Here is a 51,532-nt window from a genome sequence, read left to right as displayed (position 1 = left end):
CGGTTGCATAGCGGCCATCTGCGGCAAATAGATGGAGTTCGGGCCAGCCGCAGCCCGGAAGAACCCGCCCCCGGCTCCAAAGGCCCGGGGCCGAAGCCGGGGCAACGTCAACGTGCCCGCCCCACAGCGCACTCACTTGGCACGAATGGCCGCTAAGCACGGTTGCATAGCGCCCATCTGCGGCAAATCGATGGAGTTCGAGCCAGCCCCGGAAAGAACCCGCCCCGGGGTCCAAAGGCCCGGGGCCGAAGCCCACGCAACGCAGTGCCCGCCGCGCCACCCCAACGCAGTGCCCGCCACGCCGCGCCACCCCAACGCAGTGCCCGCCACGCCACGCCACCCCAACCGCACTCATCTGACACGAATGGCCGCCAAGCGCATCGGCTTAGCGGCCATCTGTGGCGAATCGTGGGCTGGGGTGCGGCTTACAGTCCCGAGTAGGAGTGCAGGCCGTTGAAGAACTGGTTCACGATCGTGAAGTTGAAGACCACGCACAGGTAGCCGACGATCGACAGCCAGGCGGCACGGGTTCCGGTCCAGCCGCGGGTGGCGCGGGCGTGCAGGTATCCGGCGTAGACCACCCAGATCACGAAGGTCCAGACTTCCTTGGTGTCCCAGCCCCAGAAGCGGCCCCAGGCCTTCTCGGCCCAGATGGCGCCGAACATGAGCGTGAACGTCCAGCCGACGAACGCGATGGCGTTGATGCGGTACGACAGGTTCTCCAGGCTCAGGGCGTACGGGACCAGGCGCATGAACCCGAGCTTGTCGGCACCGCCGGCCGCGATGGTCTTCTGCCGGTGCGACTGCACGAGCTGCAGCGCGGACATCGCGAAAGTCAGGGTGAACAGGGCCGAGGACATCACCGCGATGGAAACGTGGATGATCAGCCAGTAGCTCTGCAGCGCCGGTACGAGGTGGCCCACGGGCGTCCAGAAGGCGATGGAAGCCGCAACCAGCATGATGATGGCCAGGCCGATCACGAACGTGCCCAGGAAGCGCAGGTCGCGGCGGATCAGCACGAGGAGGAAGACTGCCACGGCCACGAACGCGCCGGTGGTGAGGAATTCGTACATGTTGCCCCACGGCACCCGGCCTGCACCGAGGGCGCGGGTGATCACACCGGCCGCATGGATCGCAGCGCCGAGGACGGTCAGCGCGACGGCCACCCGCGCGGGGGCACGCCGCTCGCCGCCGTAGCGCATGCTGCCGTCGGCGGTCTGGCCTGCACCTGCCGCGGTGCCGCGCCCGGAGACGGCCGACGTCGGACGCTCGGCACGTCCTGCCGGGCCGCTGACGTCCGCATCGGAGCGGTCAACGTCGCCTCCGGCGGTCCCCGCACCGACGCCGACGGGCATGCGCGCTGCCTCGGTTGTCGTCGCCTGCGCGGCGAGTTCCGCGGCCTTCAGGTCCACCGCGCGCAGCATCTTGCTGCTCTTGGCCAGGTCCCAGGCGAAGGCGATGAACGCCACCGTGTACGTGCCTGCGGCCAGCAGCATGAAGAGCTCGCTGTACTGGCCCATGGTTTCGTTGATCGAGAACAACATTACTGATCCTTCTTCGACTCGGAAGAGCCGGCTGTTGACTGGATGAAGTCTTCTGCGGGTTGTTCTTCGGTGGCGTGTGTGCTGCCGGCGCCGTTCGCGGCGGAATCCGCCCGGTCATTATCCGCCGTTGTGCTGGGAGCGGGCTGGGAACCGGTCGTGGCGTCCTCGCCCAATAGCCATTCGTCGGAAAGGAGTTTGCGGATGGCTGCGGCCTCCCCGGCAAGGCGGTGGTCTTCACCGCGGGCCAGGAGACCGTACTCCACCACGGTGCGGCCGTCCTCGTGGGTGCCGGTGCGGACCCAGACGCGGCGGCGGTTGACGTAGAGCGAGGTCACCAGCCCGGCCACGGCCAGGAGCGCGAAGATCAGGGCGTAAAGCTGGCCGGGGTTGTGGTGGATGTCCACGCCGATGTAGCGCTTGACGCCGTCGAAGCTAATGGAACCCTTGCCGTTCGGCAGCGTGTAGCTGCTCCCGGGCGCCAGGACGATGCCCTTGGTGTCCAGGTTGCGGGCATTGAGCGGCGTCAGTTTCTTGACGTCGAGCTCGAAGACGTTCTGCGGGGAGCCGGCGTCCAGGCCGAGGTCGCCGAAGTAGGAGTTCAGGGTCAGCTGCGGGTTGATGAGCTCCGGATCACCGCTGAAGGACACCCCCTGGTCGGTGACAAACGCCGTCGGCAGGAAGAACCCGGCGAAGGCGAGCTGTTCCGGCTTGGCGTCCGGGACCTTGATGACCACGGAGGAGTAGTAGTTCTCGCCCTGGAGCTTGGCGACCACTGGCCCCTGCATGGCAATATTTCCGGCGCCGTCGCGGATGGTGACCACGGGAGCGTAGCCGTTACCCGTGAGGTACACGCTGGTGCCGCCGAGGCTGAGCGGGTCGTTGACCTTGAGCACTTCCTGCTTGGCGGGTGCGTCCGGGTTTTCCTTCGTGGTCACGGCGGCCGTGAAGTCGATGGGCTGACCGAACTTGCCCTGCGATTCGCGGTCGAAGGTGATGTCGAACTTGTCCAGCTGGACCGAATACGGCTGGAGCTGGCTGCTCTGGAAGTTGGTGCCGGGCGTGAACTGGTCGTAGCCGACGAGGGTGTTGACGAACGTGTCGCCCTCCACCAGGATCCGCTGCCCGCTGTAGCCGAAGAGGCCGCCGGCCGCCACGGAGACCAGCACTCCGATCAGCGAGGTGTGGAAGACGAGGTTGCCGACCTCCTTCAGGAAGCCACGCTCGGCCCCCAAAGAGGGGCGGGCGCCGTCGCGGTCCCGGACGTCGACCCGGTATCCGCGCTTCTTCAGCAGTTCTCCGGCATCGGAGATGGCCGCCGACGCCGGGATCCCGGCGTCGGCCGGAATGACCAGGGTGCCGTATTCAGGGAGCCTGGACAGGCGTGCGGGGGTGCGCGGGGGCTGGGAGCGCATCGCTTTGTAGTGCGCGATAGCGCGTGGGATCACGCAGCCGATCAGCGAGACGAACAGCAGGATGTAGATCGCGGAAAACCATGCCGAGGAGTAAACGTCGTAGAGCTGCAGCGAGTCCAGGATCGCGCCGTAGTCGGGGTGGTCCTTGATGTACTGCGTGACAATCGCCGGGTTGGCCGGGCGCTGCGGGAACAGCGAGCCGGGCACGGCGGCGACGGCAAGCAGCAGGAGCAGGAACAGGGCCGTGCGCATGCTGGTCAGCTGCGTCCACGCCCACCGGAGCATGCCCAACGCGCCCAGCGAGGGCAGGACCGCCTCGGGCTTCGAGGACTTCTTCTTCTTTTCGTTCACGCGCTCGCTCATCAGATTGGCAATTTCACATCGGTTTGGAACCAGTACTGCAACCCGGAGACCCAGGTGCCCCACACACCGCTGGCCATCAGGAGGCCGAGCAGGATCAGGATCCCGCCGCCGGTGCGCTGGATGGCGAGCCGGTGCGTGCGGAAGAAGGACATCACCCCGATGCCGCGGCGCACGGCCAGGGCGATCAGCAGGAAGGGGATTCCCAGCCCAAGGCTGTACACGAAGGCCAGAAATGCCCCCTTGGCCGCCGACGAGCCGCCGGAGAGGCTGAGCAACTGGACGGCGGAATAGGTGGGGCCGATGCACGGTGCCCAGCCCAGCCCGAAGGTGATGCCCAGCAGGGGCGCGCCCCACAGCCCGGCCGGTGGCTTGGCGTGGATCTTGGCATCGCGCTGGAGCCAGCCGAAGCCGCCCATGAACACGACGCCCATGACGATCACCATGACGCCCAGCAGCTGGGTGATCCACCTGTTCTGCGAGCCGGTGATGAGGCTGCCCAGCTGCCCGAAGGCCCCGCCGAGGAGCACGAAGATCACGGAGAAGCCGAGGACGAACAGCCCGATGCCGGCCAGCATGCGCCCGCGCCGTTGCTTTTGCAGATCGACGCCGGTCAGTCCCGTGACGTAGCCCAGGTAGCCGGGCACCAGCGGAAGGACGCAGGGCGAGAGGAACGAGACGAGGCCGGCCAGCAGCGCGACAGGAATGGCAAGCAGGAGCGATCCGTTCAGGATGGCTTCGGCGAAGGGGCTGTTCACGGCGGGGACCGGACTACTCGGCCACGGCGGCGGCGATGAGGGACTTCAGGGTGCCCTGCTGGATTTCGCCCAGGACCCGGGAGGCGACCCGGCCCTGCTTGTCCAGCACGAGGGTGGTGGGCACGGCGCCGGGCGGCACGAGTCCGGAGACGGCCAGCAGCACGGCGCCGTCCTTGTCATTGAAACTCGGGTACGTCAGGTTGAACGTCTTGTCGAACGCGTCGGCCGTGGCTTTCTCGTCGCGCAAATTGACCCCGAAGAACTGCACGCCCTTGGTCTTGAATTCCTGGTGCAGCGCCTCGAGGGAGGGCGCCTCGACCCGGCAGGGGGCGCAGGCGGCGAACCAGAAGTTCAGCACCGTGACTTTGCCGGGGAAGTCCGCCGACGTGACGGCTGTGCCGTCGAACAGCGTCCCCTTCAGCGCCACGGGACTCTTGCGGTCCGCTACGGCGAACTCGGTCACGGACCCGTCGCCGGCCACGTAGTTCTTGTTATCCCCGGCCTTGGCCTGCTTGGCGAGGGCATCGTCCTGGGCGCAGCCGGACAGCCCGAGCACTGCGGCCAGCGCGGCGCCGCCGACGGTCAGGACGCGGCGCCGGGACAGCGGAGTCCCTTCGGGGCGGTTCGTCGGCATCGTCAGGCTCCCGGGGTGCTGGCGGCACCAGGCAGGAGGGCGGCAGCGGGCTCGCTGTAGTCGACGCGCACCAGCTCGCCGGCGTCGTCGAACACCAGGGAGGTGAGGGACGTCAGCGTGCATTCGCGCTTGCGTGGGTCATGCCACAGCGGCCGGCCTTCGGCGCTGAGCCGCGTGGCCCAAATGGGCAGCTGGTGGCTGACCAGGATGGCTTCGGCCCCGTTGCCGCCCAGTTCGAGGGCACGGACGCGCGCGTCCTGGACGGCCGCGATGACCCGCGCGGCCTGCTCCTTGTACGACTCACCCCAGGATGGCCGGAACGGGTTGTACAGACGGGCCCAGTGCTTGGGCCGGAGCAGCTCCGCCTTGGAGACGTGGAGGCCCTCAAAGTAATTGGCGGCTTCGATGATGCGGGCTTCGGTGGCAATCTCGAGGCCCAGGGCATCGGCAATCGGCAGAGCCGTCTCCTGCGCGCGGGTCAGCGGGGACGCAGCGAGGTGGACGATCCGGGCCCCTTGTTCGGAACGCTCCCTGAAGTGTTCGGCCAGCGTGCGGGCCATCTCCCGGCCGAGTTCGGAGAGGTGGAATTCCGGCAGCCTGCCGTACAGGACACCATCGGGATTGTGGACCTCGCCGTGGCGGAGCAAATGAACAGTGGCTTGGGGCATGTCTACCAGTTTCTCAAAGATGCCGGTCGATCTGAAATCTTCTACAGGAAGTAGAACTGAAGAGTTTGGAAAAATGTTCCCCGGAGTTGGAATAAAAGATGCAAATGCATGTTTATACTGGGTGAAGCAGTTAGTTGAGAGTTCAACCAATGAGGCTTCAACTAACGATCAGACGAACCACCGCAGTACCAACCCGACTCAAGGAGCATCACCATGACACTTCCCGCAAACGTCACCACCGGCATCTGGACCCTCGACCCGTCGCACAGCGAGATCGGCTTCACCGTCCGCCACGCCGGCATCAGCAAGGTCCGCGGTCAGTTCACCGACGCCGCAGCCACCCTGGACCTGACCGAGAACGTCACCGACTCCAAGGTCAACGCCTCGATCAAGACCGCAAGCTTCGACTCCGGCGACGCCAACCGCGACGGCCACGTCCGCGGCGGAGACTTCTTCGACGTCGAGACGTTCCCGGAGATCTCCTTTGTCTCCAGCACCATCGTCCCCAAGGGCGACGCCTACGAGCTCCAGGGCGATCTCACCATCAAGGGCATCACCCGCCCCGTGGCCCTTGAGACCGAGTTCAACGGCGTGGCCGTCGATCCCTTCGGCAACACCCGCGCCGGCCTCAGCGCCGAAACCACCATCAGCCGCAAGGACTTCGGCCTGACCTGGAACGCGGTCCTCGACGCCGGCGGCGTGCTGGTCAGCGACAAGGTTGCCATCAACCTGGAACTGGCCTTCATCGCCCCCGCAGCGTAGCCAGTACCGCCGCGGGCCGGTCACTCCGCCCGATCCCGGGCGGACGACGCCGGCCCGCCGGTTCCAGCGCCCTGCTTCATCTTCGCGATGAAGCAGGGCGCTGTTGTTTGTGCCGCTGCCGGGCGCCGCGACGGGCTTCACGACTGGCCTGGGGATTCCCTAGATAACAGGGAAACGCCGGTCTACAGTGAGAGCCATGAGCAACCCGAGTGATGTACCGCCACAACAGCCGGGCGCCCAGCCGCCGGCGTCGGGCAACGTCCCGCCAGCCGGCCCACAGCAGCCCCCAGTCAACCCGTCGCCCACTCCCGGCTACCAGTCACCTCCGCCGGGGTACCAAGGTGAGCCCGGCTATCAGGCTCCCCCACCCGGGTACCAGGGCCAGCCGGCGCCGGCGGGCGGATTCCGCTTCGAGATGCCCACCGACCGTCCCAGGAACTTCAGCGATGCACTGCCTGTAGGCGGCCTCTCCGGCATGTTCAAGGTCGCTCCGATGCCCACCGAGCTGAAGGTCTCGTACTGGATCTGGCTTATCGGCGGACTGCTGGGACTCCTCGGTGGAATCATCGGGTTGTTCGGGTCCTTCGTCCTGATCGCCTTCGCGCCGCCGATCGGACTCGTGGTGCTGCTGCTCGTCATCGTGGCTCTTGCATTGGCAACCGCTCAAATCATCCTGGCCATGAAGATGAAGGAAGGCCGGGAGTGGGCCCGTTTCGCCCTCACCATTCTTGTCGGCATCTCCTTGGTGCTGACAGTCATCGGTGCCGGCGTCGCCGACGGCCGGGCGGGCGGAAACCTGCCGGGCTTCATCATCAGCCTGGTGGCTACCGTGCTTATGTGGCTGCCGAACGCCCAGGCCTGGTTTGTCGCCAACCGGGGCCGAATCTAGGCCATCCGCCCGACGGGGAACCCCCCGGATCGTGGGGGCGGCGGTGCATTCCCGCCGCGGCTGCGCCGGCCTTCGAATAAGGGTTGAGAATACCTCTCCGGAATGATCCACACGGCGGCCGGGCCGCGGTACGGTTGAGCTAAACCATGCTGGGGGCAGGGCAGGATCACTGGTCCCGGTGGCCGATTCAGTGATCGACACGCAAAGGACCGCTTTCATGAGCAACCCGCCAGTCCAGCCCTCACCGCCCAACGGCTCCGAGCCGGGCGGGGAATCCACTCCGGGCTACGGCCAGAACGCCCCGCAGACGCCGCAGCACGGCCAGCAGACACCCCCGGCCTACGGCCAGAACGCCCCGCAGGCGCCACAGTACGGCCAGCAGACACCCCCGGCCTACGGCCAGAACGCCCCGCAGGCGCCACAGTACGGCCAGCAGACACCCCCGGCCTACGGCCAGAACGCCCCGCAGGCGCCACAGTACGGCCAGCAGACACCCCCGGCCTACGGCCAGAACGCCCCGCAGGCGCCGCAGTACGGTCAGTCCCCTTACGGTCAGTACCCGTCCGAACAGCCGCAGGCTCCGGGCACGGTTCCCCAACTGGTCAACACTTCGTTCTGGCTGATCGTCGCAGCCGGAGCCCTGTGGGTCATCTCCATGCTGGTGTCACTGGGAACCCTGGACACGCCTGCCGTCAGGGACATGTTCGAGCAGCAGATGGCGACGAGCGGCACCAAGGTCGATTTCGAATCCATCAAGGGTTTCCTGATCGGCACCATCGTGGTGTTCGCCGTGATCAGCGCCGGGCTGTACGCCCTCGTCGCATTCAATATCCGCAAGGGCAAGAACTGGGCTCGAATTCTTGGCACCGTGTTCGCCGCTTTGTCGATCTTCAACATCTTCCCGCTCAGCCTCGCCACGCTCGCGGCGCTGGTCGGCATCGCGGCCATCGTGCTGCTTTACCTGCCGGCGGCCTCGCCGTATTTCCAGAAGCGGCAGACCCTTGCCAACCCTTACGGACAGCCCGGAGCCCCCTTCGGGAAGTAGCTTCGCCAAGCACCACCCAGCAGGGAACTGCCCAGCGGGCGCGGGACCCGGAGGGTTCGGCCGATCCTAGTCGGCGTCCTCCGGGTCCTGCGCCCTTTGTGCGTGGTAGGCCAGAATCTGCAGTTCAGTTGCCATGTCGACCTTGCGGAGATTGACCCCCGGGGGGACCTGCAGCATCACCGGCGCGAAGCTGAGGATGCTCCGCACGCCGGCGGCAATCACCCGGTCGCAGACGCCCTGGGCCACCGCGGCGGGCAAGGCGAGGACCACCATGTTGGCCCCCGTCCGTTGCAGTACCGGCTCAAGGTCAGCGGCGTCGCTGACCCGCAGCCAGCCGACCTCGCTACCCACCACCATCTGGTCGGCGTCGAAAATCGCCACAATGTCAAAGCCCCGCGACTCGAATCCGCCGTACCGGGCCAGGGCCTTGCCCAGGTTGCCCGCACCGACGATCGCGACTTTCCAGTCATGCGTCAGCCCGAGCGCAGCCGCGATGTGTCGGTTCAGGTACTGGACCTCGTAACCGACACCGCGGGTTCCGTAGGAGCCGACATAGGAGAGGTCCTTGCGCAGCGTTGAGGAGCTAACTCCGGAGGCCTCGGCCAGCGACTCGGACGAGACCCGGTCAACCCCGTCAGCCAGCAGTGTGGTCAGGGCGCGCAGGTAGATGGTCAGCCGGGCCACGGCCGCGGGTGGAATCTGTTTGGCGGCAGTCCCGGCTCCCCCGGGGACAGCCCCGGGAGATGAATCCAGCGAAGTCACTATCTGCTCCATTGCGTCGCGTTGTGCTTCCCACTCTAGAGCCCCGGCGCATCACGCAACAAAGCACCCCGCCGTCAGGACGGCTGGTCGAGGACCCGTTGCAGGGTCCGGGTCAGTCGGGCCTCGTCGATCTTCCAGAAATCCCGCTGGACCCCGTTGACCAGCACCACCGGGATCTCCTCGGCGAAGCGCTCACGCAGCCCGGCGTCGTCGTCCACCGATTTCTCCGACCAGTCGATGCCGAGCGCAGCGGTGACACGGGCGACGGCGGCGCGCGCGTCCGCGCACAGGTGGCAGTCAGCTTTGGTGATCAGTACGACATCGGGGAAGGACGCGGGTTTGGCCATGCATCCACCGTAGCCCGGCCGCCGCTTCGGCGTCGACGCGCGGCGCAGTCCGCCTGAGGCCGGGCCGTCCCGCCGTCGCGTCGCGCGCCGTGCGGGCGGTCCGGGGCCCGGTCATTGACTAGACTCGTGGCATGCCCGAGGAGAAATACGTCATTGTGGCCAGTGAGCCTGCTGCATCGATGCAGCACGGCGAGGCTGCGTTTTTCGACGTCGACAACACCCTCATGAAGGGCGCAAGCCTTTTCCATGTCGCCCGCAAGCTTCACCAGCGCGGCGCGTTCACCCTGCCGCAGGCCGCCGGGTTCGCTTGGAAGCAATTCATGTTCGTCCTGCGCGGCGAAAACATGGATGACGTCCACGCCGTCCGCGATTCCGCCCTGACGCTGGCCGCCGGCATCACAGCCAAGGACATCGAAGCTCTGGGCGAAGAGGTCTACGACGAGATGATTGAGTCGCGGATCTGGCCGGGGGCCAAGGCCCTGGCGGAGCAGCATCTCCGGGTGGGGCGCAAAGTTTGGCTCGTCACGGCGACGCCGATCGAGGTAGCCACCGTCATTGCCGCCCGGCTGGGCCTGACCGGGGCGCTGGGCACGGTGGGCGAGATTTTGGACGGCTCGTACACGGGGCGGCTCGTGGGAGAAATCCTCCACGGCCCGGCCAAAGCAGTCGCAGTCCAGCAAATTGCCGACGACCAAGGGCTGGACCTCAGCCGCTGCTGGGCCTACAGCGATTCCCACAACGACATCCCGCTGCTGAGCATGGTGGGGCACCCCGTTGCCATCAATCCCGACTCCAAGCTGCGCCGTTACGCCCGCGAGCACAACTGGCCGGTCTACGACTTCCGTGCCGGCCGGCGTGCCGCCACCCTGGGATTCAAGGCCGCGACGGTCGGCGGGGCCATCTACGGCCTGTGGCGGGGGTTCTCCCGCTTCCGCGGACCCAGCCGCTGATCCCCGCGGTTTTCCGCTGCGGTTTCGGTTCCGCGCCTTTGTTTCAGACCCGCGCGTCGCGGATCCGGGCCCGCCCGTGTCCGATTCCGCAGCCCGCGTCCAATCCGGCGCGAAATCTTCCCACCGGGCTGGAGCAAGAAAAATGCCCGCCGCCTGGAAGGCAACGGGCATTTCATGCATTTCGAAGTATGGCTACTTCTTATTGCGACGCTGGTGGCGCGTCTTGCGAAGCAGCTTGCGGTGCTTCTTCTTGGCCATACGCTTGCGACGCTTCTTAATAACTGAACCCACGAAAGTTCCTTACCGGCTAGATGCAGTACCTGCCTGTTGGGAAGGGTCCGCGGGCTAAGCAAGCAGACTGAAACAACTGACAGGTTCTTACAATGACGTAAAACGTTCCTTAACAGGGTACCGCCTCTGCGAGGCACCCCACGACCGCGGGACCCATGCGGGACCCAAAGCAGTCGATTCACGCTGTGAATGTTGCCGCTGGCTGTTCAGCCAGTTCCGGCGTGACCGTCGCTCCGGTCGACGACGGCACCCTTGAGGTACTGTTCGACGGCGTTTTCCGGCACGCGGTAGGAGCGGCCGAAGCGCACGGCCGGCATCTCCCCCGAATGCACCAGACGGTACACAGTCATCTTTGATACCCGCATAAGTTCCGCGACTTCGGCCACGGTCAAAAAACGGGCCTTGGAGAAGTTGGCCTCCGTAGACATTTCCCTATTCCTTTGCTCAAGCGAACGGCAGCCCCACCTGGTGACATGGCGGTGTGCCGATGCTGAGCCATCAAACAACCATGTGTTAGCAACACTAGTTGCTCATGGTGCCAATGTGAAAGACTTCCTCAGGAATCCCCACACGTTTTCCGCAGGAATCTCGAAAATCTCGCACTTCCCGCGCCCTCCTGTCCAACCCTCAGGCACGCGTCCGGCGCGTGCGGGCCGAGGCGGCCAGTTGGCCAAGTACCGACGCCGTCACATCCCAGTCCATGCAGGCATCCGTGACGCTCTGGCCGTAGACCAGCTCGTCCCGGCCGGCGGCTCCAGCGTTGCCTGCGGCTTTGCCTGCGGTTGTGACGGCGGCGTTGACCTCTAGGTTTTGCGCCCCGCCCACCAGGAAGCTCTCCAGCATGACGCCGGCGATGGCCCCGGCCGCGGCTCCGGGACTTTCCAGCTGGGCACCAATTTCGAGGGCGACCTCGGCCTGGCGGTGGTGGTTCTTGCCGCTGTTGGCGTGGCTGGCGTCGACGATCAGGCGGGGGTTCAGCTGCTTCGCGGCGAGTTTGGCGGAGGCCGCTTCAACGTCGGCGGCGGAGTAGTTGGGTCCCTTGCGTCCGCCGCGGAGGATGACGTGGGTGTCCGGGTTGCCGGCGGTGGCCACAAGCGCGGCCCTGCCGTCGTCGTCGATCCCGAGGAACGCCTGGGCCGCAGCGGCGGCGCTGCACGCATCCAGCGCCACCTGGAGGTCGCCGTCGGTCCCGTTCTTGAAGCCGATCGGCATGGACAGCCCGGAAGCCAGCTGGCGGTGGATCTGGCTCTCCGTGGTGCGGGCGCCGATCGCGCCCCAGGCGACCAGGTCCGCGACGTACTGGGGGCTGATGGGCTCAAGGAACTCGGTGGCGGTGGGCAGGCCGAGGGCCGTGACCTGGCGCAGGAAGGCCCGGGCCGCGCGCAGGCCCGCGGCAATGTCGTGGCTGCCGTCCAGCCGGGGGTCGTTGATCAGGCCCTTCCAGCCCACCGTGGTGCGCGGCTTTTCGAAGTATGTGCGCATGACGATCAGCAGGTCTTCGCGGTGCTTCTCGGCCTGGCTGACCAGCCGGCGGGCGTATTCCAGCCCCGCCTTGGGATCGTGGATGGAGCAGGGGCCCACGATGACGAGCAGCCGGTCGTCCACACCGTCCATGATGGCCCGGACCTCGTCCCGGCCCCGTCCAACTACCTCGGCCAGGCGGGGCTCCAGCGGCAGTTCCGCCATGAGGTCCTGCGGGGTGGGCAGCGGGGTGAACTCGCTGACGCGCAGGTTCGAGGTGGAGTGCTGGGTGCCGGGGGCTGCTTCGATGCTCATGTTCGGGTCCTGTTCCGGATGCGGAGCGGGCCCTGATCAGAACCCGCCGGAGAAATGGCGAAGGGCAGAGAATGATCTCTGCCCTGTTGGCTCTGAAGGAAAGTTGGATGCGTGTCAGTTAGACGCGGGCCCCTCCAGAGCCAACGAAAAATACGCATACCAACGGTTAGTCATAGCGTCGACCATAGCCCCGGAGCCGCGGCCGGGGCAAACACCGGGCGTAACAATTCGCCGGACCCGTCGCCCCGGGACGCCGAGAGTGCAGTTCGCGGCAGTGTTCCGCGCCAACACTGCCGCGAAGTGTCATTTCGGCGCACACCGGCACCACCTAGAGTGTGAGGGAACCCCAGCACGAGCATCCGACCCACTATGGAGACAGCCATGACGCAGACCGTTCCGCCCGGCAACCCCGAGGCTCCGATCACTCCCGGGGCCACTTCCACGGACCCCGGTGCCTCCTCGTCCGGGCAAGGCGCAGCGGCGGCGGCCGCCCGTGGGCTTCCTGCCGCGTTGAAGCGCCGTGTGCCCAAATACGCCGACCTCGCTCCCCTGATGCAGTTCAAGAAGCCGGAGTTCAGCCGGGCCGCCAGGCTGCGCCGTGCCAGCACCATCTGGGACCTACGGGACATGGCCAAGCGCCGCACGCCCCAGGCACCGTTCGACTACACCGACGGCGCCGCCGAGGCCGAAATCTCCCTCCGCCGCGCCCGCCAGGCGTTCCTGGACATCGAGTTCCGGCCCGGGGTCCTGCGTGACGTCTCCAGCATCGACCTCAGCACCGACATCCTGGGCGGGCCGTCCCGCTTGCCGGTGGGGATCGCGCCGACAGGATTCACCCGGATGATGCAGTCCGAGGGCGAATACGCCGGCTCGCAGGCCGCCGAAGCCGCCGGCATTCCGTACACGCTCTCCACCATGGGCACGGCGTCCCTCGAGGACGTGGCCGCCGCCGCACCCACGGGCCGCAACTGGTTCCAGCTGTACCTGTGGACGGACCGGGACCGGTCGCTGGAACTGATCCAGCGTGCCGCCGCGGCGGGCAACGACACCCTAATGGTCACGGTGGACACTGCCGTCGCCGGCGCCAGGCTCCGCGACGTCCGCAATGGCATGACCATCCCGCCCGCCCTGACGCTCAAGACCGTCCTCGATGCGTCCTACCGGCCCGCGTGGTGGTTCAACTTCCTCACCCACGAGCCGCTGACTTTCGCGTCGCTGTCCCGGTACACGGGCACGGTCGCGGACCTGATCAACTCCATGTTCGACCCCACCCTGACCTACGCCGACCTCGACTGGCTGCGCGAGACCTGGAAGGGCAAGCTCGTGGTCAAGGGCATTCAGACGGTCGACGACGCCCGCAAGGTGGTGGACCACGGCGCGGACGGGATTGTGCTCTCCAACCACGGCGGCCGCCAGCTGGACCGGGCACCGATCCCGTTCCACCTGCTCCCCGAGGTCGCTGCCGCGCTGAAGGCGGACCGCAGCGAGGCCGCGATCATCCTGGACACCGGCATCATGAGCGGCGCGGACATCATCGCCGCCCTCGCCCTCGGCGCCGACTTCACGCTGATCGGCCGCGCCTACCTGTACGGGCTTATGGCCGGCGGACGGGCCGGGGTGGACCGCGCCCTCCAAATCCTGGAGAAGGACATGGAACGCACCATGGCCCTGCTGGGCGTCAGCCGGATCGCGGACCTCACCCCGGACCACGTGCGGATCCTCCGGCAGTAGCCCGTCCGACATATGCCCGCGGAAATGACGGTGGCGGCAGTGTCTGTCGAAGAACACTGCCGCCACCGCTGTCCCGGCACACGGGCAACCGGAAGATCAGACCTAGATGAGGCCCTGGGCGAGCATCGCGTCGGCTACCTTCACGAAGCCGCCGATGTTCGCGCCCAGCACGTAGTTCCCAGGGTCCCCGTACTCGTCCGCGGTGGCCGCGCAGCGGTCGTGGATTCCGACCATGATCTCCGTGAGGCGTTCCTCGGTGTGCGCGAACGACCAGGAGTCGCGGCTGGCGTTCTGCTGCATTTCCAGTGCGGACGTCGTCACACCTCCCGCGTTGGCGGCCTTGCCCGGGCCGAACAGGATGCCGGCTTCCTGGAAGACCGCGACGGCGTCACGCGTCGAGGGCATGTTGGCGCCCTCGCCCACCGCCAGCAGGCCGTTGCGGACCAGCCGGGCAGCGGCGTCGCCGTCGAGTTCGTTCTGCGTGGCGCACGGCAGCGCGACCGTCGCGTCGACGTCCCAGACTGAGCCGCCCTCCACGTAGGAGACGGCGGAGCGCCGGGCTTCGTAGTCCTTGAGCCGTCCGCGCTCGACCTCCTTGATCTGGCGCAGCAGCGCGACGTCGATCCCGGCCTCGTCCACGATGTAGCCGGAGGAATCGGAGCAGGCCACAACGGTGGCGCCGAGCGCTTGGGCCTTGGCGATCGCGTTGATGGCGACATTGCCGGAGCCGGAGACCACCACGCGCTGGCCGTCGAAGGACTGGCCGCGGGTCTTGAGCATTTCTTCGGCAAAGATCACGGTGCCGTAGCCCGTGGCTTCGGGCCTCACCAGCGAACCGCCCCAGGAGATGCCTTTGCCGGTGAGGACGCCGGATTCGTAGCGGTTGGTGATCCGCTTGTACTGTCCGAAGAGGTAGCCGATTTCGCGGCCGCCGACTCCGATGTCCCCGGCAGGGACGTCCGTGTACTCGCCGATGTGGCGGTACAGCTCCGTCATGAAGGACTGGCAGAAGCGCATGATTTCGGCGTCCGAGCGTCCGCGGGGGTCGAAGTCGGAGCCGCCCTTGCCGCCGCCGATCGGCATGCCGGTCAGGGCATTCTTGAAGATCTGCTCGAAGCCGAGGAACTTAATGATGCCAAGGTTTACCGAGGGGTGGAATCGCAGGCCACCCTTGTAGGGGCCCAGCGCTGAATTGAACTCCACCCGGAAGCCGCGGTTGATCTGGAAGCTGCCGGCGTCGTCCGTCCACGGCACGCGGAAGATGATCTGCCGTTCGGGCTCACAGAGCCGCTCGAGGACGGCCCCTTCAAGGAACTCCGGGTGGCGGTCGTGCACCGGTCCGAGGCTTTCGAAGACCTCGATGACTGCCTGGTGGAACTCCCTTTCGCCGGGATTCCGTGCCAGCACCGTGTCCCGGATGGCTTCAAGCCGTGCGTCCATTGCAACTCCCTCAACCTTGGCGCCCTTCTGCGGGCGCAACAATCCAGCCTTTCCATGGTTGCACTGGGCCGGAAAGGATTTCTATTTGAGGACCTGAGGGCGCCCCCTGTGACAAAAACGGGGTGGCGCAGGACACAAACGGCCTGGGTTACTTCTTGCGGCCGAACTTGGGCAGGTTGGCCAGGAGGTCGGCGGCCCTGGTGGCGGCCCGGCCCACGGTCCGCCCGATCTGCTGGGGCCTCTTGTCCTCCCCTGCCGTTCCCACCGGGATGACGACGGCGGGGCTCAGCGGGCTGCCGGCAGGACGGGCCGCCAGTGCTGCGGCGGGCTGCGCGGCGACCGGCTGCGGGACGGCCGCTGCGGACAGGCCATCCGGGACGGCGGCAGGACTGGGTTCGGGGTGGAGGGGCGCGGCGGCGTCCGCTGTCGCAGCGGGGCCGACGTCGAACGCCTGGAGCCAGCTGGCGATCCCGGCGAGCGGTTTGGGGTTGAGCGTGTAGTACCGCTTCTGGCCCTGGGCGCGCATGCTCACCAGGTCCGCTTCGCGGAGGACTTTGAGATGCTTGGAAATGGTGGGCTGGCTTGCTTCAAGCTCCTGGACCAGTTCCCCCACCGCTTTGTCCCCCTTGCGGAGGGCTATCAGAATGTCACGCCTGGTTGCCTCAGCAATGACGGCAAATACGTCGTCTGTCACCATGTCCTCCACACTAGCGACATATACGCCAGATGGCATCCACGAATTGCTTCCCTGGCACCGGGCCCCAACCGGGGCCTCCACCCGGGCCCGGGCCTAGTCGAACCAGGGGTCCAGTCCGTGCAGGGGAAACACTTCCTTGCGGGTGGCCATGACGCTGCGGTCCACCTCGTCGTTGGGGTCGAAACCGACTTCCCAGGACCGCCACCAGAGGTCGACGTCGTCGCCCATCGCCTCGGGCGGCTCTACACCGAACTTGGCCCCGTACTTGTCTTTGACATAGTTTCGCCAGTCCTCCGGAACCGGGGTGCGCAGCGGTACCGGGCGGCCGGCCGCGATGGCTATGAGGTGGCTCCAGGACCGCGGCACCACGCTGACGACGTTGTAGCCGCCGCCGCCTGTGGAAATCCACCGGTTGTCGCAGTAGCGCGCGGCGAGGTTGCCGATGGCCGTTGCGGCCTCGCGCTGGCCGTCGACGCTGATGTTCAGGTGGGCGAGCGGGTCAAGCCGGTGCGAGTCGCAGCCGTGCTGGCTGACGATGACTTCCGGCTCGAACGCGCCAATGAGCTGGGGCACGACGGCGTGGAAGGCCCGCAGCCACCCCGCGTCCGCGGTGCCGGCCGGGAGGGCGACGTTCACGGCGCTGCCTTGCGCGTTCGGGCCGCCGATCTCGTTGGCAAACCCGGTGCCCGGGAAGAGGGTCAGCCCGGACTCGTGCAGCGAAATAGTCAGCACCCGCGGATCGTCCCAGAAGATGCTCTGCGTGCCGTCGCCGTGGTGCGCATCGACGTCGACGTAGGCCACGCGCTGGACGCCGCCGTCGAGCAGCCGCTGGACCGCGAGGGCGGCGTCGTTGTAGATGCAAAAACCGCTCGCGCGGTCCCTGGAGGCGTGGTGCATCCCGCCGCCGAAGTTCACGGCCCGCACCGCGCTGCCGTCCAGGATGGCAGCGGCCGCCAGCAGGGAGCCGCCGGCAAGCCGGGCGCTGGCTTCGTGCATGCCCGCAAAGGCCGGATCATCCTCGGTTCCCAGGCCCCTGGCGTGGTCGGGGGTGTCCGGGTTTTCGCTCACACGCCGCACGGCGGCCACAAACTCCGGGCTGTGGACCGCGCACAGCTCCGCGTCGGCGGCGACGTCCGGTGCCGCCACCGTGACGTGGTCCAGATCCAGCAGTCCCAGACTGCCGGCCAGCTTCGCTGTGAGCTCCATGCGCTCCGGCGCCATCGGGTGGGAGTGGCCGAAGTTGTAGGCGGTCATGGCAGGAGCCCACACCACCGTCGTCGGCAGCGCGGTCTGAGTGAGTCCGGGCAGGAATGTCATCAATCACAGGCTACCGGAGCGGTCCCCGGGTTCCCGCGCGTGCACGGGTGCTCCCCCGGCCATTACGGGACTTTAGTGGTTTACTACTTGGGGAAGCAGTTTCAACCGAGGAAAAACATGACGCAAAGCCAGTCGAGGTCCAAGAGCCCCGCCAGCTGGCAGCCAGGTATGCCGGAGCGGGAAGGCCTGTGGATCTTCACACGCCTGCGCGACTTCATTGACAGCATCGCAAACAGCTCGCCGGCCCGCCTGGCGCTTACGGCGTTCGGCGTCGTAATCCTGGTTTTCACCGCTTTGCTCTCGCTGCCCTTAGCTTCCGCGACGGGACAGGTCACACCGCTGCATCAGGCGTTCTTCACCGCGGCGTCCGCTGTCTGCGTCACGGGCCTGACCGTGGTCTCCACGGCTGTGCACTGGTCCTTCTTCGGCCAGCTCGTGATTCTGTTCGGCATTTTCGTGGGCGGCTTGGGCACCTTGACCCTCGCGTCGCTGCTGGCGCTCATGGTCAGCAAGAGACTCGGTGTCCGCGGCAAGCTGATCGCCCAGGAGGCCATGAATGCAGGCCGGCTCGGTGAAGTCGGTACGCTGCTGCGGATCGTGATCGTGACCTCCGTGGTGATCGAGGGCGCCCTGGCGCTGGCTCTTATCCCCCGCTTCCTGATCCTTGGGGAGAGCTTCCCGCAATCTGTGTGGCACGGCATCTTCTACGCCATTTCGGCTTTCAACAACGCCGGCTTCACGCCGCATTCGGACGGGATCGTCCCGTACGAAACCGATCTCTGGATCCTCGTTCCGCTCATGCTCGGGGTGTTCCTGGGCAGCCTGGGCTTCCCCGTGGTCATGGTGCTGCACCAGAACGGGCTGCGGTGGAAGAAATGGAACCTGCACACCAAGCTGACCATCCAGGTGTCCTTCATCCTCCTCGCCGCCGGGACGGTCCTCTGGGGCTTCCTGGAGTGGGACAACCTGCGCACCATCGGGGACATGGACCTCGGCGACAAGATCACGCATGCGCTGTTTGCCTCAGTCATGCTGCGCTCGGGCGGGTTCAACCTTGTGGACCAGAACCACATGGAGTCGACCACCATGCTGCTCTCCGATGCCCTCATGTTCGCCGGCGGCGGCTCCGCCTCCACGGCCGGCGGCATCAAGGTCACCACCATCGCCGTGATGTTCCTGGCGATCGCCGCCGAGGCCCGCGGCGACGCGGACGTGAAGATCTATGGCCGCACCATCCCCGAGGGCACCATGCGCGTGGCCATTTCGGTGATCGTCGCCGGCGCCACCCTCGTCTCGGTCTCGGCCCTCCTGCTCCTGCACATCAGCCATGCCTCCCTTGACCGGGTCCTGTTTGAAACCATTTCCGCCTTCGCCACGGTGGGCCTAAGCACCAACCTCAGTGCAGAGTTGCCGCCGGAGGGGGTTTACGTCCTCGCCTTGCTCATGTTTGCCGGGCGCGTCGGGACGGTCACCCTTGCCGCCGGTCTGGCCCTGCGCCAGCGCAGCCAGCTGTACCACTACCCGGAAGAGAGACCGATCATTGGCTAGTTCCTCAGGCGCCGTCAACCGCCCCGCCCACAACGCCCCCGTGCTGGTGATCGGGCTGGGCCGTTTTGGCGCATCCACCGCAGAGCAACTGGTCAAGCAGGGCCGGGAGGTCCTGGCCATTGAGCGCGACCGCACCCTCGTCCAGAAGTGGGCGAGTGTCCTGACGCATGTCGTGGAAGCCGACGCCACCAACATCGATGCCCTCCGCCAGCTCGGCGCCCAGGAATTCAGTTCCGCCGTCGTGGGCGTGGGCACCTCGATCGAATCCTCGGTGCTGATCACGGTGAACCTCGTGGACCTCGGAATCGAACACCTCTGGGTCAAGGCGATCACGCCCTCGCACGGCAAGATCCTGACCCGGATCGGCGCCAACCACGTCATTTACCCGGAGGCGGACGCGGGAGTCCGCGCCGCGCACCTGGTCTCCGGGCGGATGCTGGATTTCATCGAGTTCGACGACGACTTCGCGATCGTCAAGATGTACCCGCCACGGGAGACCGTGGGCTTCACCCTGGACGAGTCCAAGGTCCGTTCCAAGTACGGCGTCACGATTGTGGGCGTGAAGTCCCCGGGTGAGGACTTCACTTACGCGCGGCCGGAAACCAAGGTTTCCTCGCGGGACATGCTCATCGTTTCGGGCCACGTGGACCTGCTCGAACGGTTCGCCGCACGTCCCTAGGCCACAACCGGCGCCCACAGGTGCCCGGAGCCACCACGGTGGCCCTGGTGCCCGCCGGAAGCGCGTGTACGACCGGGCAGGCTCAGGCGAGCTGCCGGGTGATTTCGGCCGCGCGCGCAGCGGCCGCGCGGGCGCCGTCAGCGATGATGGCCGGCAGTCCTCGCTCGTCAAACGTGGCAATGGCCCGTTCCGTGGTGCCGTTCGGGCTCGTGACCGCCTTGCGCAGCGCGGAAGGATCCGCGCCGGGCTCGGCCAGCATGAAGCCCGCCCCGGCGACGGTCTCGCGAGCCAGCAACAGGGACAGCTCCGGATCCAGGCCCAGTTGCGCGCCGGCCTCTGCCATGGCCTCAGCCAGGTAGAAGGCGTAGGCCGGGCCCGAGCCGCTGATCGCGGACAGGGCGTCCACCTGGTCTTCGGGGATCTCCACCACCGTGCCGGCGGCTGCGAGGATGTCCTTGGCGCGCTGGAGCTGCCCGGCGGAGCAGTTGGTCCCGGGAGAGACGGAGACGACGCCGCGGCCCAGCTTCGCCGGCGTGTTCGGCATTGTGCGGATGACGGGCTGGCCGGCCGGCAGCGCCGCCTCCAGCTGCGCCAGGGACACGGCGGCCGCGACGCTGATGACGATCGTGTCCGGTGAAAGGGACTCACTGATTTCCCGCGCCAGATCGGCGATGCCCGCGGGCTTGACGCCAAGGATGACGACGCCGGAGCCGGTGGCGGCCTGCTTGTTGTTGTCGGGCTCCTCTTCGCCCGCGATGGCCGTGATCCCGTGGTGGCGTTGGGCCAGTTCGGCCGCGCGCTCGGCCCGGCGGACGGTAGCGACGATATCGGCCGGGTCGACACCGCCGTCGATCAGCCCACCCAGAATTGCCTCGTTCATTGACCCACAGCCCAGGAATGCGATTCGGTTGCTCATGTCCCCATCATTGCAGTCGGACGTGATTCCCAGCCAGCTCACACCTTTACCGCAGTCATTGCACAACTTCGGGCCCTAACGTTGGAGCTACCTCATTGAGGGTGCGAGTGATGCAGCAGGCATGCGGATGCCTGCGCGGCACCGGTGGTTTGCAGCGGATTTTCCCATTTTTCCCGCAGCGGACCGCCGGTGCCTTTGCCGTTTAATCGGTGCTTTGCCGTTCAAAGGCCCCACACCGGAGCCGGCCACAAAGCGGGGACTCCGGGATTGCCAGCGAACGCACAGGGAAATCTCGCTGTGCGCCCAAGATCGGCCATTACCTTGGAAAGTGCCTCAACAGGTGCGAGTGATGATAGTCGGTTCCCCCGGAGCCGGCGGTGCGCCGGGCGATTGGCAGCAGAGTTCCCCCAAGTCCTGCTCCAGTCGCCCGGCGCTACACATTTAACCGGCATTGACCCGCCCGCATCAGGCCCGGGTGGGCCCGCTTCTAACCGGCTCCGTCCCCGCCGAACGCCGGGCTGCGGAGCTTGCCCTCGAGGAACCGGCGTTCCGCGGCGCTTCCGGCCAGCCCCAGGGCCCGCCTGTAACCTTCGGCGGCCTCCGGATAGCGGTCCAGGCGCACCAGGAAGTCGGCGCGGACGGCGTGGAAGAGGTAGTAGTTCTCCAGACCCAGGCCCTCCACCGCGGCCAGCGCGGCAACCGGCCCGCGCAGTTCGGCAAGTGCGACGGCGCGGTTCAGCGCCACGACGGGTCCGGGCGCGACGGCCAGGAGCTGGTCATACAACTGCAGGATCTGCGCCCAGTCGGTCTCCGCGGCGGTCGTGGCGACGCTGTGGACGGCGTTGATCGCCGCCTGGAGCTGATACGGCCCAGGACGGTTCCGCCGCAGGCAGCGGCGCACCAGCTCCTGGCCTTCGGCGGCCCCGGCGCTGTCCCAGCGCCCCCTGTCCTGGACCGCGAGCAGCACGAGTCCGCCGTCGGGGGCGAACCTGGCAGCGCGGCGGGACTCAATGAGCAGCATCAGTGCCAGCAGTCCCGCCGCTTCCGGCTCGTCCGGCATGAGGGACACCAACAGCCTGCCCAGCCGGATGGCTTCAGTGCAGAGCTCCGCACGGGCCGGGCTGTCGGCGGGGCCGGCGGTGTAGCCCTCGTTGAAGATCAGGTAGACGACCGCAAGCACCGGTTGCAGCCGTTCGGGCAGTTCGGCTCCCTGCGGGACACGGTACGGGATTTTGGCATCCCGGATTTTTGCCTTCGCCCGGACCAGCCGCTGTGCCATGGTCGCCTCCGGCACCAGGAAGGCCCGGGCGATCTCCGCCGTCGTCAATCCACCCAGAAGCCGCAACGTGAGCGCCACTTGGGCAGATCTGGCCAGGGCGGGGTGGCAACAGGTGAAAATCAGCCGCAACGTGTCGTCGTCCACGTCCTCGACTCCTGACTGTTCCGCCAGGAACTGCTCTTCAGCAGCCGGTGAAGGTCCGGCCCCTGACCGCGCCGCCGCCAGCCAGGCTGCCTGCGCATGCTTGTCCTCCCGGGAGGCCTCCCTCCGCAGCCGGTCGATCGCCCGGTGCCGCGCCGTCGTGATGATCCAGCCGGCCGGGCTGGGCGGGACGCCTGCCGAGGGCCAGTGCTGGAGCGCCGCAGCAAAAGCATCCTGGACGGCGTCCTCGGCAATATCGATGTTCCCGAACGTACGCGTCAGGACGGCTACGGCGCGGCCGTATTCGAGCCGGAACACGCGGGCAATGTCCGCCTCGGTCGCGCCGTCAGTTGCGCCGTCGGTTGCGCCGGTGTCGCCCACAGCAGCCCCCTCTCGGCCGGCGGCTAGTGCTGGAAGGGACGGACTTCAACGGGAAGCGTGGTGGCGCCGGCCAGCTTCCGTGCCCAGCCAAGGGCTGCGTCTAGGTCCTCGGCCTCGATCACGGTAAATCCGCCGAGATGCTCTTTGCCTTCGGTGAATGGCCCGTCGGTCACGAGGATCTCGCCGTCACTGGGCCGGAGGACGGTCGCGGACTCTGCCGGGTGGAGTCCCGCGGCGAACACCCAGGCCCCGGCCGCCTGCATTTCATGGTTCAGGGCCGCCAGATCACGCATGATCGGTTCGAGGAACTCAGGGTCCGGGGCAGGGCCGTCCGGTTGGTAAATGCTGAGCAGGTACTGCGTCATTTCGGGTGCCTCCTTGTCGAATCAGCCGGCGGCGTGCCGGCCTCTCAGCAATTACACGATCGAGGTCCCTGCGGATCGACATCGTTGCGGCCGGGGCGGTTTCAGAAAGCTTTTTCCGGCGACAGGAGCCGCGCCGGAGGTTGCTCTGCCACGTGCGGCGCGGGATCGACCGGTCCCTCAAATACCAACTGGTCCAGGCGGCGGAGGATGAGTCCCTCACGCAGGGCCCACGGGCAGGTCACCATGCTGTCGAACTTGAACATCTCAAGGGCGGCTTCCGCGACGAGGGCGCCGGCGAGGACCTGCGGCGCGCGGGCCTCGGAGACGCCGGGCAGGTGGAGCCTGTCCCCTATCTCCATGGCCGAGATCCGCTGCGCCCAGAGCCCCAGGTCGAGGGCCAGCAGCTCCCGCTTGACGTAGGGTCCGGCGGCGCTCGGGGCGGCACCGGCGATCCTGGCGAGGGACCGGAAAGTTTTGGACGTGCCCGCCACGAGGTTGGGCGGGCCCAGCTTCTCGAATTTACGCACCGCGGGTTTGAGTGTGGAGCGGATGTAGCGGCGCAGCTCCTTGATGCTCTTGGCCGAGGGCGGGTTCTCGGGCAGCCAGTCACGCGTCAGCCGGCTGGCGCCGAGCGGAACGGACATCGCCAGCTCGGGCAGCTCGTCCTGGCCGAGGGCCATCTCGAAGGAGCCGCCGCCGATATCGAGGTTCAGGATGGGCCCGGCGCCCCAGCCGTACCAGCGCCGGACGGCGAAGAACGTCATGGATGCCTCCTCGCTGCCGCTGAGCTCACGGAGGGTGACGGTGGTTTCATGTTTGACGCGGGCCAGGACGTCAGCACCGTTGGTGGCCTCGCGGATGGCCGAGGTGCAGAACGCGAGGAGGTCGTCGGCTTTGTGCTTGGCCGCGAATTCCCACGCCTCAAGGACAAATTCGACGAGTTCATGCTGCCCCTCGTCGTTGATGTTGCCGTCGTCGTCGAGGTACTGCACGAGCGACAGCCGCCGCTTGTGCGAGGCGTAGGGGACCGGACGGGCGCCCGGATGGGCGTCAACCAGCAGCAAATGGACAGTGTTGGACCCGATGTCGAGGACGCCTAGACGCATGCTGCCATTATTCCCCCCACGGTGCGGCTGGCCTAGCTGCGACGGCGGTATTCGCGAAGAATACCGCCGTCGCCATCGCGGGCTTAGGCCGGGTCGCCGTTCTGCGCCGGCCGGTCCACGGGCCCGTCAGCGGGCTGGGCCGCGGTTCCGTCAGCGGGCTCCTCCGTAGGCTTGAAGTCGCGGCGGATGTTGGCCACGCCCTCCGGGTCGATTTCAAAGCCGTAGGCGGCCCCGGGGTTGATCACCATGCCGAGCTCTGCGCCGAGGTTACCGATGATCGCGGCGCCCTGCGTGCCCAGCACGTTCGGGGCGGCGGCGAGATACTGCTCGGTGACGCGGCTCGGGTGTGAGAAGACGGCCAGGACGGGCTTGCCGGAGGAGTTCGCGAGGACCAGCGGCTCCACCTGCGAGTCGGGGCCTTCCAGGGCGTCGGAGCTGACCACGTAGACCTCGTTGTTGAGGAAGGCGAGGATCACGTCCACCGGGTTGGCGTCCGGCTGCTCCCCCCGGGCAAGCTGCTCCTCGAGTTCGTTCAGCGGCTGGTTGTCCAGGTGTGCGGGCTGTTCAGTCATATTCCTACTCGATCACGTTGCGCCCCGGTCCGCAAACGCGAAATCGCCGGAAACGCGCGGATTCGCCGGTATTTTCCGGCGAATCCGCGCGTTTCCGGCGATTTCGGTGGGCTGGCCTACTTCTTGGCCGGGGCCTTCCGGGCGGGCGCCTTGCGGGCCGTCGTCGTGCGCTTGACCGGGCCCTTGGCCCGCTTTTCGGCCAGGAGTTCGACGGCCTGTTCCCTGGTCAACTCCTCGACCGAGGTGCTGCGCGGCACGGTGATGTTGGTGATGCCGTCGGTGATATACGGGCCGAACCGGCCCTCCTTCACCACGATGTTCTTCTCCGAGACCGGGTCCGGTCCGAATTCGGCCAGCGGGGGCACGGCGGCACGGGCGCCGCGCTGCTTGGGCTGCGAGTAAATCTCCAGCGCCGCCTCGAGCGTGATCGTGAAGATCTCCTCTTCGGAGCCGATCGAGCGGGAGTCCGTGCCCTTCTTCAGGTACGGGCCGAAGCGGCCGTTCTGCACCGTGATCGGGTTGCCGTCGGCGTCCTGGCCGAGCACGCGGGGCAGGCTCATGAGCTGCAGGGCCTCGTCCAGCGTGATCGTGTCCACGCCCATGGACGCGAACAGGGATCCGGTGCGCGGCTTGGCCTTGACGGGCTTCTTCGCCGGCTTGGGCTTGCCGTTCTTGTAGTACTCAACGGGCTGGTTGGCCAGCTGTTCCTCGGTCATCTCGGGGATGATCTCGGTGACGTAGGCGCCGTAGCGGCCGTTCTTGGCCACGATGGTGTGCCCGGTGTGCGGGTCCGCGCCGAGGACGCGCTCCTCTGGGGCGGCGGTCTCCATGAGTTCAACGGCCTTGGCGGCGGTGAGTTCATCCGGGGCCAGGTCCTCCGGGACGTTGGCGCGGGCCGCTTCAACCACTTCGCCGGTCTCGGGGTCCACCGTCGCGGTGGAGCTTTCCAGGTACGGGCCGAACTTGCCGACCCGGAGTGTGATCGCGTCCGTGATGGGGATGGAGTTGATCTCGCGGGCATCGATCTCACCGAGGTTGTTCACGATGCTCAGCAGGCCGGGCTCGGAGTCCTCACCGAAATAGAAGTGCTTGAGCCAGGCGGGTCCGGCCGCCTGGCCGTTGGCGATCTTGTCCAGGTCGGCTTCCATGTCGGCGGTGAACTCGTAGTCCACATAGTCATGGAAGTGCTGCTCAAGGAGCCGGATCACCGAGAACGCGATCCAGCTCGGGACCAGCGCGGAGCCCTGCTTCCGGACATAGCCGCGGTCCTGGATCGTGGAGATGGTGGAGGCATAGGTCGACGGGCGGCCGATGCCCTTCTTTTCCAGCTCCGCGGTCAGCGAGGCTTCGGTGTAGCGCGGCGGCGGCGAGGTCTCGTGGCCGACGGCGACAATATCGGTCGCGGTGAGCGCGTCGTTCTTAGCCACGTTGGGCAGCCGGCGTGCTTCCTCGGACTCGTCATCGCCGCGGCTTTCGTCCTTGCCTTCTTCGTAGGCGGCGAGGAAGCCGGGGAAGGTGATGACGGTGCCCGACGCCGAGAATTCGGCGTCGCGGCGATCGGCCGGGTTGCCAACAGTCACGGCGCCGAGGCGGATCGTGGCTGTGGATCCCTTGGCATCAGCCATCTGCGAGGCGACCGTGCGCTTCCAGATGAGCTCGTAGAGCCGGAATTCGTCGCCCGAGAGCTGCTTGGCCACCTGGGCCGGCGTGCGGAAGGAGTCACCGGCGGGTCGGATGGCCTCGTGGGCTTCCTGTGCGTTCGCTGCCTTGCCGCTGTAGACCCGCGGCGACTGCGGCACGTACTCCGGGCCGTACAGCTCGGAGGCCTGGCGCCGGGCGGCCGTGATGGCCTCGTTGCTCAGCGCGGACGAGTCCGTACGCATATAGGTGATGTAGCCGTTTTCGTAGAGGCGCTGGGCCACCTGCATCGTGCTCTTCGAGGAGAAGCGCAGCTTGCGGCCGGCCTCCTGCTGCAGGGTGGAGGTGGTGAACGGCGCGGCCGGGCGGCGGGTGTACGGCTTGGTGTCGACGGAGCGGACGCGGAATTCGGCGTCCTGCAGCCCCGCCGCGAGCGAGGCGGCGAGTTCCTCGTTGAGGTGGACGGCGTTGCGCGAGGTGAGCTCGCCGTTGTCGTTGAAGTCCCGGCCGCTGGCGACCTTGGCGCCGTCGACGGCGGCGAGTTTGGCTTTGAAGGAGCCGGAACCGGCGCCGAACTGGCCGGTGAGGTCCCAGTAGGAGGCGGCCTTGAAGGCCATCCGCTCGCGTTCGCGGTCCACCACCATGCGGGTGACGACAGACTGCACGCGGCCGGCGGAGAGGCCGCGGGCCACCTTGCGCCAGAGCACAGGGGAGATCTCATAGCCGTAGAGCCGGTCCAGGACGCGCCGGGTCTCCTGGGCATCCACCAGGTCCTGGTCGACGTCGCGCAGGTTGTCCATGGCGCGGTGGATGGCTTCCTTGGTGATTTCGCCGAAGGTCATCCGGTAGACGGGAACCTTGGGCTTGAGCACTTCCAGCAGGTGCCACGCGATGGCCTCGCCCTCGCGGTCCCCATCGGTTGCGAGATAGAGAGCGTCGGCATCTTTGAGCTGGGCCTTGAGCTCGGCAACCTTTTTCTTCTTGTCCGAGGACACCACGTAGTAGGGCTTGAAGTCGTTGTCAATGTCGACGGCGAACTTGCCCAGCGGGGTCTTCTTCAGTTCCGCGGGGAGCTCCGAGGGCTGCGGAAGGTCGCGGATGTGACCGATGGAGGCCTCCACGATGAAGCCTTCGCCGAGGTACTTGGCGATGGTTTTGCTCTTGGCGGGAGACTCCACAATCACGAGTTTCTTGCCGGTTTTGGCCTTGCTTGGCACGGTGCTCCTACAGAAAAAGGTGGCTCGGGCAGATGCGCCCATACCCGCCTAGTTCACCATATTTTGCAGAATCCCGCGCATCCGGCCGGAAATGGCGGCCCGGCGGAGGGGGGTTCCGGCCGCAATATGACCGCGTGTCCGGCGGCCTGTGACGACGCTCCGGCTGCAAGATCCGGCGGTGCCGGCGGCGGGCTCAGGCCTTGCCGGTGGCCAGTCCGCGGTCGTCCGGAATCATCGACCACATCGTGGCCATGCGTTCGGCGCCCTCGGGCACGTGGTCCGGATCTTCGAGTTCGTAGTCTCGCAGGAGGTCGAAGACCCGCCGCGTCAGTTCGGCCCGCTGGTCCGGCGTCAGATACAACAGGTTGCTGGCAAGGACCACCGAGGACGGACCGTCGGCGGTGTCGCCGTTCTCGCGGCGGGCGTTGCGGGCCTGGGCGTACGCACGGGCCCGGCGGCGGTAGGCGTCGAGCTCGAGGTCCAGGACGGCGAGTTCCGGGCTGGCCACTCCCCCCAGCGAGTGGATGGTGAAATCGGTGCCGGCGGCCTTCCAGCGCCGCTCCCGGGCGTCCCCGGCGGTGGCTGCGGGAACCACGATGCCCCACTTCTGCAGTGCCCGCAGGTGGTAGCTCATGGCGCTGGGAGTCAGGCCGGTCTGCGCGGCAAGCTCGGTGGCCGTCCGGCTCGCCTGGGTGGAATACAGTTCGGAAATGACCTCCAGCCGGGCGGCGTGGGCCAGGGCCCGGATCGCCTTCGGGTCAGTGATTTCCACTTGCTTCTCCGGACGGTGCCGGCGCCTGGCGGCCGGCGGAGCCGTGGACTCCGCCGACGGGGTTTCTGCGTTCACTCCTCCAGTGTATCCAGCCTCTCCAAACTATGAAAGAAATGCTTGACATCTATTCCAGGCCCGCGCTACTTTCCTATTTATGAAACAAACACTTCATAAATCGTCCACTTCCGCAGCAACGGCGCAGCCCCTGTGGCGCAACCGCGACTTCCTGCTCGCCGGCACCGCCCGGTTCGTGGCAACGGCGGGGATGGGCGCCGTCGTCGTCAGCGTCATGCTGCACCTGCAAAACGCTGCCGCCGCCGGCGAAACGCCTGTCGCCGGGCCCTGGCTGGTCGCCGGGTACCTGCTGTGCTCGGCGCTGCCGCTGGTTCTGCTGGCCCCGTGGGCCGGCCGGCTCGCCGACACCATGGATTCCCGCACCTTGGCGACGGCTAGCTCCGCCGTCAGCGCCGCCGCCGTAGCCGGCATGGGGCTGGGCATGCAGTACCTGGAGAACTATCTGCCTGTGCTGTTTGCCATGACGTTCCTGCTCGACGCGGCGCAGGCTGTGGCCGGACCCACCTGGCAGGCCCTGCTGCCGCGGATCGTCGGCGAGGACCGCACCCCGCGCGCCATGGGCACCATGCAGGCGACCATCATGATCGCGGGCATGGCCGGTCCCGCCGCGGGCGGCCTGCTCAGCGGCTGGGGCGGGACCGGACTGGTCTTCGCCGTGGCCAGCGGCTGCTACGTCGCCATGGGGCTGGGCGCCCTGCTGATCCGGACCCGCCGCGGCACGGCAGCCGAACGGGCCGGCAAGGCGAAGCCCGCGCTGCTCGACGGACTGCGCCTGATCCGACAGGACAGCCTGGTCTGGGCCCTGGTCCTGGGTGCGATGTTCTTCATCGTCGTCGGCGAGGCCACCAACGTGCTCGAGGTGTTCCTGGCCCGCGACGAACTTGGCGCCACCGAGACGCAGTACGGCCTCCTGTCCGCAGCCTTCGGTCTTGGCATGGCGGCCGGGGCGGCGATGGCCGGGAGGATCACGGCGCCCCGGGTCCGGCTGCGCGTGCTGCTGGCCTCCATGGCCGCAGCCTCGGCCTTCCTGGTCCTGACGGGGGTGGTCCCCAGCGTGGAACTGCTCTTTGTGGCCTACACGGGGACGGGGGTGGCCTGCGGCGTCCTCAACGCCTGTTTCGGGGCCATCGCGATCCTGCGGATTCCGGAAAGCGGGCGCGGCCAGGCGATGGCGATCGTCGGCGGGATGACGCGCGCCGTTTCCATTGGCGCGCTGGCTCTGGGCGGGCTCATGGGCGCCCTGGTTCCGGTGCGCGCCAGCTTCGTGCTCACCGGGGCGGCCGGGGTGCTGGTGGCCCTGGCCCTGACCGCGTACGTGCTGCCGCGGTTTGGCCGGGAGGACGCCGGCGAATCCGCGGCGGCGAAAGCGGTGGCGGCGGCTCAGGCGGCGGCTGAGGCGGCGGACGCCGTCTCAGCCGGGCAGCAGGAAGCCGTCGCGAACCAGGTTCCCCACTTCCTCGAGGAGGCCAGCGCGGAACTGCGTGGCGTCAAACCCCTCGTAGCCTCCCAGCAGCGCCTCGAGGGCGCCGATGATCTGCCCGACGGACAGGTCGCCATCGCACGCTGAGACGAAGCCTGCCAGTTCCGTACTGAGCAGGTTGGTGCGGCGCAGCCCGGCACCCTGCCGCAGCAGGATGACGCCGGGGTGTTCCGCCCCCGGGCGCTGGTGCCGTTCTTCGGTGACGTCCTCGGCGACCAGCAGGTGGGCGGCAGCCAGATCATGGGCGGCCAGCCAGTCGGCGCGTTCGACGGCGGCGCCCAGGTGCGGCCCCACCGGCTGTTCGATCGGGTACGTGATCTCCTCGAAGCGGGAAAGCACCCGCCCGGCGCCGTCGGCGGGCCGCCGCAGCCAAATCATGCCAAAGCCGATCCCGGCCACATTGCGCGAGGCGAAGTCATCGAGGTAGGCCGCGTAAGAGTCCTGGTAGAGCCGGCGGTCGCGGTTTTCCGAGGCGTCCTGCAGCCAGGTCTCGGCATACTGCTCCGGGCCCACCTGCTCGCGCTGGATGAACCAGACGTCGGCGGCCGGGCTGGCCCAGCTTTGGGGCCGCTCGGTCCAGCCGGCACCCGCCGTGATCTCCCAGTTGCCCAAGAGCTGGGCCGTTCCGCCCGGGGCAAGGACAGAGGGCAGTGCGCGGACCAGTGACGACACAATCTCGTCCCCCGGCAGGCCGCCGTCGCGATACGTGAACTGGTCCGTGGCGGCCTCGCCGAGGCTGCGCGGCGTAATGACGAACGGCGGGTTGGACACCACCAGTTCGAACTCCTCCTCCGCGACCGGTTCCAGCAGCGACCCCAGCCTCAGGCTGACGCGGGCGTCGAGGTCGGCCGGGTCCAGGTGCAGCGGGTCGGCGTTGAGCAGAAGGTTGAACCGGGTGAACGCCAGTGCGCGTTCGGAAATGTCCGTGGCGGTCACATGCTCGGCATGGTGCAGCAGGTGAAAGGTCTGGATGCCGCAGCCTGTGCCGAGATCGAGGGCCCTGGCAACATGGCGGCGGGCGGTGACCTGGACCAGGGTGGTGGAGGCCTGCCCGATCCCCAGGACGTGGTCGTGGCGGAGAACGCCTGCGCGCTGGTGGGCGGCGAGGTCGCTGGCCACCCAGAGGTCTGCTCCGCCATCACCGGCACCGTCCTCCCCCACGGTCGGGTCCCAGCCGTAGGGCCTCAGGTCCACCTTCGCCTGGACCAGGTCCCCGCCCGACGGCTCCACGAGGCCGAGTTCCATCAGCCCCTCCGTGCGGATGCCGGGAAGGGCGGCGTCGAGGGTCTGCGCGCGCTGCGGCTCGGACAGGAGCCAGAGACGCACGACGCCGGCGAGCGCCGCCGTCGCCGGCTCCCCGAGGGAGCGCCCGGTGACGATCAGTGCAGGGATGAGCTGGTCCCGGCCGAGGGCGGAGTGCGCAGCCTCGCCGAGCAGCTCCGCAACCCCGTCCACGGTGTAGCCAACGGCGCGCAGGTCCCCGGCCAGGGCCTCGAGGCGGCCTGGGAGGTCGCTCCGCGGGGCGTCCGGAGTGTTTCCGGCTGTGAAGGGGGTTGAGGGAGCCGGGGTTGAGGGAGCCTGGGTTGAACGGGCCGGCGTTGAGGGAGCCGGCGCGGCGGGGCCTTGCGCTGAGGAAGTCACCGGACAAGTTTAGTCCCGGGGTTGGTTCCGTGATTGGTTCCGGGATTGGTTCCGGGCAGTGCGGGTCCGGCTAGAGCTCGGTCTCAGCATAGATTTTCAGGGCGTCCCGGACAAAGGCCGCTCCGTCGGCACCGCCGTAGTTCGCGGCGAACCGGGGGTCGGCCACATACATCTCGCCGAGTCCCGTCACGTACCCCCTAATGTCCGGACCTGCCCCGTTGTTGCCACCTGTGGGGCCGCCTGCGGCAGGTGACGCCGCCGGGGTGCCGGGGATACCCCGCAGCCATTCGACGTGGCGCCGGGCCAGGTCCTGCGCCTGAGGGCTGTCAGCCAGGACCCCCGACTGCGCAGCGGCCGTCCAGTCGGCGCCAAGCTTCCGGGACTGCTCCGTCCAGGCAGCCTTCTCCTCGGCCCCCATGCCGCGCCACCAGGTGTCCGACGTCGCATAGGCATCCTTGCCCCACCGCTGCTGGACTTCCTCCTGGTACTTGGTGTGGTCGAAACCGTCGAACATTTCCTCCGCCATGATCTTTCCTCCCGTTTGCAATGCCTCAATGGTGTGACGGACCGAAGCAATCTGCCGCCCCAGCCTGCCCTGTTCCTGCTGCAGCCATGCCAGATGCCGGCGCAGTGCATGCTCAGCGTCCGACTCGTTGCCGAGCACCTCTGCGATCGCCGGCAACCCGAGCCCCAACTCGCGCAGGAGCAGGATCCGCTGCAGGCGGACCAGGGACTCCTGGCCGTAATACCGGTAGCCGTTATTGCCGGTACGGCTGGGCCTGAGCAGGCCAATGTTGTCGTAGTGACGCAAAGTCCGGCCGGTGGTGCCGGCCAATTTCGCGATCTGCTGAACGGACCAGTCCATGCCTCCACCTTCCTGTTCCCTCGGGCCTGTTCCCTCTGGCCTGTTCCCACTAACTTCGGGTGTGCTGTTGCCGTGCCGACCGGCGTCAGCCGGCCCGTCCTACGACTCTAAACTTTGACGCAACGTCAAAGTCAAGGGTCCGCGGGAGAAGGCGCCTGGAAGGTCCGTGCGGCCGGACGCGAGCCTGCGGGACGGTAAGTTTGAGGCATGGTTTCCCCTTCCTCCCACGCCCCGGCTTCCCGGCCGCTCCGGCGGACGCTCACAGGTGCGGCTGCCGCCGTCGTCGTACTGGCCGCGACGGCATGTTCCCCGACCGGTTCGGTTGAGAGCGCCGACGTCCCGGCGTGGAAGGCCACCGCTCTGCCCCCGGTCCCCGGGACGGTGCTGGAGGATGCCGGCAAAATCCTGAACCGGAATCCGATCGTCCGGGCCGCTTCCGGCGTGCCCGCCGGCACCTACACCCTGACCATGACGTGCGACGGCGGCGGCAAGGCGTTCTTCGCCGTGAGCCTGGACGGCAGCCAGCTGGCCGAAGCAGGAGCCGCCTGTAACGGCAGCCGCGAAACCGCCCGCATCAAGGTGCCCACCGCGGGAGAGGTCACGCTCAGCACGTCCAGTGTGGATGCCCCGCTCATCTACGCCTACCACCTGGCAGCATCCGAGTAAGAACGGCCCGCAGCCTGGGCCCCGGGGTCCGGCCCAGTGCCCCTCTGATGGGCCGGGCCGACCCGGTCCTTTGGCCTCTGGCGTTTGATCCGAGGCAGCCCTAATCTCAGGGTATGCCAACTGTGCCGGCCAGCAGGGTGCCGCGACGGCGCACCCCGGCGGCCGCCGTGGTGCTCTCAGTTGCGGTGTTTCTCGGGGCGGTCCTGTCCGGCTGCGAATACGAATACAGCGCCGACCACTGGGACGATGATTCGCCCACCGCTGCCGCGCCGCCGAGCACTGACGCCGCCCTGCCCCGGGACCCCCACCTCAACGAGCCGGTGTCGGGCGCGGAGCTGGACGCCTGGGTCCATGACGTGCTGCCCGACGCCGCGGGGCAGGTCTTCCATACGGGTTTCGGGACGCTGGAGGCCGACGAGGAGCGGATAGAGAGCACCACCCTGCTGCCCCAGGGCACCTACGCCCTGACCCTGGCTTGCCGGAGCACCCGCCGGGTGTCCTTTTCCATCGAGAACGGTGAGGACGAACTCGTGGACCTGAGTCTCCGGTGCGGGACGACCAGGGTAAACGTGGTGCATCTGGCCGCAGCTGCCTCGCTCTCGATCAAAGTCGATGCGAACGGACCGGCGAACTTCGCCTACCGGGTGAGCCGCATCTGAGCGTTCCCCGCCGGCCAAAAGCCCGGATCGTGCCCTAGGCCGCGCAGCCTTCGGGGCATCGCAGGGTTTCGGGGCTGGCGGCGCACTCGGCGCAATAGAGCGTCAAGGTCCGGCACTCCGGATTCGAGCAGTTTTCGAATTTGCTCGTGGGCGCCGAACAGCGGGTGCACTCGCCGATGGTCTTGGCGTCCCCGCTGAACTCGAGGTGCATGCGCTTGTCGAACACGTACAGGGAGCCTTCCCACAGGCCCTGGTCCTTGAAGGCCTCGCCGTAGCGGACGATGCCGCCGTCGAGCTGGTAGACCTCCTTGAACCCGCGGTTCACCATGAGGCTCGAGAGCACTTCGCAGCGGATGCCTCCGGTGCAGTAGGTGACAACAGGCTTGTCCTTGAGGGCGTCGTATTTGCCCGAGTCGAGTTCTTTGATGAAGTCATGGGTAGTGGCGACGTCGGGGACCACCGCGTCTTTGAACTTGCCGATCTGGGCCTCGAAGCCGTTGCGGCCGTCGAAGAACACCACCTCGTCGCCCTGCTGCTTCTTGGCTTCAATGAGTTCGTGCAGTTCCTCGGGCTTGAGGTGCGTTCCGCCGCCCACCACTCCGCCGGCGTCGACTTTGAGCTCGCCCGGGGCGCCGAAGGATACGATCTCGTCCCGCACCTTCACGCTGAGCCGCGGGAAGTCTGCCGCACCGCCGTCGGACCACTTCACGTCGATGTCGTGGAATCCCCTGTACTCCCGCGTGGCCTTGACATACTGCTTCACGGCATTCAGTTCTCCGCCGACCGTGGCGTTGATGCCGTCCTTGGAAAGGATGATGCGGCCGGTTAGCCCGAGTTTTTCGCACAGGGCCCGCTGCCAGAGCCGGACGGCGTCCGGGTCAGCGAGGGGGGTGAATCCGTAAAAGAGCACAATCCTGTTCAAAGCCACGCTTTTAAGGGTACTGGCTGGAACGGGGGGGCCGGGCGACAGTCACAATTGGATAAGCAAGCGGCCTTCCCCCGACCCGGCCACTGTTGCTTGCGGCACGGCTGGAATACGCTCATCACATGAGTCTTGACGCCATGGTTGAAGACACCACCCACCTGCTGGAAGTCTGGGTTGCCGGATGGGCCGGCTGCCGCGGATATGAGACGCGCAGGGAGGGACGGTTCCCCGCGGCCTTTCGCGCGGACACCACCCACGAATGGGAATACTTCGCCTACGATCCCTCCGATGAGGAGTTCGCGGCGCTAGCAGCGAAGGCAGCTGAAGTTCCGGCCAGAGTCCTCACGATCCTCACCAACGATGTGGCCCGGTACACATTCCTGGGACAGCGGCACGGCATCCACGTCACCTCGGCTTCCCAGACCATGATGATCGTGGACATGGAGACTCAGGATTCGGAAGACCCCTGGCTTTCGGACGATGACCTCAAGCTTGCGACGTCCCGGACGGACGGAGTCCACCACGCGGTGGTCAGCGCAGGCGAGGAGGTCGCAGCCAGCGGACGCGTTTTCGTGGTGGGACACACCGCCATCTTCGACAACATCGTGACTTCACCGGCGTACCAGCGGCGGGGGCTGGGCAGCTTCATCATGAAGGCTCTGGCGGCCCAGGCGTTCGAACACGACGTCGACTCCGGGCTGCTACTCGCCTCGCTGGACGGCCAAAAGCTCTATTCCCACCTCGGCTGGCGCATGGTGTGCCACGTCCTGATGTTGTCGACGTCGGACGAAGGGGCGGACCTGTCCGTCGGTTGAGGCGCTGCCCGCGTTTGCCGCCCGGGAACGGGCGCCCGGGGCAATCTGCCGTCCGCTGGGCGCCCCTGCGTGCTTTCCGTGTGGCCGGACGCCGAACCGAAGCCGCAGTGGCTGCCGGGCGGGCGATTTGAGGCCGGATGAAAGAATATGTGAGTGAACCCGCATGAGTCCTTGATTCCGTTGCTGGGCCGAGGCCCGGACCCGGAACAGCTGCGTCATGTGCGGACGATCCCGGCCCGCGAGGCCGTCAATGCGCCGTGGCCGGAGTGGTCCCACCCGGATCTCGTGAACGCGTACGGTTCCCTGGGCATCCACGAGCCCTACCTTCACCAGGTCCAGGCCGCCGAGCTGGCCCACGCCGGAGAGCACGTGGTCATTGCCACCGGCACGGCGTCCGGCAAGTCACTGGCCTATCAGTTGCCTGCCCTGGACGCGATCCACCGTTCCGAGCTCAGGGTCCTGTCCGATCCCGGGAAAATCCACGACGACGGCGCCGTGGCCCTCTACCTGTCCCCCACCAAGGCACTGGCCGCCGACCAGCTAGCAGCGATCCGGGCGCTGAAGCTCCCCACCGTCCGTGCCGAAACCTACGACGGCGACACCGATCCCGCTTCCCGGCGCTGGATCCGGGACCATGCGAACTTCATCCTCGCCAACCCTGACATGCTGCACTTCGGCATCCTCCCGAACCATGCGTGGTGGGCCAAGTTCTTCAGGCGCCTCCGCTATGTGATCGTGGATGAGGCCCACAGCTACCGCGGAGTCTTCGGCTCCCACGTCGCAAACCTCATGCGCCGGCTGCGTCGAATCTGTGCGTACTACAGCCCCGGCGGCTCGCATCCCGGACCCGTGTTCATCGCGGCGTCCGCCACGGCCTCTGACCCCGAGCAGTCTTTCGGCAGGCTGATCGGCGCACCAGTTCGTGCCGTTTCCGAAGACAGCTCCCCCCACGGGTCCACCACCGTGGCGTTTTGGGAACCTGCCCTGACAGAACTCCGGGGCGAAAACGGTGCCAAGGAGCGCCGGACCGCCGTCGCCGAGACCGCCGACCTGCTGGCCAATCTGGTGTCCTCCCGCACCCGGACTATCGCATTCATCAAGTCCAGGCGCGGGGCAGAGACAATTTCCGCCATCGCCAAGCGCCTCCTCGACGAGGTGGACCCCAGCCTGCCGCAGCGAGTGGCCGCCTACCGCTCGGGCTACCTGCCTGAGGAGCGACGGGCGCTGGAAAAGGCTCTGCGCTCGGGTGAACTGCTGGGCGTCTCGAGCACGTCGGCGCTGGAACTGGGCATCGACATTTCCGGACTTGACGCCGTGCTGGTCGCAGGCTGGCCGGGCACCCGCGCGTCGTTGTTCCAACAGATCGGCCGGGCGGGCCGCGCCGGCCAGGACGCGATCGCGGCCTTCGTGGCCAGCGACGACCCGCTGGACACGTACCTGGTGAACCACCCCGAGGCGATTTTCGACGTCTCGGTGGAAGCCACGGTCTTCGATCCCTCCAATCCATATGTCCTGGGCCCGCACCTGTGCGCCGCCGCTGCGGAACTTCCCCTCGGATTCGCCGAGTTGGAGCTCTTCGGGGCCACGTCGGAAAAGCTGCTGGACCGGCTGGTTCTGCAGGGCTACCTGCGCAAACGGCCGGCCGGATGGTTTTGGACCCATCCGCAGAGTGCCGCCGCCATGGTGAACCTCCGGGCCGACGGCGGTGGGCCGGTGAGCATCGTGGATGCCGAGACGGGCTCCTTGCTCGGCACCATGGATTCGCCCCAGACCCATTACCAGGCCCACACCGGCGCCATCTACGTCCACCAGGGCGACAGCTACGTGGTGGAGGACCTGAATGAGGACGATCACTGTGTGATGGTGCGCCGGGCGAACCCCGACTACTACACCACCGCACGGGACGTGACCCAGATCGAGGTCCTCGAAACGGAACGCACCACCCAGTGGGGCGATGTGGCCGTGCATTTCGGCGACGTGAAAGTAACAACCCAGGTGGTTTCCTTCCAGCGCAAGGCATTGATTTCGAACGAGATCCTCGGCGAAGAACCCCTGGAACTGGGCGCCAGGGACCTGTTTACCAAGGCGGTCTGGTTTGTCGTGGACAACCGCTCGCTGACCGGCGCGGGGCTGATCGAGGCACAGTTCCCCGGAGCCCTGCACGCTGCCGAGCACGCGGCCATCGGCCTCCTGCCGCTCGTGGCTTCCAGCGACCGCTGGGACATCGGAGGAGTGTCCACGGCCATTCACGCCGACACCGGAGTGCCCACCATCTTTGTCTACGACGGCCATCCCGGCGGGGCCGGCTTCGCCGAACGCGGCTACGACAAGGCCAGGTTGTGGCTGACCGCCACGCGCGACGCCATCAAGGCCTGCGAATGCGAGTCCGGCTGCCCCTCCTGCGTCCAGTCACCCAAGTGCGGCAACAAGAACAACCCGCTCGACAAGGACGCTGCCGTGACACTGATCGACGTGCTGCTCAAAGACGCCAGCGAACTGATGCATGCCGGCAACCCCGGCACTACGGCGTCCGCCGCCGTGACGCCGGGAGATGAGCCCGCCCAACCGCTCCGGGCCTGAACCTCGCCCCGGCCGCACTTCGGCGGCGGCACGGCGGCGGCACGCCGGCGGGGCCAGCCGCGGGCAGATTCGCGGTTCCTGGCATCCGGCAGGGAAGGGGGAATTGCTCACGGTGTACTCCCGCTCCCCGGCGCAGGGGGCGGTCCCGCTCGGGCCAGCCCTGTGGCCACCCCGAGGAATGGTCCCGCGCTAAGCTCGGTGCGGACCTGAACTGTGGTGTCCGGGCCTTCAGAACAGGCAATCATCGCGGCGTTGTTCTTCAGAGCGACCTCCCTGGCCACTGCGCAGGGCTCGCCGGACGTGATTCCCCGTGCCGCGTCCGCGGCGGCCAGCGCCGCGAGATCGGCAGCCGCGGCAGCCCTTGACGCCGCGACGGCCGATTGGGCAAGAAGCAGCAGCAAGACCACAGCCATGATGACCACCAGCCCGAGTCCCAGGGCCAAGACGGTCCCCGAGCCCCGCTCTGAAGGCAGGCAGCGGTGCGGGGCACGGACGGGAGCCGGATTTCGGGGCCGCGGCCGGTGGGCCCGGGCATGCGCGGCCGGCATCAGGTGTCCTGCCACGGGGTAGGGGATGCACCATCCAGCCGGGGCTGTTGTGCCGCGCCGGGCGCCTCCGAACGCGCCCACGCACTGGCGCTGAGTGCCCACGGAATCAGGGACCCGACTGCCCCGGGGACGCGGCCGGTAACGGTGACCCTGCGCCATTCGCCGTCGAGCGTCACCTCGGATCCTGCAGTTTCGCCGGCGAGCCGTCGGACAATCTCTCCGACTTCGCCGGCCCCGGCTCCCCTCGCCAGTGCACGGGCACCGCCGCGGGCCGCTTCCTCGACGCGGAGTTGCGTCACCCCGGCCGCCGAACCCGCGAGCAGCAGGGCGAGCAGCAGGACGACCGAGGGCAACGCCACGGCGAACTCGGCAGTGACGGCCCCGCGGCACTCCGTGGTTGGCGGCGGCTCCCCCCTGTGCGCACTCCTTTCAGCGCGCCAGATTTCGTTCATGGCAGCGTGAGCGCTGTCCGGATGAGGTTCAGGAGGAAACCGCGGACCTCATCGCTGCGCATGATGAAGACGAGGACCCCGGCGAACCCCACGGCAGCGAGGGTTGCGATGGCATATTCGGCGGTGGCCATTCCCGCCTGCGCGGACGCCGGCCCGGAGCGTCCGTGCGGTTGAACGGGAACCACCGAGCTGGCGCCGGGATAGATTTCATACACCTCGGCACCGCCGCCCTCCCCCGAATCCATGCGATTTGCGGCGGTGCGATTTGCAGCGGGTGTGTCCTGATTGATTGACATCTTTTTTCCTTCCACGGGACACCGGCCTGATCGCCGGCTGATTCGACTCTCCCGGCTTGGGCGTTGCGCCGTAAGCCCGCGTCTGCGCCAAGTGGAAAACATGCCCGAAGGTGGCGGCGTGGCCTGCTGTGGAGGAGAACTGGCCGGCGGTCACCGGACGGCCAACGGACCGCAAGGCACCGGCCAGGCCGTGCCCGGCTCGCCACAGCACTGAACCCGAGGGGCTGCGGTCCGTACTGCGACGACAGTCTCTCGGGTTCAGTTGGGTGTTCAGAACTTCACGTAGGCCTTGCTAGGGGAGGAAGTACCCCGCGAGGTCGGCGATGAACTGGGCGGATCCCCCGGACCGGTTGAACAACGCCACCTTTCCGTCAGGACCGAGCGGGACCGAGACCAGGTTCGGCACGGTCTGTCCGGTGGCGAAGTTCAGGTTGGACGCATTGGGCCGTGCTGAGCCGGCCGGGTAGGCGGTGGCGAAGCCGAAGGACTTGGGCGAGGTGACCGTCAAGTTGAAGACAGCAGCCAACGCACCTGCCGGTACGCCGCGGGCCCCTGCGACCTGGAAGGACACCGGCGAATCCGCTGCGACCGAGAAGGTGTTCCGGGTATCCAGGATCCGGAGCGGTCCCATCGCCTTGAACGCACCCGTAGCAGTGGGCGTTCCCGGCAGGTAGTACCCTGCCACGTCGGCGATCAGGTGAGTCGTACCGGAGGACCTGTTGAACAGCGCGACCTTTCCGTTAGCACCCACGGGCACCGTGACCAGGTTAGGCACCGTCTGGCCTGCGGAGAAGTTCAGGTTGGACGCGTTGGGCCGCGCCGTTCCGGAAGGGTAGGCGGTCACGAAGCCCAGGGAACGTGCCTGGGTCACCGTCAGGTTGAACACCACCGCAGATACTGATGCCGGGATTCCGTTGACCCCCGCGACCTGGAAGGACACCGCTGAATCCGCACCGACAGCCGATGAGTTCCTGGTGTCCAGAAGCCGGGCGGGAGAAACGCCCTTGAACGAGCCCGCCGTGCTGGGTGTTCCGGTGACGTAATAGCCCGTCACGTCGGCGATCAGCTGGGACGATCCCGAGGACCGGTTGAACAGCGTGACCTTTCCGTTGGCGCCCACGGGAACCGTGACCAGGTTGGGCACAGTCTGCCCGGCGGAGAAATTCAGGTTGGACGCGTTGGGACGCGCTGTGCCGGACGCGTAGGCGGTGATGAATCCGACGGAGCGCGGTTGCGTCACAGTGAGGTTGAAGACGACGGCGGACACTTGGGCAGGGATGCCGTTGACCCCCGCGACCTGGAACGACACGGCAGAATCCCTAGCGACAGGAGAGCCGTTCCGGGTGTCCAGGACACGGGTGGGAGCGATGGGATTGAACGTTCCCGGAAGCTGGCCACCGGCCTTGCCGGCCTTGATGACGACGTCGTCAATGTAGCTGTCGCCGGCCTGCCGTCGGTGCTCCGCGCCGAGTTGCATCTTGGTGACGGCGTTAAAGCGGGTGGCGACCTGTTTGCTGGAATAGACGGTCTTTCCGTCGAACAAGACCTCGACCGTGGAGGAGGCTCCGTTGGGAACGACGTGCATGACCAGATGATGCCACGTGCCGAGCGGGACGTTCACCTTCATCGGCGTGTATTTCAGTGTTCCGTCAGGCGCCGCCACGCGCAGCCACAGGGCGCCGGCAGCGCCGTTATCGCGGAAGACATCCACGAACCGGGTGTTCCCGTTGAAGAAGCGGAAGTAGGGGACGTTGTTGCCCGCGACGCCTGGCTTGGTGACGTTGAACCAGCCGTCGGCGTAGACGTCGTTGCTGCCGGCAGGAAGCGGCGCGGAGAAATTGGCCAGGGAACCGGCCGCCGTCGTGACGTGAACATGGGCCGAGCAGCGGCCCGAGTGTTGCTCAGCGGAGGAGACATCGGCCGTGCCGGTCCCGGCCGTGGCTGGCGCGCTGAAGCCTGCGGTCGTGAGGCTTCCCGACTCGAAGTTCGTGGCAATCACCGTTCTGCCCGGGAATTGGTTGGTCGGTTGCGGCGCTCCCGGCTGGCAGGTCGGCACGGCGGCGGACGCCGGACTGGCACCGACCACCAAACCGGCCAACACTAGTAGGTTGAGCGCTGCAATCACGCCCGTTTTTTGCAGTCGAATCATTGATCTGCCCCCCTGGCATGGCTCCCACACGGTACGAGACCCCAGTAACTCCGGGATTCGAGGCGCCATGGAAGCGCTGTGAGTAGCCGACGCACGAGACCGCTCATACTCCGACGGTGCCTGCCCCAACGGTATCCCCCAGCAACTTGAATAAACCTTGGGCCCCGGCGCTCCCCCGGGCCGGCGGCGTCAGGCCGGGAGCAGCCCCAGGAGGACGGGCACCACGCCGAGGCACACAAACGCCGGCAGGGAGCACAGGCCCAGCGGCACCACGAGTTTCACGCCGAGCGCCGCCGCACGCTGCTCGGCAGCCCTGTTGCGTTCGCGGCGAAGCCGGGCCGCCTGGGCATAGAGGAGCGCCGAGGAGGGGGCGCCGGTGAGAGCGGCGAAGCAAAGGGCGTCACGCAGGGCGAGGAGCTGGTGCGCCCGGGCACCGGAACTGCGCCATGCGGTGTCCCAGTCGGCGCCGATTGCGAGTGCCGACACAACCGGCCGAAGTTGCCGCCCGAGTTCCGGTGGCACCAGGGCGGCGACGAGTTCGAGGGACCGGCCAAGCCCGGCACCTGCATCCAGCATGGCGCCGATCAGTTCCAGCATCATGGCGGTATCCCGCAGACCTGGGAAGCTGTGACGTCCGTGCCGGCCGGCGTCGGGGGGCACCGGGCTTCGGGCGGCCGGGTCAGCCGCGGCCCGAAAATGGCGCCGGAGCCGCAGGCGGACACGGTCCGGGCGGGCGAGGACCACGATGACTGCACCGGCGAGGCTCGCGGCCACCACGAATCCGGCCAGTTCGGGCCTCACGGCAGCCGCGGCGTCACGATGGGGATTCCGCCGCGGCCCGGACGAGCCTTGAGGACCACAGCCGGCCGACGGCGGTCAGTGCCAAACCTGCGGCCAACGCCGCGAGGCCCCAGGGGTTTGTCAGCAGTGTCGCCACCGGATCCACGCCGAGCAGCAGGCCCAGAGCCAGGCCCGACAGCGGGAGCCAAGTCAGCAGACGGACAGTTGCGCGGGGCCCCGCCAAGGCGGTCTGCCGGGCGGCCTCGGCGTCGTCCTCCGTCTCAAGGTGGGCGGCAAAGCGCGCCAGGACATCGGCCAGCGGGCAACCGCTGGCCTCGGCCGTGTCAAAACATGCGGCGAGCTCGCCCCAGACGCGAACCTCGCGGCGGGCCCGCACGCCCACGGCCCCCATGCCTGCGAGGGCGGTGCCCTCACCCGCTGTTCCGCCGGAGACCTCGCGACGGATGGCCGCGGCCACGGAGGACCCGCGCAGGGCGGCCGCGCGCGCGGCCGCCAGGATCCTGAGGGACTCCTGGCCGAGGACCGCTCCGGAGCCTGCGCGGGCCCGGTCGCGGGCGGACCCGTGACCCGCCATGTGGCCCGCGGACCAGCCCCGCGCAGCGTCCCCGCCGTACAGGACCCACAGTTCGTCCCACAGCCGGGCGGGGATGCGTCCGCCCTTCAGCAGCGCGGCCAGCTGCTGGACCACGGCGGTCATTGGGACGGGTCCGGCGCCTGCGTTTCCACCGCGCACACGGCCGAATCTTTCACGGGCACCTCGCCGGCGGGATCGCGGCTGCCCGTCGGCGGCGGAACTTCCCGTGCCGGTTCCTTGCAATGCCCTGCGGGTACGCTGACCGGCCGCGCGCGGGGAGGGAAATGCCAGCCACACGGCCAGGGCCAAAGCGATGATCAGGAGGGCGGTCATGGCAGCGTCCATTACCTCGGGGGTTCCTGTCCGGAACCCGGCGGGCGCTCGGCCGGCCGCGCCTCCTCTAGCTCGGAGGGGCCGGCCCCGGCCAACCCGGGATCCAGGCCGAGACGGTGCGCCAGCTGCGGCCAGGCCCGGCCGAAGCGGAGGCGGCCCTGTTGGATCTCCAGTGCGGCGGTGACGGCCAGGCCCGAGTCGTCGGCCTCCATGATTCCAATGCTCGCGATCTGGCGCCCGGTATCCGTCCGCTCGACATGCACGACGGCGTCGATCGCACTGGCGACCTGCAGCCGTACCGCGTCCTGGCCCATGCCGGCGAGCGCGCCAAGGGCAGCCAACCGGGCAGGCACAGCCGCGGCCTCATTCGCGTGGATGGTCCCGCCGCCTCCGGTATGGCCGGTGTTCATGGCCGAGAGCAGCTCGCGGACCTCAGCGCCGCGGCATTCGCCCACCACGAGCCGGTCCGGCCGCATCCTCAAGGCCTGGCGGACCAGTTCGCCCAGGTCCACGGCACCGCCGCCTTCCAGGTTTCCGTGCCGGGATTCCAGCGAGACGACGTGCGGGTGGACCGGATTCAGTTCCGCGGCGTCCTCAATCAGGACGAGCCGCTCCCCGGGGTGGCAGAGTCCGAGCAGCGTCGCCAGCAACGTGGTTTTCCCGGAGCCGGTGGCCCCGCTGATGAGGAAGCTCAGCCTGGACGCCACCATGCGCTCGAGCACGGATTGGACCAGGCCCCCGACAGTCCCGGTCCCGAACATGCCGTCGCGTCTCAGCTCGGGCAGGGAGAAGACCGTGGCGCGGCGGATGCGCACACTCAGGAGCGTTCCGGCCGTGGAAATGGGCGGCAGCACCGCATGCACCCGGTAGCCGCCGTCGAGCCGGACGTCGACGCACGGCGAACCGTCATCCAGGCGGCGGCCGCCGGCTGCCACCAGCCTCGCGGCGAGGGCCCGGATCTGCGGCTCCCCGGAAAAGACGACCGACGCCTTTTCCAGACCGCCGCCGCGGTCCAGCCACACCGAGTCCGGCGCGTTGACAAAGATGTCCGTCACGGCGGGGTCCCGGGTGAGGGGCTGCAGGGGGCCCAGGCCGTTCAGTTCGGCGCTGATGCTTTCCACCGCAGCCAGGGCGCCGGCCGTGCCGAGCAGCCGTCCGCTCGCCTGGACCGCGGCAGCGACCCGCGACGGGGTCACCGGGGAGGCATCTGCCATGACAGACTCGCGCACGGACTCCAGCAGCGTCTGGTCGAGAAATCCCTGCGAACGGCGGCGGCCCGGTGCGCGCCGGGTGGGCTGTTCGGTGTCGGCGGGTTCCGCGGCCTCATGGGCACTCATGAGTCATCTCCTCCGTTCAGGTCAAGGACTCCGGCGGCGAACCGGCGGACGGCGCGCTGCCGGCCGGCTTCCAGAAGGCGGCCGAGTTCAGTTGCTCCGGCCAGACCCCTGATGTCCGGCATGATGCCCTGAAGGACAAGCCCCACGGAGTCCGCTAGCAGCGGCGCTTCCAAGGCGGCGCCGGGACTGGCCCGGACCACGAGCGCCGTGTCCACGGGAGGCAGCTCCTGCAGCAGCCAGGCTGTGGCGACGGCGGCCCGCAGCCGGGCGGGCGCAACAACGATAATCCGGTCGCATTCCCCGGCGAAGGCCCGGAGTGCCTCCCGATCCCGGCCAATATCCAGTACGACCAGCTCGCAGCCGCGGCGGGCGGCATCGAGAACCGCGGCCACGGTGCTCGCGTCCACACCGGCGGCACGGTCCCGGGTCCCCGGCCACGACAGGAAGGAGAATCCGCCGGCGACCGGCAGCGCATCGTCCAGCTGGGCGGGGTCGATGCTGCCGCTCACCCCGGCCAGATCCGGCCAGCGGAGCCCATGGGCGTCCTCGGCGGCCAACGCCAGTTCCAGGCCGCCACCCCAGGGGTCGCCGTCGATCAGCAACACGCGGATCCCGGTTCCGGCGGCGGACTGGGCGATCCAGATGGCGGCCGTCGTGGCCCCGGCACCGCCGCAGCCGCCTGTGAGACCCAGCACGAGTCCACCGGCTTCCGGCGCGCGGGACCTGCTCAGGTGTTCCGCCAGCCAGGCGGCCGCGTCCGGCAGCACCGCGACGCGTTCGGCCCCGATGGCGGCGGCCAGATGCCACAGCCCGTCCCCGTCACCTTTGAGGCCGAGCAGCACAGCAGGGGCCCTCCGCCGGGGCGGCAACTCGCGGATGTCGCTTCCCACCAGCACGGCGGCCGCTGCGTCCCAGAACGGTGCGGCCTCGGCAACGTCCTGCACCGTCCGCAACTGGCCGCCGGCCGCAGCGACGATGCGTTCCACCTCGCTGCGCAGCACATCGACCCCGGTGACGAGCAGGGTTTCCGCAGAATCCCCGGGGATCCAGGGCCCCGGCCCAGGCGGGGGCGGCGTGCCTGGACCACGTTCCTGGTGCCTGTTCATGCTGCCACTTTGCCCGGACCGGAAGCGCAGCGTAACCGCCGTCGTGGGCTATGTGGACAAGCTTCGCGGCTTTCCTGCACCCGAGACCAGGAAATGCGCACGGACCACGCCCCGGAGCAGGGCAGAATTGACCCTATGTACCTGCTGCTCGCTGCCCACGCCGACGGCGCGGCGCTGCAGCAACTCGCGGCGGATGGTGTCCCTGAACCGTCCAATCCGGAACCCCGGGTTGTCAGGGCCGGCGACCTCGCCGCAGTTGTGCGCGGGCTCGAGGAGCGGCAGCCGCGTTGGATCTGGCACCGCACGCAGGACTGGTACCCGGCGCTGCTGGGCGCCGGGGTGGAACTCGAGCGCTGCTACGACCTCACGTTGTGCGGGTCGATCCTGGCCCACTCGGAGTTCACCGCCCACACCGGCTATGCGCAGGCGGCGGAGAAGCTGACGCAGGATGACGAGCTGCACCAGCCGCCGCGGGGCCTGCAGCCCCCCGCCCCGCCGCCGGAACAGGGTGCCTTGTTCGACGCCCCGACTCCTGGTCGGCGCCCCGGCCAGTCCCTTGAGGCTCTTCGCGCCGAGTACGCCGCCCAGCAGGAGGCGCTGAGGCAGGCGGGGTCGGCCGCGGGCACGGCGATCGTCGCCGACGCCGGCCGGCGCCAACGGCTGCAACTGCTGCTCGCTGCGGAATCCGCCGGGGCCATGATCGCGGCTGAAATGCAACACACCGGCGTCCCGTGGCGGGAGGAACTGCACGAGCGGATTCTCGCGGATCACCTCGGACCCCGCCCGGCTCCGGGCCAGCGTCCGGCCAAACTCGAATCGCTCACGGCCGAACTCCGGCTGCTGCTGAAGTCGCCGGCGCTGAACCCGGACTCCCCGCAGGAGCTCATGCGCGCCCTGCACCGCAACGGCATCGAAGTGAAGACCACCCGCCAGTGGGAGCTGAAGGAATCCAGCCACCCCGCGATCGTGCCGCTGCTGGCCTACAAGAAGCTGGCCCGTCTCCACGCTGCCAATGGCTGGGTGTGGCTGGATACGTGGGTGAAGGACGGCAGGTTCCAGCCCGAGTACGTGGTGGGCGGCGTGGTGTCCGGCCGGTGGGCGTCCCGGGGCGGCGGGGCGCTGCAGATCCCGCGCCAGGTCCGCGGCGCCGTCCACGCCGATCCCGGCCACAAACTGATCGTTGCCGACGCCTCGCAGCTGGAACCGCGGGTGCTGGTGGCGCTGGCGCAGGATTCCAAAATGGCCGAGGCAGCCCGGGACAAGGACCTCTATGCGGGCATTGCCGCACAGGGCTTCGGCGGCGACCGGGCCAAAGCCAAGGTTGCCCTCCTCGGGGCAATCTACGGGGCGACCACGGGCGAGTCCGGACGGCTAATGCCGCAACTGGCCCGCACCTACCCCCGCGCCGTGGGCTTCGTCGAGCAGGCTGCCCGCGACGGCGAAGCCGGCAGGACCGTCACCTCTCGGCTGGGCCGGAGCAGCCCGCCGCCGTCGGAACGCTGGCTGCAGAGCCAGCACTCCACCACCGCGGAAGAACAGCGCCGGGCGGACTCAATCGCACGCTCACGCGGCCGCTTCACCCGGAACTTCGTGGTCCAGGGCTCGGCCGCTGACTGGGCGGCGTGCTGGCTCGCGGAACTGCGACGCCGGCTGCGCGCCATGCGGTCGGACGGCGCAGCCGCTGGCGAACTGGTGTTCTTCCTCCACGACGAAGTCATGGTCCACTGTCCCGAATCCGCCGTCGGTGACTGCATCAAGGCGATCGAGGAGTCCGCAACTGCCGCCAAGGAGCTGTTGTTCGGCCGCATTCCGGTGGAATTTCCGGTCAGCGTGGCCGTCGTGGACTCGTACGACAACGCCAAATGAGTGACCGATATCACTGCCTGTAACGTACCGGTCGGTAGCGTTGTGTGGGCTCCGTCACCGGGCTACCCTCGAGAAGGCCGGCGAATTCCCGTACGAACCGCCGGCTATTGCAACGACGCAAGGGATATTGGGGAGGCACAGGTTTGGCTGGCACTTTTGAGATCGCGCAGGCTGGCGACAAGGCATATTTCTTCAGGCTGACGGCGGCGGATGGCACGGTAGTGGCCGTGTCCCCGCTCTTCAGCTCCATCAAAAGCGCGGCGGCGGGCATCAACGCCGTGCGCGAGAATGCCGCGACAGGCCTGGTTGTGGATCGTTCCGGTACGCACAGGCGAGTCGCCGCCAGCAGGGCAGGAGGACGGGCACTCGCTCCCCTTGCGGGCAGGGCGGTGGCCACCAGCTAGCAGTGCGGTGGCCTGCGGGCTTCACACATCGATCCCGTAGAGCCGCGCACGGTCCCAGGGAACGGCCCAGCCCAGCTGTTCAAAAAGCTGGTTCAGGATCATCCCGGTAAAACCCCACACCACCACGCCGTTGACGGTGAAGGCGGGGCTCTGGAACGTCTGTCCGGCCCGGCTGACCGTTGCCATCACCCGGTTGTCCGGGTCCAGCAGGTCCCGGACCGGAACACGGAACACCTGCGCGGATTCACCGTAGTCGACCACCCGGACCGGCGATTGGGCGGCCCACCAGGCCAGGACCGGGGTGACCAGGAAATTTCCCCGGGGCAGCGCCAGTTCAGGCATCACGCCGAGCACGTCCACGCCCGCAGGGTTCAGCCCGGTCTCCTCTTCCGCCTCGCGAAGGGCCGCATCGACCACGGATTCACCCGGGTCGATCCCGCCGCCTGGAAACGCCACCTGTCCGGGATGGTCCTCCAGGGTTTGGGCCCGCTGCAGCAGCAGCACGTCCAAATCGGCGGGAGCAAGCAACTTCTCGGACAACGCCGGAACGTTGTCCAGCGCGCCAAAGAGCATGAGCACGGCGGCCCTGCGGACCCGCTCTCCGGGTTCGACGGCGAGTTCCCGCCAGCGCGGATCCGGGGCCGGCGCCGTCCCCGCCTCCACCGCGGCAACGAGGTCGGCGAGGTCCTGGCGCGCGGTCACGGCTGCTTCCTCTGCGATTCCATCCGGATTTCGGCGGCGCGGTGTGTCTCGGCCCGCAACCGGGCCAGCAGCTCCTCCTGCCCGGGGGCGAGTTCGTACTTCAGCAGCTTCTTTGCCTTCTCCGGGTCGGTCTCGCCGGCGCCGTAACTGGGGCACCAGTTGGCGACGGCGCAGGCGCCGCAGGCCGGCTTGCGTGAGTGGCAGACGCGGCGGCCGTGAAAGACGACGCGGTGCGAGAGCATGGTCCAGTCCTTCGGCTCGAACAGCTCAGCGACGTCGGACTCAATCCGGACCGGATCATCGGACTCCGTCCAGCCAAAGCGCCGCGCCAGGCGGCCGAAGTGGGTGTCCACCGTGATGCCCGGGATGCCGAAGGCATTGCCCAGCACGACGTTCGCGGTTTTCCGCCCGACGCCGGGCAGCGTCACCAGGTCCTCCAGCCGGCCCGGCACCTCGCCGTCGTACTCGTCCACAAGCCGGGTGCACAGCGCGAGGAGATTTCTGGCCTTGGCGCGATAGAAACCGGTGGGCTTGATGATGGCCTCCAGCTCGGCCGGATCCGCCTCCGCCATCCGCCGCGCATCCGGGTAGCGCGCGAACAGCAGGGGCGTGATCTGGTTGACCAGCACGTCCGTGGTCTGAGCGGACAGCACGGTAGCTATCACGAGCTCGAACGGGCTGCGGAAGTCCAGCTCCGCGTGGGCATAGGGGTACTGTTCCGCGAGTTCCCGGTTGATCCGGCGCGCGCGGCGCTTGAGTGCCAGGACAGACTCCCCGGACGCCCGCGGCGGACGGGTCTTGGCGTTCCCAGGGTCCGGGGGGCCGGATACCGTGCTGCCGGATGCCGTGGTCACGGGGGCGGGCTAACCGCGTTCGATGTTGCTGAGGTCCCGCAAAACGCCGAGCCGGCCGTCGGTGTGCTGAACCAGGAATTCGTTGCCGCGGTCCTCAAGGGCAAGGACCCAGCCGCCGGGTTCAATGACGAACGCCGGGGCTCCGGTGCGCTCGTCGACGGCGGTGCGGGGCTGTGCGACGGCGAACCAGAACGCCTCGTGCACCGGGTGGACATCGTGCTCCGCGGGCCGGCTCGCGGGATCCACGGTGGCGCCGATGGGCTCCTGCGCCCGGACCTGCTCCTGGGGCCGGACCTGGGGGTTGACGGTGGTGGGCGCACTGCCGCCGGCAGCCGCCGGGACGCCGGCAGCCTGGGTTTGCTCAGCGGCGGGCGGGGTCTGCGCAAGGGGTGCCGCGGCACTGGCGGCAGCGGCACCGGCAGCGGCAGGGACGCCGGCAGTCCGGGTCTGTTCCGCGGCGGACGGGGCCGACACGGCGGACGGGGCCGGCGTCGACGGCGTTGACGCGGCCGACGGCGCTGCAGCAGCCGCGCCGGCGGCTGGTACAACGCCCGAGATCTGGGTCTCCGGCGCGCTGGGAGCCGCAGCCCCCGGGGCCGCAGCGGATGCCGCGCCCGCGGAAGGGGTCCCGGCTGAAGGCGCCCCGACTGAAGGCGCGGCCGGTGAAGTTGCCGCCGGTGCGGTTGTCTGGCCGTAGGTGGCCAGGCCGCCGCTGGCCGGGCCGCCGGTGACCTGGCCGGCGGTGGCCGGGCCGCCGCTGGTCGGGCGCTTGGCCCAGCCCGCGGCCGCCCCGGACTCGGCCGCAGCGGATGCGGTTGCCCCGGATGCCGCCGCCTTGGATGCACCTGTTCCCGCGGAGTCCTTGGCTGTTTTGGGCTGCTTCGGCGTCTTGGGCGCACGGGGCTTGTGCACGGGGGCGACAGCTTCACGGGCCACGACGTGGGCAGGCGTTTCCTCGCGGCCCAGGAAGTCACCGGCAAAGAACGGGATCCAGCGGGCCAGCACGGTGGCCGCGAAGAGCCCCAAGGCGCCAAGGAGCGCTATCAGCATGCTCGGCACGAACGCCCCGGCGACGGCAAGGAAGAAGAAGGCCAGCGTGAAGGACGCCACGACGGACGCGAACTGGTCGATCGACAGGGAGCCGATCCGGATCTTAGTCGACGGGCTGAGGCGGCGGGCCACGAACAACGCGGTGACAATGAGCGGAAGCACGATGCCCAGGCCCAGGAAGAACAGGCTGCCCAGGTTCCACAGGTTGTAGGCGAAGGCGAACATCGGAATCAGCGAGGCGATGAAAAGAAGCAGCGTGGAGCCGAAGACGGTTAGGTCACGGATGGTGAAGGGACCGAGGACGGCTTCGTTTTTCTTCCCGGTCTTCTTGTCCACCGTGAAGCGTGGCGCATCCCCGAACCCGGCGGGCCCCGGCTGCGCCGTTCCGCCCTGGCTCTGGGCGGGCGCCCGGAGCTGCCCGTTGTCTTGCTCGTTCATTCCGTATCTCCTTAGCATGGCGGCGCTCTGGACAGCGCCGTCTAACGGCAGGCAAGGACAGTACCCAAGCGGGTCCTGTCGCCTCCATCGGATGTCACAACTTCATCTCAGCCTAGCCAAGTGGCTGGCCGATCACTAGCTGACAAGCCGAGGGCGGACACAGCAGAATTCTCCGGCTTTCCGAATCCCGGACGCTTGCGCCGGGCCGCCGTCCAGGGCCGCCAACGAACCACTCGGCGCTTAACAAACACCGCTCACGGCGCTGTTTGTGACGGGGCGCACGTTTGGTCGGACCCACGTATTAGTGTTTATTCCAGACAGCTCCAGCGGGCACTGCCGCGGTCTGCCGCCGCCCGACGCCGCGCATGCGGCCCGGCGTGGAGGCGACGCGCACGGCCGCGCAGCCCGGATCGATGAATGATGAGGTTCACCATGTCCCAGCAGACACCAGGCTCCATGGCCACGCAGGCGGCCAACGGCGACGCTTTCGAAAACCTGTCCCAGGAGAACCGCCGGTTCGCGCCTTCGGCCGAGTTCGCGGCGAATGCGGTGGTCACCGCCGGCGAGTACGCCGAGGCCGACGCCGACCGCCCCGCGTTCTGGGCAAAGCAGGCCCGGGAACTGCTGAGCTGGAGCAAGGACTTCACCCAGGCGCTTGACTGGTCCAACCCGCCGTTCGCGAAGTGGTTCGTCGGCGGGGAGGTCAACGCCGCCTACAACGCCCTGGACCGCCACGTCGAGGCCGGCCACGGGGACCGGGTGGCGATCTACTTCGAGGGCGAGCCCGGCGACACCCGCACCTACACCTACGCACAGCTCACCGAGGAAGTGAAGAAGGCCGCGAACGCCTTCGAGTCGCTGGGCGTGGCCAAGGGCGACCGCGTCGCGGTCTACCTGCCCATGATCCCCGAGGCCGTCA

General features: G+C 68.0%; 49 protein-coding genes and 1 pseudogene. 16 read left to right on the top strand and 34 right to left on the bottom strand.

Going from position 1 to position 51,532, the window contains the following annotated elements; genetic code table 11:
* Window positions 1-425: 425 nt before the first annotated feature.
* The 5 genes from ccsB to LQV16_RS10005 are packed head-to-tail and all read right to left on the bottom strand — an operon-like array spanning window position 426 to window position 5,376.
* Window positions 426-1,544: a c-type cytochrome biogenesis protein CcsB gene (gene ccsB / locus LQV16_RS10025; protein WP_229993739.1), complete on the bottom strand. Its 1,119-nt coding sequence runs from the start codon at window positions 1,542-1,544 to the stop codon at window positions 426-428.
* Window positions 1,544-3,319 (bottom strand): cytochrome c biogenesis protein ResB, encoded by a 1,776-nt coding sequence (locus tag LQV16_RS10020; protein ID WP_229993738.1) that lies wholly within the window; start codon window positions 3,317-3,319, stop codon window positions 1,544-1,546. The genes ccsB and LQV16_RS10020 overlap by 1 nt, the downstream gene beginning before the upstream one ends.
* Window positions 3,319-4,074: a cytochrome c biogenesis protein CcdA gene (locus tag LQV16_RS10015; RefSeq protein WP_229993737.1), complete on the bottom strand. Its 756-nt coding sequence runs from the start codon at window positions 4,072-4,074 to the stop codon at window positions 3,319-3,321. The genes LQV16_RS10020 and LQV16_RS10015 overlap by 1 nt, the downstream gene beginning before the upstream one ends.
* Window positions 4,075-4,087: 13 nt before the next feature.
* On the bottom strand, window positions 4,088-4,708 hold the full coding sequence (locus tag LQV16_RS10010) for a TlpA disulfide reductase family protein (RefSeq protein ID WP_229993736.1): 621 nt from the start codon (window positions 4,706-4,708) through the stop codon (window positions 4,088-4,090).
* A 2-nt stretch (window positions 4,709-4,710) separates the two neighbouring features.
* The gene (locus LQV16_RS10005) at window positions 4,711-5,376 is read right to left on the bottom strand and encodes a histidine phosphatase family protein (protein WP_229993735.1); all 666 of its coding nucleotides are present in this window, start codon (window positions 5,374-5,376) and stop codon (window positions 4,711-4,713) included.
* Between LQV16_RS10005 and LQV16_RS10000 the strand changes: the two genes are divergently transcribed.
* The 4 genes from LQV16_RS10000 (at window position 5,375) to LQV16_RS09985 (ending at window position 8,072) form a co-directional block, all read left to right on the top strand.
* Window positions 5,375-5,593 carry a hypothetical protein gene (locus LQV16_RS10000; RefSeq protein ID WP_229993734.1) on the top strand — a complete coding sequence of 73 codons (219 nt, stop codon included), beginning with the start codon at window positions 5,375-5,377 and terminating at the stop codon, window positions 5,591-5,593. The two genes, LQV16_RS10005 and LQV16_RS10000, sit on opposite strands and share 2 nt — an antisense overlap.
* Window positions 5,590-6,138, top strand: a complete 549-nt coding sequence (locus tag LQV16_RS09995; RefSeq protein ID WP_229993733.1) for a YceI family protein — start codon at window positions 5,590-5,592, stop codon at window positions 6,136-6,138. Before LQV16_RS10000 ends, LQV16_RS09995 begins: the two co-directional genes overlap by 4 nt.
* A 196-nt stretch (window positions 6,139-6,334) precedes the next feature.
* Window positions 6,335-7,027, top strand: coding sequence for a DUF2076 domain-containing protein (locus LQV16_RS09990; RefSeq protein WP_229993732.1), 693 nt, complete (start codon window positions 6,335-6,337; stop codon window positions 7,025-7,027).
* Between the two features lie 217 nt (window positions 7,028-7,244).
* Entirely contained in the window at window positions 7,245-8,072 is an 828-nt protein-coding gene (locus LQV16_RS09985; RefSeq protein WP_229993731.1) for a Yip1 family protein, read from the top strand.
* A 66-nt stretch (window positions 8,073-8,138) separates the two neighbouring features.
* On the opposite strand, the gene LQV16_RS09980 is transcribed toward LQV16_RS09985, so the two are convergent.
* Both LQV16_RS09980 and LQV16_RS09975 read right to left on the bottom strand, forming a co-directional pair.
* Window positions 8,139-8,834: a redox-sensing transcriptional repressor Rex gene (locus tag LQV16_RS09980; protein WP_229993730.1), complete on the bottom strand. Its 696-nt coding sequence runs from the start codon at window positions 8,832-8,834 to the stop codon at window positions 8,139-8,141.
* Between the two features lie 74 nt (window positions 8,835-8,908).
* Window positions 8,909-9,181, bottom strand: a complete 273-nt coding sequence (locus tag LQV16_RS09975) for a glutaredoxin family protein (RefSeq protein WP_229993729.1) — start codon at window positions 9,179-9,181, stop codon at window positions 8,909-8,911.
* 131 nt (window positions 9,182-9,312) lie between these two features.
* On the opposite strand from LQV16_RS09975, the gene LQV16_RS09970 reads away from it, so the two are divergent.
* The gene (locus tag LQV16_RS09970) at window positions 9,313-10,131 is read left to right on the top strand and encodes an HAD-IB family hydrolase (RefSeq protein WP_229993728.1); all 819 of its coding nucleotides are present in this window, start codon (window positions 9,313-9,315) and stop codon (window positions 10,129-10,131) included.
* Between the two features lie 192 nt (window positions 10,132-10,323).
* Here the strand turns inward: LQV16_RS09970 and LQV16_RS09965 are convergent, their stop codons facing one another.
* From LQV16_RS09965 to LQV16_RS09955, 3 genes are all read right to left on the bottom strand, one after another.
* On the bottom strand, window positions 10,324-10,422 hold the full coding sequence (locus LQV16_RS09965; RefSeq protein ID WP_003792170.1) for an AURKAIP1/COX24 domain-containing protein: 99 nt from the start codon (window positions 10,420-10,422) through the stop codon (window positions 10,324-10,326).
* Between the two features lie 206 nt (window positions 10,423-10,628).
* On the bottom strand, window positions 10,629-10,850 hold the full coding sequence (locus tag LQV16_RS09960; protein ID WP_090574680.1) for a helix-turn-helix domain-containing protein: 222 nt from the start codon (window positions 10,848-10,850) through the stop codon (window positions 10,629-10,631).
* 199 nt (window positions 10,851-11,049) lie between these two features.
* Window positions 11,050-12,198 (bottom strand): 3-deoxy-7-phosphoheptulonate synthase, encoded by a 1,149-nt coding sequence (locus LQV16_RS09955; protein ID WP_229993727.1) that lies wholly within the window; start codon window positions 12,196-12,198, stop codon window positions 11,050-11,052.
* Between the two features lie 381 nt (window positions 12,199-12,579).
* On the opposite strand from LQV16_RS09955, the gene LQV16_RS09950 reads away from it, so the two are divergent.
* Window positions 12,580-13,929, top strand: a complete 1,350-nt coding sequence (locus LQV16_RS09950; RefSeq protein WP_290369357.1) for an alpha-hydroxy acid oxidase — start codon at window positions 12,580-12,582, stop codon at window positions 13,927-13,929.
* A gap of 102 nt (window positions 13,930-14,031) precedes the next feature.
* Here the strand turns inward: LQV16_RS09950 and gdhA are convergent, their stop codons facing one another.
* From gdhA to LQV16_RS09935, 3 genes are all read right to left on the bottom strand, one after another.
* Window positions 14,032-15,369: an NADP-specific glutamate dehydrogenase gene (gdhA, locus tag LQV16_RS09945; protein ID WP_229993726.1), complete on the bottom strand. Its 1,338-nt coding sequence runs from the start codon at window positions 15,367-15,369 to the stop codon at window positions 14,032-14,034.
* Window positions 15,370-15,517: 148 nt separating this feature from the next.
* On the bottom strand, window positions 15,518-16,066 hold the full coding sequence (locus tag LQV16_RS09940; RefSeq protein ID WP_229993725.1) for a metalloregulator ArsR/SmtB family transcription factor: 549 nt from the start codon (window positions 16,064-16,066) through the stop codon (window positions 15,518-15,520).
* A 93-nt stretch (window positions 16,067-16,159) separates the two neighbouring features.
* Window positions 16,160-17,383 (bottom strand): acetoin utilization protein AcuC, encoded by a 1,224-nt coding sequence (locus LQV16_RS09935; RefSeq protein WP_229993724.1) that lies wholly within the window; start codon window positions 17,381-17,383, stop codon window positions 16,160-16,162.
* A 117-nt stretch (window positions 17,384-17,500) separates the two neighbouring features.
* Here LQV16_RS09935 and LQV16_RS09930 point away from each other — a divergent pair, with 117 nt between their 5' ends.
* Both LQV16_RS09930 and LQV16_RS09925 read left to right on the top strand, forming a co-directional pair.
* Window positions 17,501-18,931: a potassium transporter TrkG gene (locus LQV16_RS09930; RefSeq protein ID WP_229993723.1), complete on the top strand. Its 1,431-nt coding sequence runs from the start codon at window positions 17,501-17,503 to the stop codon at window positions 18,929-18,931.
* On the top strand, window positions 18,924-19,610 hold the full coding sequence (locus LQV16_RS09925; RefSeq protein ID WP_018775040.1) for a TrkA family potassium uptake protein: 687 nt from the start codon (window positions 18,924-18,926) through the stop codon (window positions 19,608-19,610). The genes LQV16_RS09930 and LQV16_RS09925 overlap by 8 nt, the downstream gene beginning before the upstream one ends.
* Before the next feature lie 82 nt (window positions 19,611-19,692).
* On the opposite strand, the gene proC is transcribed toward LQV16_RS09925, so the two are convergent.
* The 7 genes from proC to LQV16_RS09890 all read right to left on the bottom strand — a co-directional run bounded on the left by proC (window position 19,693) and on the right by LQV16_RS09890 (window position 28,072).
* Window positions 19,693-20,526, bottom strand: a complete 834-nt coding sequence (gene proC / locus LQV16_RS09920) for a pyrroline-5-carboxylate reductase (RefSeq protein WP_229993722.1) — start codon at window positions 20,524-20,526, stop codon at window positions 19,693-19,695.
* A gap of 487 nt (window positions 20,527-21,013) precedes the next feature.
* Complete coding sequence (locus tag LQV16_RS09915) at window positions 21,014-22,327, bottom strand: RNA polymerase sigma factor (RefSeq protein WP_229993721.1); 1,314 nt, start codon at window positions 22,325-22,327, stop codon at window positions 21,014-21,016.
* Window positions 22,328-22,350: 23 nt separating this feature from the next.
* Window positions 22,351-22,692, bottom strand: coding sequence for a YciI family protein (locus LQV16_RS09910; protein WP_229993720.1), 342 nt, complete (start codon window positions 22,690-22,692; stop codon window positions 22,351-22,353).
* A gap of 101 nt (window positions 22,693-22,793) precedes the next feature.
* Window positions 22,794-23,798, bottom strand: coding sequence for a Ppx/GppA phosphatase family protein (locus LQV16_RS09905; protein ID WP_229993719.1), 1,005 nt, complete (start codon window positions 23,796-23,798; stop codon window positions 22,794-22,796).
* A gap of 83 nt (window positions 23,799-23,881) precedes the next feature.
* The gene (locus LQV16_RS09900) at window positions 23,882-24,370 is read right to left on the bottom strand and encodes an SseB family protein (protein ID WP_229993718.1); all 489 of its coding nucleotides are present in this window, start codon (window positions 24,368-24,370) and stop codon (window positions 23,882-23,884) included.
* Between the two features lie 116 nt (window positions 24,371-24,486).
* The gene (gene topA, locus LQV16_RS09895) at window positions 24,487-27,225 is read right to left on the bottom strand and encodes a type I DNA topoisomerase (RefSeq protein ID WP_229993717.1); all 2,739 of its coding nucleotides are present in this window, start codon (window positions 27,223-27,225) and stop codon (window positions 24,487-24,489) included.
* Window positions 27,226-27,418: 193 nt separating this feature from the next.
* A complete protein-coding gene (locus tag LQV16_RS09890; RefSeq protein WP_229993716.1) occupies window positions 27,419-28,072 on the bottom strand; it encodes a winged helix-turn-helix domain-containing protein in 654 nt (217 codons plus the stop codon).
* 79 nt (window positions 28,073-28,151) lie between these two features.
* Between LQV16_RS09890 and LQV16_RS09885 the strand changes: the two are divergent.
* Window positions 28,152-29,414: pseudogene (locus tag LQV16_RS09885) on the top strand (MFS transporter); the annotation flags it as partial.
* A 69-nt stretch (window positions 29,415-29,483) separates the two neighbouring features.
* Here LQV16_RS09885 and LQV16_RS09880 read toward each other — a convergent pair.
* Window positions 29,484-31,040, bottom strand: a complete 1,557-nt coding sequence (locus LQV16_RS09880) for a methyltransferase (RefSeq protein ID WP_229993742.1) — start codon at window positions 31,038-31,040, stop codon at window positions 29,484-29,486.
* A gap of 223 nt (window positions 31,041-31,263) precedes the next feature.
* Window positions 31,264-32,058 (bottom strand): MerR family transcriptional regulator, encoded by a 795-nt coding sequence (locus LQV16_RS09875; protein WP_229993715.1) that lies wholly within the window; start codon window positions 32,056-32,058, stop codon window positions 31,264-31,266.
* Between the two features lie 207 nt (window positions 32,059-32,265).
* Between LQV16_RS09875 and LQV16_RS09870 the strand changes: the two genes are divergently transcribed.
* Window positions 32,266-32,724, top strand: coding sequence for a hypothetical protein (locus LQV16_RS09870; protein WP_229993714.1), 459 nt, complete (start codon window positions 32,266-32,268; stop codon window positions 32,722-32,724).
* A gap of 113 nt (window positions 32,725-32,837) precedes the next feature.
* Window positions 32,838-33,383: a DUF6023 family protein gene (locus LQV16_RS09865; RefSeq protein ID WP_229993713.1), complete on the top strand. Its 546-nt coding sequence runs from the start codon at window positions 32,838-32,840 to the stop codon at window positions 33,381-33,383.
* A 34-nt stretch (window positions 33,384-33,417) separates the two neighbouring features.
* Here the strand turns inward: LQV16_RS09865 and LQV16_RS09860 are convergent, their stop codons facing one another.
* Window positions 33,418-34,311, bottom strand: a complete 894-nt coding sequence (locus LQV16_RS09860; protein ID WP_229993712.1) for a rhodanese-related sulfurtransferase — start codon at window positions 34,309-34,311, stop codon at window positions 33,418-33,420.
* A 119-nt stretch (window positions 34,312-34,430) separates the two neighbouring features.
* On the opposite strand from LQV16_RS09860, the gene LQV16_RS09855 reads away from it, so the two are divergent.
* Both LQV16_RS09855 and LQV16_RS09850 read left to right on the top strand, forming a co-directional pair.
* Complete coding sequence (locus LQV16_RS09855; protein ID WP_229993711.1) at window positions 34,431-35,123, top strand: GNAT family N-acetyltransferase; 693 nt, start codon at window positions 34,431-34,433, stop codon at window positions 35,121-35,123.
* Window positions 35,124-35,276: 153 nt separating this feature from the next.
* On the top strand, window positions 35,277-37,703 hold the full coding sequence (locus LQV16_RS09850) for a DEAD/DEAH box helicase (RefSeq protein WP_229993710.1): 2,427 nt from the start codon (window positions 35,277-35,279) through the stop codon (window positions 37,701-37,703).
* A 107-nt stretch (window positions 37,704-37,810) separates the two neighbouring features.
* On the opposite strand, the gene LQV16_RS09845 is transcribed toward LQV16_RS09850, so the two are convergent.
* From LQV16_RS09845 to ssd, 8 genes are all read right to left on the bottom strand, one after another.
* Window positions 37,811-38,176 (bottom strand): Rv3654c family TadE-like protein, encoded by a 366-nt coding sequence (locus LQV16_RS09845; RefSeq protein ID WP_290369358.1) that lies wholly within the window; start codon window positions 38,174-38,176, stop codon window positions 37,811-37,813.
* A gap of 74 nt (window positions 38,177-38,250) precedes the next feature.
* Window positions 38,251-38,703 carry a TadE family type IV pilus minor pilin gene (locus LQV16_RS09840; RefSeq protein ID WP_229993709.1) on the bottom strand — a complete coding sequence of 151 codons (453 nt, stop codon included), beginning with the start codon at window positions 38,701-38,703 and terminating at the stop codon, window positions 38,251-38,253.
* Window positions 38,700-38,999: a DUF4244 domain-containing protein gene (locus tag LQV16_RS09835; protein ID WP_229993708.1), complete on the bottom strand. Its 300-nt coding sequence runs from the start codon at window positions 38,997-38,999 to the stop codon at window positions 38,700-38,702. Before LQV16_RS09835 ends, LQV16_RS09840 begins: the two co-directional genes overlap by 4 nt.
* Before the next feature lie 292 nt (window positions 39,000-39,291).
* Window positions 39,292-40,998, bottom strand: a complete 1,707-nt coding sequence (locus LQV16_RS09830) for a LamG domain-containing protein (RefSeq protein WP_229993707.1) — start codon at window positions 40,996-40,998, stop codon at window positions 39,292-39,294.
* A gap of 339 nt (window positions 40,999-41,337) precedes the next feature.
* Window positions 41,338-41,949, bottom strand: a complete 612-nt coding sequence (locus LQV16_RS09825; protein ID WP_229993706.1) for a type II secretion system F family protein — start codon at window positions 41,947-41,949, stop codon at window positions 41,338-41,340.
* 13 nt (window positions 41,950-41,962) lie between these two features.
* A complete protein-coding gene (locus LQV16_RS09820) occupies window positions 41,963-42,856 on the bottom strand; it encodes a hypothetical protein (protein WP_229993705.1) in 894 nt (297 codons plus the stop codon).
* Window positions 42,857-42,867: 11 nt separating this feature from the next.
* Window positions 42,868-44,193, bottom strand: coding sequence for a TadA family conjugal transfer-associated ATPase (locus LQV16_RS09815; protein ID WP_229993704.1), 1,326 nt, complete (start codon window positions 44,191-44,193; stop codon window positions 42,868-42,870).
* Window positions 44,190-45,299, bottom strand: a complete 1,110-nt coding sequence (gene ssd / locus LQV16_RS09810; protein ID WP_229993703.1) for a septum site-determining protein Ssd — start codon at window positions 45,297-45,299, stop codon at window positions 44,190-44,192. Before ssd ends, LQV16_RS09815 begins: the two co-directional genes overlap by 4 nt.
* A 135-nt stretch (window positions 45,300-45,434) precedes the next feature.
* On the opposite strand from ssd, the gene LQV16_RS09805 reads away from it, so the two are divergent.
* Window positions 45,435-47,165 carry a bifunctional 3'-5' exonuclease/DNA polymerase gene (locus tag LQV16_RS09805; protein ID WP_229993702.1) on the top strand — a complete coding sequence of 577 codons (1,731 nt, stop codon included), beginning with the start codon at window positions 45,435-45,437 and terminating at the stop codon, window positions 47,163-47,165.
* Window positions 47,166-47,308: 143 nt separating this feature from the next.
* Entirely contained in the window at window positions 47,309-47,569 is a 261-nt protein-coding gene (locus LQV16_RS09800; RefSeq protein ID WP_356815737.1) for a DUF1508 domain-containing protein, read from the top strand.
* 21 nt (window positions 47,570-47,590) lie between these two features.
* On the opposite strand, the gene LQV16_RS09795 is transcribed toward LQV16_RS09800, so the two are convergent.
* From LQV16_RS09795 to LQV16_RS09785, 3 genes are all read right to left on the bottom strand, one after another.
* Window positions 47,591-48,271 carry a CoA pyrophosphatase gene (locus LQV16_RS09795; RefSeq protein ID WP_229993701.1) on the bottom strand — a complete coding sequence of 227 codons (681 nt, stop codon included), beginning with the start codon at window positions 48,269-48,271 and terminating at the stop codon, window positions 47,591-47,593.
* Window positions 48,268-49,035, bottom strand: coding sequence for an endonuclease III (gene nth / locus LQV16_RS09790; RefSeq protein WP_229993740.1), 768 nt, complete (start codon window positions 49,033-49,035; stop codon window positions 48,268-48,270). Before nth ends, LQV16_RS09795 begins: the two co-directional genes overlap by 4 nt.
* 99 nt (window positions 49,036-49,134) lie before the next feature.
* Window positions 49,135-50,613, bottom strand: a complete 1,479-nt coding sequence (locus LQV16_RS09785; RefSeq protein ID WP_229993700.1) for a hypothetical protein — start codon at window positions 50,611-50,613, stop codon at window positions 49,135-49,137.
* Between the two features lie 432 nt (window positions 50,614-51,045).
* Here LQV16_RS09785 and LQV16_RS09780 point away from each other — a divergent pair.
* Window positions 51,046-51,532: acetyl-coenzyme A synthetase N-terminal domain-containing protein (locus LQV16_RS09780; RefSeq protein ID WP_229993699.1), on the top strand; the 487-nt coding region annotated here is incomplete at its 3' end.

The sequence above is a fragment of the Arthrobacter sp. Bi26 genome (genome assembly GCF_918697925.1).
Lineage (GTDB): Bacteria > Actinomycetota > Actinomycetes > Actinomycetales > Micrococcaceae > Arthrobacter.
The sequence above is the reverse complement of the archived record's forward strand: the minus strand, read 5'-3'. Positions and strand labels throughout refer to the sequence as shown.

Bases quoted from the DNA above. Each gene is read 5' to 3' on its own strand.
- LQV16_RS10005 (WP_229993735.1), bottom strand. From the start codon at position 5,376: ATGCCCCAAGCCACTGTTCATTTGCTCCGCCACGGCGAGGTCCACAAT.
- LQV16_RS09990 (WP_229993732.1), top strand. From the start codon at position 6,335: ATGAGCAACCCGAGTGATGTACCGCCACAACAGCCGGGCGCCCAGCCG.
- LQV16_RS09910 (WP_229993720.1), bottom strand. From the start codon at position 22,692: ATGACGCAGTACCTGCTCAGCATTTACCAACCGGACGGCCCTGCCCCG.
- LQV16_RS09865 (WP_229993713.1), top strand. From the start codon at position 32,838: ATGCCAACTGTGCCGGCCAGCAGGGTGCCGCGACGGCGCACCCCGGCG.
- LQV16_RS09900 (WP_229993718.1), bottom strand. From the start codon at position 24,370: ATGACTGAACAGCCCGCACACCTGGACAACCAGCCGCTGAACGAACTC.
- LQV16_RS09835 (WP_229993708.1), bottom strand. From the start codon at position 38,999: ATGTCAATCAATCAGGACACACCCGCTGCAAATCGCACCGCCGCAAAT.
- LQV16_RS10020 (WP_229993738.1), bottom strand. From the start codon at position 3,319: ATGAGCGAGCGCGTGAACGAAAAGAAGAAGAAGTCCTCGAAGCCCGAG.
- LQV16_RS09955 (WP_229993727.1), bottom strand. From the start codon at position 12,198: ATGAGCATCGAAGCAGCCCCCGGCACCCAGCACTCCACCTCGAACCTG.
- LQV16_RS10010 (WP_229993736.1), bottom strand. From the start codon at position 4,708: ATGCCGACGAACCGCCCCGAAGGGACTCCGCTGTCCCGGCGCCGCGTC.
- ccsB (WP_229993739.1), bottom strand. From the start codon at position 1,544: ATGTTGTTCTCGATCAACGAAACCATGGGCCAGTACAGCGAGCTCTTC.
- LQV16_RS09940 (WP_229993725.1), bottom strand. From the start codon at position 16,066: ATGGTGACAGACGACGTATTTGCCGTCATTGCTGAGGCAACCAGGCGT.
- LQV16_RS09935 (WP_229993724.1), bottom strand. From the start codon at position 17,383: ATGACATTCCTGCCCGGACTCACTCAGACCGCGCTGCCGACGACGGTG.
- LQV16_RS09970 (WP_229993728.1), top strand. From the start codon at position 9,313: ATGCCCGAGGAGAAATACGTCATTGTGGCCAGTGAGCCTGCTGCATCG.
- LQV16_RS09995 (WP_229993733.1), top strand. From the start codon at position 5,590: ATGACACTTCCCGCAAACGTCACCACCGGCATCTGGACCCTCGACCCG.
- LQV16_RS09875 (WP_229993715.1), bottom strand. From the start codon at position 32,058: ATGGACTGGTCCGTTCAGCAGATCGCGAAATTGGCCGGCACCACCGGC.
- LQV16_RS09905 (WP_229993719.1), bottom strand. From the start codon at position 23,798: ATGCGTCTAGGCGTCCTCGACATCGGGTCCAACACTGTCCATTTGCTG.
- LQV16_RS09785 (WP_229993700.1), bottom strand. From the start codon at position 50,613: ATGAACGAGCAAGACAACGGGCAGCTCCGGGCGCCCGCCCAGAGCCAG.
- LQV16_RS09870 (WP_229993714.1), top strand. From the start codon at position 32,266: ATGGTTTCCCCTTCCTCCCACGCCCCGGCTTCCCGGCCGCTCCGGCGG.
- LQV16_RS09805 (WP_229993702.1), top strand. From the start codon at position 45,435: ATGTACCTGCTGCTCGCTGCCCACGCCGACGGCGCGGCGCTGCAGCAA.
- LQV16_RS09975 (WP_229993729.1), bottom strand. From the start codon at position 9,181: ATGGCCAAACCCGCGTCCTTCCCCGATGTCGTACTGATCACCAAAGCT.
- gdhA (WP_229993726.1), bottom strand. From the start codon at position 15,369: ATGGACGCACGGCTTGAAGCCATCCGGGACACGGTGCTGGCACGGAAT.
- LQV16_RS09960 (WP_090574680.1), bottom strand. From the start codon at position 10,850: ATGTCTACGGAGGCCAACTTCTCCAAGGCCCGTTTTTTGACCGTGGCC.
- proC (WP_229993722.1), bottom strand. From the start codon at position 20,526: ATGAGCAACCGAATCGCATTCCTGGGCTGTGGGTCAATGAACGAGGCA.
- LQV16_RS09930 (WP_229993723.1), top strand. From the start codon at position 17,501: ATGACGCAAAGCCAGTCGAGGTCCAAGAGCCCCGCCAGCTGGCAGCCA.
- LQV16_RS09985 (WP_229993731.1), top strand. From the start codon at position 7,245: ATGAGCAACCCGCCAGTCCAGCCCTCACCGCCCAACGGCTCCGAGCCG.
- LQV16_RS09820 (WP_229993705.1), bottom strand. From the start codon at position 42,856: ATGACCGCCCTCCTGATCATCGCTTTGGCCCTGGCCGTGTGGCTGGCA.
- LQV16_RS09840 (WP_229993709.1), bottom strand. From the start codon at position 38,703: ATGAACGAAATCTGGCGCGCTGAAAGGAGTGCGCACAGGGGGGAGCCG.
- LQV16_RS09815 (WP_229993704.1), bottom strand. From the start codon at position 44,193: ATGAGTGCCCATGAGGCCGCGGAACCCGCCGACACCGAACAGCCCACC.
- ssd (WP_229993703.1), bottom strand. From the start codon at position 45,299: ATGAACAGGCACCAGGAACGTGGTCCAGGCACGCCGCCCCCGCCTGGG.
- LQV16_RS09855 (WP_229993711.1), top strand. From the start codon at position 34,431: ATGAGTCTTGACGCCATGGTTGAAGACACCACCCACCTGCTGGAAGTC.
- LQV16_RS09950 (WP_290369357.1), top strand. From the start codon at position 12,580: ATGACGCAGACCGTTCCGCCCGGCAACCCCGAGGCTCCGATCACTCCC.
- LQV16_RS10000 (WP_229993734.1), top strand. From the start codon at position 5,375: ATGTCTACCAGTTTCTCAAAGATGCCGGTCGATCTGAAATCTTCTACA.